Below are 57,671 nucleotides of genomic sequence, written 5' to 3' on the forward strand. Positions count from 1 at the left end.
AAGAGTGATATTCAAATCTTTATAAGTTCGAGAACTCTACTCGATGTATTAAGCGCTCTTTAACAGAAAAAATGAGAATTCATGAAAGTGCATATTTAACGCATCTGATGTGGGCCGCAAATATTGTTGGTGATTTATCGATTGCTATATGTCGGCGTTAATATAACGGGTTTGAACTTCCTTTGAGAGAGCATATTCAGGAGCGAAAGGAAGTGGAAATGATAACGATAACAAGTGGATAGTTAGTTGAATATGAAATATCGAGGCGTCGCCAGTTTGGCATTAGCGGTTAGTATAGCGGGTTGTAAAAGTCTCCCCACAATGTATCCGTCCGCACATAAAGTCATGGTCGTCAGAGACACATTGGTTTTTGATGGATGATAACAGGAGAAACTGTTCTTGAGGCCATGCGGGTCGTTCGAGAAAGCAATGGCCCAGTCAAAAAGCTCAAGATTACGAGTACTGGCGGAGATATGGCTGTTGGTATTGAGTTTGGCTACTTCGTTAAAGAAAACAATTTTGATGTAGAAGTCAGTGAGTTATGTTTTTCTTCCTGTGCGAACTATGTTTTGCCCGCTGCAAAAAGTGTGGTGGTTAACACTAACTCGTTGATTGGTTGGCACGGTGGGGCAATACAATCTAATGAGTTATGGGAATTAAGTCTCCCCGAGAAAGATAGGCCAGCATTTATGGATTATCTAAACCGCTTGCGAGTAAAAGAAACGGCCTTTTTTGGCTATGTCGATGTTGACCAACAAATCACGACTTATGGGCAGACTATTAGCAATAGCTGTCAAAAAAAGAAGAAAACAGATGGTTGGTACTACTCTATTGACGACCTACATAGAATGGGCATTCAAAATATTACAGTAAAAGGTACAGGGCTATTAAGTGAAATAGAATATAAAGACGATAGTGGGCGAATGGACACAACTCAGTTTAATGGTAAAAAGATTACATCCTGTTTACTCGAGGGCGTTTTTGATAATGCCTAGTTACGGACAAACCATAGTTACGAATAAATCTGAGGCGTGACGTCGAAGCTACTACGACAAGTTTTTAAAATTAAGCATGCCCTAAACCAAAAAAGCCGCTCGTGTGAGCGGCTTTGGACAAGAAAAATAAGGCTTAAGCGTCTTGTTTATTTAGCTCAAGTTGTTTTTCTGCTTCTGCGAGTTCTTCTTCTACTAGCGCATCAACGATCACAGCACATGCCGCGTCACCAGTAATATTTAGTGCAGTACGAATCATATCGAAGATACGGTCAAGAGCGAATAGCAGTGGTAACCCTTCGATTGGAATGCCCGCCGCAAGTAGAACCGCAACAACAAGGAATGATGGACCAGGAACACCTGCTTGACCAACTGCGCCCAGAGTCGAAGTGACGATGATTGCAATGTATGCGCCCATGCCTAGGTCGATGTTGAATAGCTGTGCGAAGAAAATCGCGACCAAACCGTAGTAAATCGCGTTACCAGACATGTTGATTGTTGCACCAAGAGGTAAAACAAACGAAGCGGTTGAGTTTTTAACACCAAGTTCTTTTTCACACGTATCCATGGTGACAGGTAATGTCGCCATTGATGAAGCGGTTGATAGTGCAACGGCTTGTGGTTTCTTCATTGAAGAGATGAATTTCTTCGCTGAAGTCTTCGTGAAGATGTGAACCATTGCAGGGTATACAACGAAGCCAAAGATCAGGATTGCCGCTGTGTAGACGACGAACAGTTTGAACACGACCATGAGGCGCCAAAGCCAAACGTACCAACTGCTTCTGCCATCAGACCAAATACACCGATAGGTGCAATGATCATCACTTTGTTGATCATCCAAACCATAGCGTCAACGATGCAGTTAACACCGTTTAGGATAGGATCACGGCGTTCCTTATCTTGCTTAGCAATCGCGATACCAAAGAACAGGCAGAATACAAGGATTTGTAGGATGTTTGCATCATTCAGTGATTGGAAAACGTTGGTTGGGATCATGCCTGTGATGGTTGCCCAAAAAGTAGGTAGTTCACCTTTTGATGCGTATTCAGCTGAGAACATGCCTTGTACGCCGGATACGTCGATGCCCATGCCAGGTTGGAACAGTTCACCCATCACTAGAGCAAGTGCAACGGCTAAAGCGGAGGTCAATGCGAAGTAGCCCAATGTCACTACGCCGACTTTACCAGCAGACTGGCTGTTACCAAGACCTGCAGCACCAGAAATCAAAGCAACGGCAACCAAAGGGATCACCAGCATTTTGATCAAATTAATAAAGATCGCGCCTAAAGGAGCGAACATAGTTGCATCGTGGCCCATTATGGCACCGACTGCCGTCCCCGCTATCATAGCAATGACGACTTGAACGCCAATGTTGTTTAGCAAATTCTTCTGTTTTAACACTTCCATAACCTCTGTGCTGGTGATTTATACAATCCTAAAATTACCCACCGGTAATTAAATACAATGTGGATAATTATTTCGCACCTGCTTTTTACACTTATCACTCAAAATTAGCAATATGCTTATGGGGCTTATTGATGAAAAAATCGATATTTTATTGACAATTGTTAAGTTTTTATACCAAAGCAAACGATTGCTTTGGGTTTTGAGTGCAATTAAACCGCGTAAATATTCTATCGAAGAATAGGTTGGACCAGAGCGATTCAAAATCATGTTAATAAATTGAGTTTTATTTGTGATGCGTTTTTTATTCAACTTGGAGCACAATAAATCGTCACGACAATTCGAATTGACACTCTCATTTTGGTCAAAACGACAGGCGAAACGCCTATTAGTTTATCTTCTCAAATTTTGGTTTCCTAATCAGTGGAATATCAACGCCAATGATCTCGTGATCGGTTGGCATTGAAGTTCTCGTATAACAAGTTATTTTCAATATTTACAGTGGGGCTGTGGGTCTTTCGTGATGATTTTTTTGCAGCCAATACTGTCGGAGTAGAGTTGAGTCCGATTAGAGACGCTGACTCAAAACCTAGAGCTAGAGGAAGTGGGATGAATCAAATCAATCCGGCTAAATTGCTAAGCAGCAAGTGGACAGCCGCGAATCCAAGCAATCGAGAAAAGCATTTTTTAGTGACTGAAATGGAGTATGACGACGAAGGCCGTGTGATTTCTTGTAAATTAGAAGCGGTTCTTTCAAAGAATGAGTATTTGATAGACTGGACGGAATTGAAACACCAAGACAAGTGGCTTCAAGGTTGGAAATAGAGAACAAAAAAACGCCCACTAGCGCTAGCTTAGTGGGCGTTTGTGATTCACATGATTATTTTTGTGTCGCGGATTTCATTGCGGATACGAATTCAGCAAGTTTGTCGAGCATGGTTTGTGGCTGTTCGACGTTGGTTTCGATAATTTTCACGACAGCCGAACCAGAGATAGCGCCTGCAGCACCCGCTTCTATAGCTTGCTTGACTTGTGAAGGCTCAGATATTCCAAAACCGAGAAGAGCTGGTGGCGCATCATATTGATTTAGTCGTTCCAACAATTGTCCAACAGGCATGTTCGCTTTCGTTTCCGCCCCAGTTACTCCTGAGCGTGAGAGTAGGTAAGTGTAGCCGCTACTTAGTTTCGCCACTTGTTCTAGGGTTTCATCGCTTGCTGTCGGTGGTGCGATAAAAATCGGGTCAATACCAAATTTTTCGGCTGCAGCAACAAACTCATCACTTTCATTGGTCGGTACATCGGCAATAAGTACTGAATCGATACCTGCTTTTGCACAGTGCGCATAGAAATCTATACCTCGTGAAAAGACCAAGTTGGCATACATCAATAAACCGATAGGTAAATCAGGATATTTTGCACGGATCTTACCGATTTGCTCGAAGCAGATATCTGGTGTCGCACCAGATTCTAACGCTCGATTGTTCGCACCTTGAATGGTTGGGCCATCGGCTAAAGGATCAGAGAAGGGGATACCCAGCTCGAGAGCATCTGCACCAGACTCTACAAGTGTTTCCATTATCTTGTAGGACTGTTCAGCATTGGGATCGCCAACCGTGACAAACGGTACAAACGCGCCTTGTTTTTTTTCGTTTAGGCGAGCAAACATCTTCTCATAACGGCTCATTAGATGACTCCTTTTTCTTCTAAGATGGCATGCACGGTGAAGATGTCTTTGTCACCACGACCAGATAAGTTAACCACTAACAGTTGTTCTTTTTCAGGATTCTCTCGTGCCATATGTAGCGCATGCGCAAGTGCATGCGACGACTCTAGAGCCGCGATAATGCCTTCGCTACGGGCGATTTCTTGGAATGCTTCTAGCGCTTCATCATCCGTTACGTTAGCGTATTCAGCACGGCCAATTGCATTCAGGTGCGCGTGTTGTGGACCAACTGAAGGGAAATCCAAACCTGCGGAGACTGAGTATGATTCTTCAATCTGACCATTCTCGTCCTGCATTAGCGGTGCTTTCATACCGAAGTAAATACCAGTTTTACCATGCTTTAGTGGTGCACCGTGTTGGTCTGTATCGATACCTTTACCAGCAGGTTCAACACCGATGAGTTTGACGCTCTCTTCTTCGATAAAGTCTGCAAACATACCAATCGCATTTGAGCCACCGCCGACACAAGCGATCACCGCATCTGGAAGGCGTCCTTCACGCGCAAGGATTTGGTTTTTAGTTTCTTCACCGATCATTCGTTGGAATTCACGCACAATCGTTGGGAATGGGTGCGGACCTGCAGCGGTACCCAATAGGTAGTGTGCATCTTCATAGGTTGCTGACCAATCACGCAATGCTTCATTACAGGCATCTTTTAGCGTTGAAGAGCCCGAATGGACAGGAATCACTTCTGCACCCATCAGCTTCATACGAAATACGTTCGGGCTTTGTCGTTCAACGTCTTTTGCGCCCATGTATACGCGACATTTAAGACCAAGTAGCGCACAAGCTAATGCGGTTGCAACACCATGTTGACCAGCACCAGTTTCAGCGATGATTTCGTTTTTTCCCATACGCTTAGCTAACAGTGCTTGACCAAGTACCTGGTTGGTTTTGTGCGCGCCACCATGAAGCAGATCCTCACGTTTCAGGTACAGTTTGGTTTTCGTACCTTTAGTTAGGTTGCGAGCCAGGGTCAGTGCCGTCGGGCGTCCTGCGTACTCTTGTAATAGCGACATAAATTCGCTACGGAACTCAGGATCTTGCTGCGCATCGATAAACGCTTGCTCTAACTGGTCCAAAGCAGGGACCAGGATTTGCGGAACGTACTGACCGCCGTATTCGCCAAAGTAGGCATTCAGTTTTGCCATTGTGATATTCCTTTTCCTAATCTTTAATAGCTGCGGATAGCAGTAAATGCTTCGAGCAACTTGTGTGAATCTTTTTTACCTGGCGCATTTTCCACACCAGAATTGAGGTCCAAACCTAAGCAACCGAGAGTCGCGGCTTGTTGCGCGTTGTCTGGTGATAGGCCACCAGCTAACATGATCTGGCTTGGGTCACCGATCAATGACCAATCGAATGTTTGGCCTGTTCCGCCGGATTGACTGCCCACTTGCGCATCTAGCAAATGTCGATCTACGTTATTATCAAGTAGAGCTGGCATCGTGTCTTTTACGCCATAGGCTTTCCAAATTTCCACACCTTGTGGAAGCTCCGCTCTTAGTTGGTCGACGTAAGCTTGATCTTCTGTACCGTGTAGTTGTACCGCTTTTAAACCCAAAGAGGTGGCAATGGATGCCACAAAATCAATATCGTGATTTTGGAAAACGCCAACATAGTGAAGAGGGGCACCACTCATTGTCAGGCGAGCACTTTCTAAGTTAACAGTACGTTTTGATTTTTCAACGAAAATCAGCCCTCCAAATACGGCACCGGCTTTATATGCGTTTGCTGCATCATCAGGGTGAGTTAAACCACAAACTTTGTTTTCACCAAGCGTCACTTTACGTACCGCAAGTTCCAAATTGTCTTCTGACATAAGAGAACTGCCAATCAGAAAACCATCCGCGTACGCTGCAAGATCGCGCACTTGTTGATGGGTATATATACCGGATTCCGAGATAACGGTTGCTTCTGGCGCCAGTTCTCTAATAGTAGGAGCTAGCTCTTTCGTGCGGTTAAGATCTGTGCTCAGGTCACGTAAGTTACGGTTGTTGATACCGATGACGCGAGCACCTAGGTTAACGGCGCGGTGTAACTCTTCTATATTGCTGACTTCGGTAAGAATGCCCATGTTTAGGCTGTGCGCCGCTTCCGCCAAAGCTCGGTATTCTTCGTCGTTGAGTACAGACAGCATTAATAAGATAGCGTCTGCCTGATAATAACGAGCAAGGTACACTTGGTATGTATCGACCATAAAGTCTTTGCACAAAACGGGTTGTTTTACTTTATTTCGCACGCGCGGAATAAATTCAAAGTTACCCTGAAAGTACTTCTCATCCGTCAAAACCGAAATAGCGTCAGCATGATTGTTGTAGACCGATGCAATGTATTCCAAATCGAAGTCATCACGTATCAGTCCCTTTGATGGTGAAGCCTTTTTACACTCCGTAATGAATACGGTTTTGTCACCACTTAATGCATCATAGAACTGCGATCTGATGGCTCTAGTTCTGACTGAAATGTACTTAAATGCTGTGATGCTTTGCGTTCAGCAACCCACTGGTATTTGTCACGAACAATTTTGGCTAACACTTCTGCCATTTCTGCTTCTTTTTTAGAAACATGCTCAGATAAGTTGTCAGCTTGCTGAGTATTGGAATCTGTCATCTGCGTTATTTCCTTAAGCGTGTGCGGCAAGTTGCTGTACGAGTTGGTAAGCCTTGCCTGAGTTCATCACCTCGATCGCTTGTTGTGTATTGGCTTTTAAATCTTCATGACCAAACAGGCGCATCAGCAGTGCCACATTGGCTGCGACTGCGCCAAGCTGAGCTTCGGTTCCCTTTCCGGTCAGAATGTTAGTAATGATGGCTTTGTTTTCTTCGGGAGTACCGCCTTTTATCGCTTCAAGCGGGTGTGGCTTCAAGCCAAAGTCTTCTGGCGTTAGCGTGTACTCAGTAATGCGACCATCTTTGATTTCCGCCACGGTTGTTGAACCATGAATCGCGACTTCATCAAGTCCGCTACCGTGCACCACAGCAGCGCGCTTCATACCCATTTGTAGCATGGTTTCAGCGATAGGATGAACCAGTTCTTCGCTGTACACGCCCATTAATTCAATGTTCGGGCGTGCAGGGTTGATCAACGGGCCGAGAATATTGAAGATAGTGCGTGTCTTCATGATTTGGCGCACAGGCATCGCGTGACGAACTCCACCGTGATATTGCGGAGCAAACAAGAATGCAACACCAATGTCATCAATGGCTTTGCGAGTGTCTTCAGCACTCATCGCTAAGTTGATGCCAAATGAGTCTAACAGATCAGAAGATCCTGATTTACTGGATACACTGCGATTACCGTGTTTTGCGACTTTTAATCCACAGGCGGCAGCGACAAATGCAGCGTCGTAGAAATGTTGATGGTATCGTGACCGTCACCCCCAGTACCAACGATGTCTGCAAAGTCGTAATCAGGGCGCGGGAATGGGTTTGCATTCGCCAGAAGCGCTTTTGCAGCACCCGCAATTTCATCAGGTGTTTCGCCTTTTATTTTCAAGGCGGTTAACGCAGATGCCATCAAAATAGGGTCAAGCTCACCGCGAATAATGACATCAAAGAGCTGCTGACTTTCTTCTTGCGTAAGGGATTGTTGTTCATAAAGTTTTTTGATAATTGTTTCCATTATTTCTCTTCCCATTTCCTTATGCGTTGTTTTTCTCAAGGGCCCATTCAATCGCATTCGCCAGTAAGGTCGCGCCATATGTGGTCATAATTGATTCCGGGTGGAATTGGAATCCGCACACTTTATCCTGTTCATGAACTACCGACATGGTTAAACCGTCAACCTCTGCTGTGACTGTAAGGCTTGATGGTACGGACAGTGCGACTAAAGAGTGATAACGCGCTATCGCAAGTGGTGATGGTAGGTTGAGATAAGTGGCGTGATTTTGGTGAGCCATCATTGAAACCTTACCATGAATGATTTCACCAGCACCGCCAACCGTTCCACCATAGGCTTCAATAATGGCCTGATGGCCAAGGCAAATACCGATGATTGGCACTTTACCTTTCATGCGCTGAATCAATTCTGGCATTGAGCCCGCCTCTGACGGCGCACCAGGGCCAGGAGAGAGCAAAACCACTGGGCTTTCGAGTTTGTTGACTTCTTGCTCGATGGTCTCTGCTGAGATGTTGTTGCGATAAATGGTCACCGAATGACCGAGGGAGCGAAATTGATCCACAAGGTTGTAGGTGAATGAATCAAAGTTGTCGATGAATACAATATTAGCCATGCTCTGCGACTCCTAATTCTTTGGTGATGAGTTGGCAGATGAATGTGCTGCCTGAATCGCCGAGATAACGGCTTGTGCCTTACCGCGAGTTTCATCCGCTTCGGCTTGCGGCTCTGAGTCGAACACGACACCAGCGCCTGCTTGCACTTGAGCAATGCCATTTTCTACGTAAGCAGAACGAATCACGATACAAGTATCAAGTGTTCCCTCTCCGGTAAGATACCCAACCGCGCCGCCATAGCTGCCACGTCGAACGCCTTCAACCTCACGGATTAACTGCATCGCACGGATTTTAGGTGCACCAGTTAAAGTGCCCATGTTCATACATGCTTGATAAGCATGCAGGGCATCTAAGTCTCCGCGTAATTGACCTACCACTCGAGACACCAAATGCATCACGTGGCTATAACGATCGACTTTGAGTAAATCAGCTACGTGACGAGTGCCTGCTTGTGCGATGCGTGCAACATCATTACGCGCCAAATCGACCAGCATCATGTGTTCCGCGTTTTCCTTCATGTCGGTTCGCAGTTCTAGTTCGATGCGGCTATCTAAATCAAAATCTATTTCGCCATTTGGGCGCTTACCACGACGTCGAGTACCTGCGATTGGGTAAATCTCAATTTGGTTTGTTTCCGTTGCGTACTTCAAGGCACTTTCTGGTGATGCTCCAAATAACGTGAACAGTTCGTCTTGCATATAGAACATGTAAGGGCTTGGGTTACTTTGCTTTAACTCTTTATAGGCAGCAAGAGGTGAAGGGCAAGGGAGCGTAAAGCGACGCGAAGGTACAACCTGAAAAATATCGCCTTTGACGACGTACTCTTTAAGATCGCGAACGATTTGGCAGTAGTCCTCATCAGAGATGCTGGTTTCAATGTCAACATTAGCCAATTGCACGGCTTGAGGAAGCGATTTTGGCGATGCACATTGCTGAGTGATTTCTTTAATGCGCGTTTCTAGCGTCTCTTTTTGTGAATCATCGACAAAGAGTGTGGCTTGCAGCTGGCATGATTCAGTTTGGTGATCAACGACAAGCAATGTCTCGGCGACATAAAAAACGTAGTCAGGACATTGATTGGTGGTATCAGCGTTGCCCAATGGCTCAAAGTTTGCCACCAAGTCATAAGCAAATAAGCCACCTAAGAAAATGGCATGCTGATCATGCTGCTTGACGTCAAAACTGTGCTGGATTAAACGCAGCGCATCAAATGACGAGGCTTCTCTCAAACGAGAGTCTTCATCAATGGTGTTACATGGCTGAGTGAATTCTAACGTTAAAGTCTCACCATCGAATTGATGCTCAATGGAGTCACGTACGTGGTTGTCGAGGTGAGATAATAAGTTTTTACCGTTTTCGGTTAGCGCATGCATGCTCACCGTGTGGTCAAAGCAAACAATACGAACGGCAGAATCAACAATTAACAATGATTTTAGATCCTGCTTCGAATCAATCTCAGCGGATTCGAGCAATAAGCTATCCGTCTTGTTTTCACATAAGGTGTGAAACAAGCGGGTCGGGTCTTGATTGTAAGGAACGGAAGCGGTTAATACTTCCAGTTGTCCAAGATTCTTGATTTCAATGGCCTTGTTCACAAGACCTCCTTAATAGCTATTTTAATCTTCCTGCTGAACATAGTCGCATAAAGTGAGCGTGGCCCCAATTAAGAGTTTACGATATCCGATTATTGTTTGAGCAGTTGAACATGAAAAGGGCGACCAAATAAAAAAGCCCGCTCTAGGGCGGGCTTTCTAACGTTGGATTCTCTAAACTAGAAGTACACGTTTGCCCACCAAGAACTTGTCCAAGTGCGCCACCAAGCAACATCTGACGAGTTTGTTTTATTAAGACAAACTTTCAATTCGGCTTTTTGGTTTTTAGAGAGTTCTTGTAACATAATGAACCTTAACTTACGTGCTTTGTATTTGTGTACTAGTTAACTAGTGCGGAGGTAAAAAGTCAACCCCAAAACGGCATTAAAACGATAAAATTATGAGAATTGATTTACATAGTCACACCACTGCCTCAGATGGTCGATTGGAACCGAGAGATTTAGTGGAGCGCGCACTGAGTTTTGATATCGAGTTTTTGGCAATTACCGATCATGACACGGTTGATGGATTAGCGTTGGCAAAGCAGTACGTTGAAGAAAACGATTTGCCAATAAAGATCCTTAATGGGATTGAAATATCGACAGTATGGCAGAACAAAGACATCCATATTGTGGGTCTAAATATCGATCCGGATAGTCCAGCATTGAATGCTTTAATCGAACAACAAAAACAGCACCGTATTGCGCGTGCAGAACTGATGGCTTCTCGGTTAGAAAAAGCGACCCGAGAAGGTGTGCTTGAAGAAGTACAGGCAATTGCAGGTGAAGCACCAATAACGCGGGCGCATTTTGCTAAATGGTTGGTCGATAATGGTTATGCGAAAACCATGCAGATGGTGTTCAAAAAGTATCTAACGCGGAACAACCCAGGCTATGTGCCACCTAATTGGTGTTCAATGAAGGACGCGGTAGACGCCATCCATGCTGCTGGTGGTCTAGCGGTATTAGCTCATCCAGGACGATATCAGTTGACAGCAAAGTGGATTAAGCGTCTTCTTACTGCGTTTGTTGAAGCAAAAGGCGATGCAATGGAGGTTGCTCAGCCCCAGCAAGCGCAACATGAAAGGCGCAACTTGGCTGATTATGCGATACAATACAATCTATTAGCATCCCAAGGCAGTGACTTTCATTATCCATCTCCTTGGATGGAGTTAGGTCGAAACCTCTGGTTACCGTCAGGCGTAGAACCTGTTTGGAAAGATTGGGGTATTGATCCGTCGTTGGTTAAAGCTCAACCAGATGGGGTTTAAACCCTTTAAGAATATAGAGCCGAGAGGCTCGATAATGAGGAATTACAATGAGCCAGTTTTTTTACGTTCACCCAGAAAACCCACAGGCTCGCTTGATCAATCAAGCAGTAGCAATCATTCGTAATGGCGGCGTTGTCGTCTACCCAACCGACTCAGGGTATGCACTTGGCTGCCAATTAGAAAATAAGCAAGCGTTAGAACGTATCTGCCAGATCCGTCGCTTAGATGATAAACACAACTTTACGTTATTGTGTCGCGATCTATCCGAGATCTCTTTGTATGCACGTATTGATAATAGTGCATTCCGATTACTGAAAAACAACACGCCGGGGCCATACACCTTTATTTTTAAAGGCACCAAAGAAGTTCCTCGTCGTTTAATGAACGCGAAACGCAAAACGATAGGTATTCGTGTTCCAGACAACCGGATAGCACTTGACCTATTGGAAGCATTAGGCGAGCCGTTGATGTCGACATCGTTGATCCTGCCAAACAGTGATGTGACTGAATCTGATCCTGAAGACATCCGTGATAAATTAGAGCATGCGGTTGATGTGATTCTTAATGGTGGTTTCTTAGGTGAACAGCCAACCACCGTGATTGATTTTAGCGACGGTGAACCGGTTGTGGTTCGCCTTGGCTCGGGTGATCCCGCACCGTTTGAGTGAAAGCGAGTTTGAGTAAAGAAAAGTTTGAACGGGTATGCTTTTGAGTAAAAGAGCGAGTTCAAAACAGTAACCGACAGGAGGCCTAATGCCTCCTGTTTTTTTACGTTACGTTGAGATTAAGAAAATTCGAACAAGTCGATACCGTGATGCTCAGCGTAATGGATGTAGCCCGCACTTACGCCGCTAAGTGTTACTTCTACGTTGTATTCGTCACTAGAGAAAACAGCTGAACCAGAATCGTTATAAGAAAGGGTTAAGTCGTCCGCTGAGTCGAGGAAGGTATCACGAAGACCGTCTCCGTCGGTGTCTCTGCCAATATTAAACACCAATTTGTCATGGAAAATATTGAAGTCAACAATATCCGCTTTTATGTCAATGTCGTTGATATCAACGGGTTGATCAGGAACACGGATTGGCATGCTATTGGTCAAGACAAAGGTATCATCACCCCAACCGCCTTTAAGGGTTGATTCTCCGTCACCAACGATAAGTTTGTCGTTACCCCAGCCGCCGTTTAAATAGTTGTTGCCTGAGTAGTCCACTAGGACATCATCACCAATCCCACCCAATAGAGTGTCATTGTCTAGCCCACCCGATAAATAGTCGTTACCAAAACCACCGGAAATAAAGTCATCACCACGTCCTCCAACCAGTCTGTCTTCCCCCCAGCAGCCAAATACGATGTCATCGCCATTTAAACCTACGAAGTTATCAGCACCACCAAAGCCAAAGAAAACATCGGGTGAATCTGTACCATTTGTACCCGTGATATCATCATCCCTGTTGGTACCGAATATCCAGTTGAGATCGAAATTAAATTTGAACATGAATTTATTCCTTTTATATTTTTGACAGGCAAGCGAAATTTGAGTCTGGACATCTATACTCAAGTAGCCTTAAGACTCAAGTCGCCTCAAGGTGCTTGTTCAGCGAGAATTTATTCGCTTTCAAGCAAGGAACGGATTTGAATATAGGACTCAGTTAACTATGTAATTTTATCAGCCTCTTGGTCAGTTGGATGGAAGCTGAAGACGGATATTAGTAGGGTTCTAATCAAAGGGGATAACTCATACTAAGTATTAGATTTGGCTTAAGTCCTTATTAGTATTATGGTCTTGTTGGTGTATAGAATGGCGCCGATTTCGCTTACATTAGTTGAGAATATTACGTATAATGTCCGACCGAAAAATCCCATTATATGGGTAATTAGAAAAATTAAGGCCAATCTTGGTCTAGACGTCTGTGAAGACGACACATAGGTAAATAAATGAGCGAAAAGTTACAAAAAGTATTAGCACGTGCAGGTCACGGCTCTCGTCGAGAGATTGAATCGTTGATTAAATCTGGTCGCGTTAGTGTAAACGGCATGGTAGCTAAACTTGGTGAAAGACTGGAAGACGAAAACAGTGTAGTTCGTATTGATGGTCATGTTGTGTCTGCAAAGATACAAGAGGAAGTAATTTGTCGTGTGCTTGCTTACTACAAGCCAGAAGGTGAATTATGTACTCGTCACGATCCAGAAGGTCGTCGTACCGTTTTTGATCGTTTGCCAAAAATTCGTGGCTCTCGTTGGATTTCAGTTGGTCGACTTGATGCGAACACCTCAGGTCTGCTGCTTTTCACAACTGATGGTGAACTGGCAAACCGCCTCATGCATCCAAGCCGTCAAGTTGAACGTGAATACCTAGTGCGTGTGTTCGGTGAAGTCAATGAACAAAAAGTTCGTAACCTAGTAAAAGGTGTTGAACTGGAAGACGGTTTAGCTCGCTTTGAAGACGTGGTTTACGCAGGTGGTGAGGGGATGAACCACACTTTCTACGTGGTGATCAATGAAGGCCGTAACCGCGAAGTTCGTCGTCTATGGGAATCACAAGAGTGTACGGTTAGCCGCCTTAAGCGTGTTCGTTACGGTGATATTTTCCTAGATAAAAAACTGCCTCGTGGCGGTTGGATGGAACTCGACCTGAAAGAAGTGAATTACTTGCGAGAGCTGGTTGAGCTTCGTCCAGAAAAAGAAACCATGCTCGACTTAAACAAAGACAACACATCACGCAAGCGTGAACGTGCTCGCAGCCAAAAAATCCGTCGAGCGGTAAAACGTCACGAAGAGCGTGTAAATACGCCTAAAGGTCGCAGTAACAACCCAGCTCGCCGCAAGCCAAAGAAAAATGCGGGTGAACAGGGCGCGCGCAACAAGCATCGTTAATCTAATCGATCGCAACAAATCAGAAAGGCTCGCAATTTGCGAGCCTTTTTCTTATCTAGCCATTTCATTTAGAGCCAGCGTATTCGTATTATGTCAGCAAATTTAATGACAGACTGGAATCGGCTTAAACGTTGATATAAAAAAAACACCAGCGCTTGGCTGGTGTTGGTAGATAGCGGGTTTGGAAATGATATTAGTCACGCTTCCAAAGCATGTGACAGAACTTATGATCTGGGTCTCGGCTGATTAACATACGAGCGAATACGTCATTGAGTACATCATCATCTTCGTTAACTAGGCCGATTCGAACTTCAGCATACACTTCTTTGTCAATCTCGAAGCCTACGTGTTCAACCCAGTCTTCACCTGTTTCGACTAACTCTGCGGCTCCACGATCCTCAAATTGTGCAGTAAACAAAATGATATCGGCTGGCTCTAAGTTGTCAGGAGCCATTTCAAGAAATATATCGTACGCTGCATCAATAACGTCGTCGTAAGAAATCAAATCAGACATGCTTAAGCTCGGCTCATGTATTTACGTTCAGCTGTGTTTATCACAACGCGATCACCTGTTGCAATGTATTCTGGTACTTGAACAACAAGACCAGAAGCAAAACGAGCAGGTTTAGTACGAGCAGACGCTGATGCGCCTTTGATTGAAGGGTCTGTTTCTTCAATGACTAGCTCGACAGAAGATGGCAGTTCAAGACCTACTGGAGAACCGTCTACGAGAATAACGTGCATACCTTGAGTATCTTCATTAATGAACAGCAAGTCATCTTCGATTTCATTCTGTTTGAATGTGTATTGAGTATAGTCTTCATTATCCATGAAGATGTGCTCATCACCGTCCGCGTATGAGTAAACAACCGCGCGTTTATTCATTTCTACGGTGTCTACAACATCGTCAGATTTGTAACGCTCGTCTACGCGTGCGCCCGTTGTTAGATCGGTACAACGCATTTTGTAGATTTTAGCACCACCGCGACCACCAGGTGTGGTGACTTCGATGTCTTTTACTAAAAGAGTTTTACCATTAGACTCGATTGCGAAGCCTTTTTTGATCTCACTTGCCTTTGGCATTGTCTATTCCTATTACTGATTAAGCAAAACGCCGTGATTATAGCGTTAAGTTGGTATCCTGGCATTAAAATTCCTTGCGGAAATTTGTTCTCACTCTCATGCACCACACTATGATAAGGCTTGATCCAAAATGGCTGCTGAGAGATCATACTGACTATCCGATACGATATTTGAGTTTACATTTTAACCCATGTCACTCCCTGTTATTGATCCCAAACAACCTTTTCAACCTGAGTTCAGAGCGCTTATTAAAGAAGTCCTAATGTGTCTCCAAGGTGGATTAGGGCACAACCTACACAGTGTCTATATTTACGGTAGTGTGGCGCGAAAAACCGCCGTTGCCGGTAAGTCAAACTTGGATTTGGTCGTGGTAACAAATGCAGATTTCGACAGTAACCGAGCGACATTACTTAACACCATTAAGTGGCGCGTTAAGCAAAGTCACCCTCAAGTCACTGGTGTGTCGATTCGTACCACGCTCGTCAGTGAAGTCGCCAACTTAGACAGTATTTTTACGTGGGGTTTTATGCTCAAGCATTGTTGTGTTTGCGTGTATGGTGATGATCTCGCGGACTGTTTTGGTGACTATGTGACAAGTTGGGAAATTGCGAAGCACTGGAATATGGATGTTGAAGATTGGGTTTCAGTTTATCGTCGAAAGATTGCACATGCGAAATCACTGCAGGAGCAGGTGAGCGCACAAATCGTGATAGCTAAGAAGTTACTCAGGGCGGCGTATTCGTTAGTGATGTACCGTGATAAGCGCTGGTTCGATGATCCAGTCGAATGTGGCGAGGTCTTCTTACAGTATTATCCGGAAAAAACGTTAGATATTGAAAGGCTCAACATATTGCTATCAGGTCGAGCCATTCCTAAGCGTTCCGTGATAGGGCTGATAGATTCGTTTGGTCATTGGTTAGTGAAGCAATATCAAAAAACCGAATTTCGCATTGGTTAAAACAAGCCCATTTGAGGCGCGGATAAAGCATCAAAATCGGTTCCGATAAACGGTAGAATCGCATCAGCAACAGGCTTGAGTTGCTTGTCTATATAGTGTTGATAATCAATGGGGCTACTGAGGTACTCAAAGGGTTCTGGACCGTTTAGCGTAATCACATACTCAATACGACCACGATTTTGGTATTGCAGGGGCCTGCCCAGCTTGGCATTCATTTCGTCCGCCAGACGAGCTGCGCGGACTTGTGGCGGGATATTTTTTTGATACTCATGTAACTTTCTGCGTAAGCGCTTTTGATAAATGAGTTGATCGTCAAATTCGCCGTTATTGGTCTTCTCGACGATTTCACGCACGTATTCACTTGGATCTTCCCCATGGAAAATCATGTGATAAAGCGTGTTTTGAAATTTCTGCGCAAGTGAAGTCCAGTCAGTACGAGCGCTTTCTAACCCTTTGAAAATCAGTCGTTCTTGTTTGCCTTCGCCGATTAAGCCTGCATAGCGTTTTTTTGAGCCGGTTTCTGAACCACGAATCGTGGGCATTAAGAACTTGCGATAATGCGTTTCGTATTCAATTTCTAACATCGACGTTAGGTTGTACTCGGAGCGCAGGTGCTCACACCACCAAGCGTTAATGTGTTCAGCCAATCGTTGACCTACTTTATCAGCATCTGTTTGGCTGTATTCACCATTTAAAGACACAAAGGTGGAGTCAGTATCGCCATAGATTACTTGGAAACCTTGTTCTTCTATCAACAACTTCGTTTGTTTCATGATTTCATGGCCGCGCATGGTGATGCTGGATGCCAATCGAGTGTCGAAGAAACGGCAACCTGATGAACCAAGGACGCCATAAAAAGAGTTCATGATAATTTTGATTGCTTGAGAAAACGCTTGTTCATTGTTTTTCTTTGCTAAGTCTCGCGCAGCCCATAGATTTTCGATCATTGCGGGTAAGAAGTGTTTGCTCCGATGAAATTGACCACCACGAAAGCCAGGCACTGCTTGGTTTTTTTGTTTGCCGATTTCCAGTTTTAGCCCTTCTACTAAACCGATGGGATCGATCAAAAACGAACGAATGATTGAGGGGTATAGGCTTTTGAAATCAAGTACCAATACCGAGTCATACAAGTTGGGTATTGAGTCCATGACGTAACCGCCTGGACTGGCTATCCAATTTTCAGGGTGCAAATTTGGCGCAACGTATCCGGCTCGATGAATTTGTGGCAAATATAAGTTTGTGAATGCGGCCACCGATCCGCCAACACGGTCCAGTTCAACACCAGTCAGTCTAGAGCGTTCAATGGCAAAATCGAGCAGGTGAGTGTGTTCAAAGATTTTATTGACTAACACACAGTCTTGCAGGTTGTATTTCGCCAATGACGGTTTATCGCGGCGAAACATACGATTGATCTCATCCATACGATCATGCACGTTATGGATTTCTTTGCCTTCTCCCAGTAATTCCTGAGAAACGGACTCCAGTGACCAAGAGCGGAAGTGATAAGTCGCGGTTTTTAAGGTATCAATACCATCCATCACTACGCGTCCAGGGATAGATATAAAACCTTGTTGAGTTTGAGAAGAATTACGGAAAAAGCTGACCTGGTCTGCTCTTCCAAGACGTAATTTCAAGTTGTGCCATTCTGCGCGTTTGTGTAGCAATCGGAAATCGAAGTCAATGACGTTCCAGCCAATAATGACATCAGGGTCAAATTGTTTGAACCAAGCGATTAAGGCTTGGAGGAGTGCTTTCTCATTTTCTACCCATTGTATTGCAGTTTCGGCAGGTTCTGGGGTGCCGATCATAATGACACGCGAGTCCATCGGGCTGTCTAGGCCAATAGAATATAAAATGCCTTTTTCGGAGCATTCTAGATCGAGTGATACCACTTGCAACTGCGGTTCAAAGTCTCCGGCTCGACACTTCGCCCGTTGAACACGCAGAAAGCCTTGTTCAGTGGTTCTTTCGCCAGTGAACTCAAGGCTCCCTCGTATAAATCGCTCCATCAGGTAGCGATCGGCGAGACGAATATCACCTTCAAAAGTGACGATGTCTTTTTGCGCTAATAACTGTTGTATGACTGTCGCGTCTTTTGACTGTTGCGTATAGCAAGCCGCGAGAGGGGTATGGTTAAAGCTCGTTAGATCAAGTGTACGAACTTCTAACGCTAAGGATTTTGCATGAGCAATTTGATTCACTTGGTCAACATGTTCCTGAGCAATAAAGAACACGGGTCTCTCACCACGAATCAATAGTTGTGTGGGGCCGATTGCAGTGGAGAGCCACAGCTCTATCTGCGTTTGACCGTTGATATCGCGTGCTTGACGGGTAAGTAAGAAGCCTTGCTGGATGTTCAACTCTGAGAAGCCCTGTTAACTATTTGGGCTTGTATTCTAGCATTATCGGCTTTAAAGAAAACGAAAGCGAGTTGATTGGCTCGTGACGCCACGCTTCGCGGGGGCGACACCTGAACGGCCTGTATATAATTACTTGATTTATAGAAACTAATGATGTTATTAATTTAACATTATTTACTTTTCTCATAATTAGTGAAGTGTGTTATGAATAAGTTCTTGCCAAAGTCTGCGTTTAAGCACATATTCATAGAAAGCAATTTTTTGCCAAATACGCTAGTATAGTGGCAGTCATACTGATATCCACATTAAGTAAATGTGGGTGCAGAACCAATAAAGTGTGGAGATACAAGTTTGATAAATGTTTTCCTTGTAGATGATCACGAGCTGGTTCGCACAGGGATACGACGTATTATTGAAGACGTCCGTGGAATGAACGTAGCAGGAGAAGCTGACAGCGGTGAAGAGGCGGTAAAATGGTGTCGAAGTAATCATGCAGACGTCGTTTTAATGGACATGAACATGCCAGGAATTGGTGGCTTAGAAGCCACTAAAAAAATTCTTCGCGTAAACCCCGATGTTAAAATCATCGTACTTACCGTACATACGGAAAATCCATTCCCAACCAAAGTCATGCAGGCTGGTGCATCTGGTTACTTGACCAAAGGTGCAGGCCCGGATGAAATGGTGAATGCGATTCGTATAGTAAAAAGTGGGCAGCGTTACATCTCGCCAGAGATCGCGCAACAGATGGCGCTGAGTCAATTCTCTCCAGCGTCTGAAAACCCGTTTAAAGATTTATCCGAACGAGAGCTGCAGATCATGTTGATGATCACTAAGGGGCAGAAAGTGACGGATATTTCTGAACAACTTAATTTAAGTCCAAAGACGGTGAATAGTTATCGCTATCGATTGTTTAGTAAATTGGACATAAATGGTGATGTCGAGTTAACACACTTAGCGATTCGCCACGGAATGCTGGATACTGAGACCCTTTAAAGTGAATCCTCCCTTTGATTCGGTTTCCTTTCTCAAGACTGTAACACATCAGCCCGGCGTGTACCGTATGTACAACGCCGATGCTGTTGTGATTTATGTCGGTAAAGCCAAAGACCTTCAAAAACGCCTTTCTAGTTATTTTCGCAAACGTGTTGATAGCGAAAAAACGCGCGCGCTTGTAAGCAATATCGCCAAAATTGATGTAACGGTGACTCATACTGAGACCGAGGCTCTGATTTTGGAGCACAATTATATCAAGCAGTATTTACCCAAATACAACGTGCTCCTGCGTGATGATAAATCTTACCCTTATATTTTTATCAGCAATCATAAGCATCCGCGTTTATCGATACATCGTGGCGCAAAAAAAAGAAAAGGGGAGTACTTTGGCCCGTACCCTGATTCTGGCGCGGTACGTGAAACGCTTCACTTGTTGCAAAAAATCTTTCCTGTTCGCCAGTGTGAAGATACCGTCTATTCAAACCGAACAAGACCATGTTTGATGTATCAAATCGGTCGTTGTGCGGGGCCATGTGTGAGTACTATCATTTCCGACGACGAGTACGCTGAGCTAGTCGGTTTTGTGCGTTTGTTTTTGCAAGGTAAAGACCAGCAAGTACTCAAACAGTTGATTGAAAAAATGGAGCGAGCAAGTCAGCAACTGCGTTTTGAAGACGCCGCTAAATTTCGTGATCAAATTCAAGCGATTAGACGAGTGCAAGAGCAGCAATTTGTTTCCGAAGACAGCATGGATGACATGGATGTGCTGGGCTTTGCGCAAGAAAATGGTATTGCCTGTATTCATATTTTGATGATACGGCAAGGTAAGGTACTGGGTAGCCGAAGTCACTTTCCAAAGATTCCACAAAACACTAATCAGCAAGAAGTCTTTGATAGCTTTTTGACGCAATATTATTTGAGTCACAATGAAGCGCGAACCATTCCTTTTCGAATTATTCTGAACCAAGAGTTGTCAGACGATCTAGTGCCAATTCAGAAAGCGCTTAGTGAAGTCGCGGGCCGTAAAATTCATTTTCATACGTCACCGACGGGAACCAGAGGGCGATACCTTAAGCTGTCTAATACCAATGCACTGACCGCGATCACGACAAAAATAAACCACAAGATGACCATCAACCAACGCTTCCACGCTCTGAGAGAAACCTTAGGCATGGAATCGATTACTCGGATGGAATGTTTCGATATCTCCCATACGATGGGGGAGAGCACGATAGCGTCTTGTGTGGTATTCAATCATGAAGGGCCAGTAAAACAAGAGTATCGCCGCTACAACATCACTGGTATTACGGGGGGGGATGACTATGCCGCGATGGGGCAAGTGCTTGAGCGTCGATACTCTAAGCAGCTTGATGTGGAAAAGATACCAGACATTATTTTTATCGATGGCGGTAAAGGTCAGTTAAACCGGGCTCATGAAATCATCTCTCAATATTGGGGAGATTGGCCAAAACGACCGGCTATGATGGGGATTGCAAAAGGGGTGACAAGAAAACCGGGATTAGAAACCTTGATCACACTCGCAGGAGAAGAGTTTCATTTACCTAGCGATGCACCCGCTCTTCACCTTATTCAGCATATCCGAGACGAGAGTCATAATCATGCGATCGCTGGGCATCGTGCCAAACGTGGCAAAACCAGGCGGACAAGTGCTTTAGAGGGTATTGAAGGTGTGGGACCGAAACGGCGTCAAGCGTTACTGAAATACATGGGTGGATTACAGGAATTAAAACGTGCAAGTGTCGAAGAAATCGCCAAAGTACCGGGTATTAGTCACTCTTTAGCAGAAATTATTTTCCAAGCATTGAAACAATAAGGAAAATCCCGCAACATTAGCACGCGATGTGTAAGAGAATAATAAAATGCGTTTGAATATCCCGAACATTCTGTCTCTCCTTAGACTGTTTTTGATTCCTGTTTTTGTAGTTGTCTTCTATTTACCGTACTCATGGGCGCCTTTTGCGGCAGCGATGGTATTTTGGGTAGCAGGCTTCACCGACTGGTTAGATGGTATGTTGGCCCGTAAACTTGGCCAAACTTCTCGATTTGGTGCGTTTATTGACCCTGTCGCAGATAAAGTGTTAGTCGCAACGGCACTGATACTCATCACCGAGCATTACCATTCTATTTGGGTCACTATTCCTGCAGCGACCATGATTGCTCGCGAAATCATTATTTCCGCACTTCGAGAATGGATGGCTGAAATCGGCAAGCGCGCTAGTGTGGCGGTTTCATGGGTCGGCAAAGTAAAGACGCTGTCACAAATGTTTGCTTTATGGGTTTTGATTTGGCGTTATGATGACTGGATGGTGTGGCTTGGCTTTGCTGCGCTCTATATCGCAACATTCCTTACTTACTGGTCAATGATGCAGTATCTTGCTGCGGCCAAAGATGATTTGCTCGATGAGGAGCATCATTGAGTAACAAACTATATTGAGTAACAAACTATAGAGAAGCAGGCGGGTTAAGCCTGCTTTTTTGTACCTACGGTTTTATACTCACCTGTCCTATTGCACTTATCACTTTTTGATAACAAGTGTGGGAATTTAATGTGATGTAGATCTTGTTTTTCTTTGTGTTGCTTATCCACACAAACGAATGACCAGATTTCGTAAAGTAAGATAGGTTGACTCTAGGTGGTGTATGGTCCTGGAATAGTCAAAAATTCATGGTAATCAAGGGTATTTGTTGGTTAATTTGTACTAAAACTCGACAATCCACCGTCTTTCGCACAATTTCTAGTCAAACGATTCAAAAAAATAAAATTAGTATTGACTCGATCGCTCGAATCCGTAGAATGCATCCCGTACCCAAGAGAGCAATGCTCCACAGGGTGGTCAAGAAAGCTTAATCTTTCTTGCAATGAGGCGCTTGGCAGAGTGGCTATGCAGCGGATTGCAAATCCGTGGACCTCGGTTCGACTCCGGGAGGCGCCTCCATTATTCTCTTTGAGAATAAGTGCGACACTAGCTCAGTTGGTAGAGCGCAACCTTGCCAAGGTTGAGGTCACGAGTTCGAACCTCGTGTGTCGCTCCAAAAATTTATTGATATGGCATTATGCGGTATCAGATGGTGTTTTACTTTTCTGTAAAGGCTCCACAAAAGAATTTTGTGTGCCTGGTGGTGGAATTGGTAGACACAAGGGATTTAAAATCCCTCGGCGTTCGCGCTGTGCCGGTTCAAGTCCGCCCGGGGCACCATCTTATACTTGCGACACTAGCTCAGTTGGTAGAGCGCAACCTTGCCAAGGTTGAGGTCACGAGTTCGAACCTCGTGTGTCGCTCCAAACATTAAAACCCAGCATTAACGTGCTGGGTTTTTCTGTATTTGTACCCAATGAATTGTAATGGCGCAGAGTAGGACCTTCAAACGTTCGAATCCCAATGGGTAGAGCGCAATCTTGCTAATGTTGAGGTCACGCCTTTTTGTTTAATAGATAGGGAACCTCGTGTGTCGCTCCAAACATTAAAACCCAGCATTAACGTGCTGGGTTTTTGTGTATTTGTACCCAATGAATTGTAATGGCGCAGAGTAGGACCTTCAAACGTTCGAAGCCCAATGGGTAGAGCGCAACCTTGCTAAGGTTGAGGTCACGCCTTTTTGTTTGATAGATAGGGAACCTCGTGTGTCGCCCCAAACATTAAAACCCAGCATTAACGTGCTGACTTTTTGTCTGCGCCGTTTTTTCCATGTGCATTTATCTGTACGTATACAGCGCCCGCCGACTATCCTATTTCTACCATCATTAATCCGCCATCGCTCAATTGGTTGTTTTCGTTGAATGGTCTCTCTAACGCATTCTGAAATGCATATATTCCGGCGTTAAAATGCTAACTAGAATAAATTCTCTGTCGATAGCGTTTTGTTGCGTGAAAAATCGTGTCTGATCAGGGGTTATTTTTGCGAAAACTCCAATCAATCATTGAGTGATTAAAAATTATTGCCAGAGGTTTTTATTTTGTGATAAATTCCCGCGCAATCTCGGAGCGCAATCTCGGAGCGTGATTTATGACGTTTTATCTCTGGGGGATACGCGTAGTGAACATTCAAGCTGATTGTGACACTGCGTAGGGTAGGTATCGGCAAAGCCATTTGTTGATAGACGGGATACTAATGCTGTAAGAGCAGCATATTAATGGGAAACCCAACATTGAAACCTTTTAATAAACACACACTAATCAGCTTCATACTGCCGAAGTGCCCTGTTTTACAACGCAGGTCTATTACGGAACCTTGATTACGTCCCGATACATGTGGAAGTCACTTATAAAGTGACTGGATTATCTGTATTTGTCATTCTCATTGTGACAGATGCGGAGGTTTACTTATTTCTCCTGTCGTTTAATTCTAATGATACTTAGTACAGGTTGAATAGCTTATATAATTCAAGGGATTACCCAGTATGACTACCGCCTTTGAAGTCGATAACACTATCGCAAATATATTTTCATCTCAGGTTCCTATCGTTGAAGGAACGTACGACCTAACGCCGGATCAAGTGCTACTTGATCAAGCCGAGCACGAATCTGAGGTGCGCTCTTATCCGCGTCGCTTGCCAATTGCTATCAAACAAGCATTCGGGTGTCTTGTTGAAGACACACGTGGTCAATTGTTTCTGGATTGTCTTGCGGGGGCAGGCACTCTAGCACTGGGTTACAATCATCCAGAGATCAATCAAGCACTCAAAGACCAACTGGACTCTGGTTTGCCTTATCAAACGCTTGATATTGCAACCTCAGTAAAAACCCACTTTATTCAAACTGTGAAGTCTTTTCTTCCACAAGAGTTGGCAGACAATTGCGTCCTTCAGTTCTGTGGTCCATCAGGTGCCGATGCGGTGGAAGCGGCAATCAAGTTAGCCAAGCAAACCACAGGTCGCAACACCATGTTTGCGTTCCGAGGTGCGTATCACGGTATGACAAACGGCACGATGGGCATGATGGGCAACTTGGGCACCAAAGCTCGTCGTACTGGTCTCATGTCGGATGTTCACTTTATGCCTTTCCCTTACAACATCCGTTGTCCATTTGGGCTTGGCGGTGATGAGGGAGCGAAAGCAAGCATTCGTTATATGGAACGCCTGCTGAACGACGATGAGTCTGGCATTATGAAACCGGCAGCCATCATTGTTGAGCCAGTTCAAGGTGAAGGCGGTGTAGTTCCAGCTCCAGCGTTTTGGTTGCGTGAATTACGTCGTATTTGTGATGAGCACGGTATTCTTCTGATCTTCGACGAAATCCAATGTGGTGTTGGTAAAACTGGCTACAACTTTGCCTTCGAAGAGGCGGGCATTGTTCCTGATGTATTGTGTTTGTCAAAAGCGATTGGTGGTGGTATGCCAATGTCGCTACTTGTCATCAACAAACAACACGATACTTGGAAACCAGGAGAACACACAGGTACATTCCGTGGTAACCAGCTTGCGATGGTTTCTGGTGCTAAAGCATTAGAAATTATTCAACGCGACAACCTTGTTGAGCATGCCAATATTGCTGGTCAGTACTTGCGTTTTGGTCTTGAAGGCATTCAAAAACGAGTCAACTGTATTGCGGAAGTTCGCGGCAAGGGTTTGATGCTTGGTGTTGAAATTAAAAAACCAAGTGGCGAACTAAACAAATTCGGAGAACCACTGGCTGATGGTGAGCTCACTCTAGCGATTCAGCGAGCAGCACTAGAGCGCGGTTTGATGGTAGAAAAAGGCGGCCGAGAAGGTTCAGTGATCCGATTCTTACCACCTTTGATTATTTCATTTGAACAAATTGACTTTGCACTGCGTGTGTTTGAAGAAGCCATTCTTGCGGCTGGTGGAAGTCATGTCGACGTTCACCCACAAGAAGAGTGGAAGAAGCACTTTGTTCAGACTGGTGAATTCGGTAGCACTGAGTTCGCATCCGTCATGAATCACACTACAGCCGCAATGAAATCCGTTTTTGAGCAAGTCAGCGCGCCTTATTCAGGTATGGATCCTCAAATGCTTGAAGCGGCGATCAACGCGGTTGACTTGGATAGCAAGAATGCATCGTTGAAGTCAGTGATTGATGATGCGGCTGAGCTGGTGGCTAAAAACGCCATTTTCACTCAGCATCCAGACTGTATTGCGCATTTGCATACGCCTCCGTTGATGCCTGCGATTGCAGCAGAAGCAATGATTGCCGCGTTAAACCAGTCAATGGACTCTTGGGATCAAGCGTCGTCCGCAACTTATGTTGAGCAGAAAGTCATTAACTGGCTTTGCGACAAATATGATCTTGGCACACAAGGTGATGGTATCTTCACAAGTGGGGGTACGCAAAGTAACCAAATGGGGCTGCTATTAGCGCGTGACTGGATTGCCGACAAACTGAGTGGCCATTCTATTCAAAAGTTAGGCTTGCCTGAGTACGCTGATAAGCTGCGTATTGTTTGCTCGGAAAAATCACATTTTACCGTGCAGAAGTCAGCTTCTTGGATGGGGTTGGGTGAAAAATCGGTACTGACAGTAGCTGCGAACCCGAATGGTACGATGAATGTTGCCAAGTTGGCTGACGCTATCGCTCAAGCAAAAGCAGAAGGATTAATTCCGTTTGCTATTGTTGGTACAGCAGGTACAACCGATCACGGTGCTATTGATGATCTAAGCGCTATTGCCGATATGGCAGCAGTTCATGATATCTGGATGCACGTAGATGGAGCCTATGGTGGTGCGTTGATTCTGAGCAGCCAAAAAGATCGTTTGAAAGGCATTGAGCGTGCAAATTCGATCAGTGTTGACTTCCACAAGTTGTTTTATCAAACAATCAGCTGTGGCGCACTGTTGGTGAATGACAAATCAAACTTTAAGTTCTTGTTGCATCACGCGGACTATTTGAACCGTGAACATGATGAATTACCTAACTTAGTTGATAAGTCGATTGCCACAACGAAACGATTTGATGCATTGAAAGTCTTTATGACAATGCAGAGTGTCGGACCAAAGGCGCTAGGGGATATGTACGACCACCTACTGGCACAAACGCTTGATGTGGCAGATTTGATTCGTAACAACGACCGTTTTGAGTTGTTGGCAGAGCCTTCATTGTCTACGGTTTTGTTCCGTGTGACGCATGCTTCGGCAGACCTTGATGAGCTAAATAAAGCGTTACGTTTAGAGGCGCTGACTCGCGGTACCGCAGTATTGGGTGAAACCATTGTTGATGGTAAAACCGCACTTAAATTTACGATTCTAAATCCGTGTTTAACGACGGCGGACTTTGAATCTTTGCTTTCAAAAATCCATACGCTAGCCGCTGAGCTAGTTTAACAAAGGTAACGGAAAACTATGGCAGTTCTACAGATTGGTGCAGGTGGCGTTGGTTGGGTAGTTGCACACAAAGCAGCGCAAAACAACGACGTCCTGGGTGATATTACCATCGCATCACGTACCCTAGGTAAATGCGAAAAGATCATCGAATCCATTCAGAAGAAAAATAATCTGAAAGATTCAACTAAGAAACTAGAAGCACGCGCAGTGAACGCTGACGACGTAGATTCTCTTGTTGCTCTGATTAACGAAGTGAAACCGGATCTTGTGATTAACGCGGGTCCTCCTTGGGTAAACATGTCCATCATGGAAGCGTGTTACCAAGCTAAAGTTTCTTATCTCGATACTTCGGTAGCCGTTGACCTGTGTTCTGAGGGGCAACAAGTTCCTCAGGCGTACGACTGGCAGTGGGGTTACCGCGAGAAGTTCGAAGAAGCGGGTATCACAGGTATTCTAGGCGCAGGCTTCGATCCGGGCGTAGTATCAGTATTTGCCGCTTACGCTGTGAAGCATCTATTCGATGAAATTGATACGATCGATGTGATGGACGTCAACGCTGGTGACCATGGAAAGAAATTTGCGACAAACTTTGACCCAGAAACTAACATGTTAGAGATCCAAGGCGACTCTTTCTACTGGGAAAACGGTGAGTGGAAACAAGTGCCTTGCCATTCTCGTATGCTTGAATTTGATTTCCCGAATTGTGGCTCACACAAAGTGTACTCCATGGCACACGATGAAGTTCGTTCAATGCAAGAGTTCATCCCTGCTAAGCGTATCGAATTCTGGATGGGCTTTGGTGACCGTTACCTAAACTACTTCAATGTGATGCGTGATATCGGTCTTCTGAGTCCAGAACCTCTGACTCTACATGACGGTACCGTAGTGCAGCCTCTACACGTGTTAAAAGCATTGTTACCAGACCCAACGTCGTTAGCTCCAGGATACACTGGCCTAACCTGTATTGGTACTTGGGTACAAGGCAAGAAAGACGGTAAAGAGCGTAGCGTATTTATCTACAACAACGCAGACCATGAAGTGGCATACCAAGATGTAGAACACCAAGCGATCTCTTATACCACGGGTGTGCCAGCGATTACTGCAGCATTGCAGTTCTTCGGTGGTAAGTGGGCAGATAAAGGTGTGTTCAACATGGAGCAATTGGATCCAGATCCGTTCCTAGAAACGATGCCATCTATCGGTTTAGATTGGCATGTTCAAGAGTTAGAACCAGGCCAACCTCTGATTCATAAGTTGAAATAAGAGCGTTCATTACGTTTCTCTTATTTATCGACATTAATACTAAGCCGATGCGTTTGCGTCGGCTTTGTTCGATTTGATACTGCCTTCGCTTAGGTGAGGGAACTCAAGGTACTAAAATGCAACATAACGAACTCAAAACTCCTTATTTCATGATCAATGAAGACAAGCTGATTGCTAACTTAGAAAAGGCGAAACAGCTCAAAGAGATCTCTGGCGTGAAACTGGTACTAGCACTGAAGTGTTTTTCTACTTGGGGTGTTTTTGACATCATCAAGCCTTATTTAGACGGTACGACGAGCTCAGGTCCATTCGAAGTAAAACTTGGCCATGAAACGTTTGGTGGGGAAACGCACGCATACAGTGTGGGTTACAGCGAAGAAGACGTACGTGATGTAGTAGATATCTGCGATAAGATGATTTTTAACTCACAGTCTCAGCTTGCTGCTTACCGCCATCTTGTGGAAGGCAAGGCGTCGATTGGCTTGCGTTTGAATCCAGGTGTGAGTTATGCGGGCCAGGATTTAGCCAACCCTGCACGTCAGTTCTCTCGTCTTGGCGTACAAGCCGACCATATCAAACCGGAAATCTTCGACGGTATCGATGGCGTGATGTTCCATATGAATTGTGAAAACAAAGATGTGGATGCATTTATCGGCTTACTGGACGCCATCTCTGAACAATTCGGTGAATACCTGAATAAACTCGATTGGGTGAGCATGGGCGGCGGTGTTTTCTTCACTTGGCCGGGCTACGATATTGAGAAATTAGGCTTGGCACTAAAAGCCTTTTCTGAAAAACATGGCGTCCAGATGTACCTTGAGCCAGGTGAAGCGATCATCACCAAAACAACGGATTTGGTCGTGACAGTGGTTGATATTGTAGAAAATATCAAGAAGACTGCGATTGTTGATTCTGCAACAGAGGCGCATCGCCTAGACACACTCATTTATGATGAACCAGCATCCATTCTTGAAGCGAAGGATGATGGCGAACATGAGTATGTCATTGGTTCTTGTTCATGCCTTGCTGGTGATCAGTTCTGTGTCGCTAATTTTGAGAAGCCACTTGAAATTGGCCAGCGTTTGCACATTTTGGATAGTGCCGGTTATACCATGGTTAAACTGAATTGGTTTAATGGTCTACGCATGCCTTCTGTGTACTGTGAGCGCTCTGACGGTGATATCCAAAAACTCAACGAGTTTGACTACTCTGACTTTAAACGTTCGCTGTCACAGTGGTCGGTTAAATAGAAAGTTTGCTAAGTGAGTAGGGGCGTTGTGATTATTTACTTACTGCAATGACAAATACTGGAATGAAAAAGAGCAGCGTGTAGCTGCTCTTTTGCTATTGATGGTTGGAGGGACGAAGTTATTCTAAAATGACGCGAGTATCTTCACTGAGCGCTTCAAGTTCATTGGCGACATCGTCAATTTCCACTTCACTAGGAAGCTTTATCGCCATTTTTGCGCTAAATAGGCTAGAGCTCACACCACCACCTCCGGCGATGAAGACGCGTTGGCAGTCCATATCCAAAATAGAAATCCCCTGCGTATCGAGAACATGGGTGATTTCATTGACGATACCTGCTCTATCATTGGCATCAAGGCGTAATTGATAGATCGTTTCAGAGCTATGAGTATGCGGCTCAGAGTCAACGAACTTAACCACCAGTGTTTGACATGAGGAGAACGCGGCTTTTACGATATCTACATTTTCTTTAGGCAGTTCGACTTTTATCACGCCAGCAACTTGGTCTTCAATAAAGTTCACTTTACTGATTAACCACTTCCCTCCGTTTTCATGGGTGACGCCAGCAAGTTGCTTAATGGTTGCTGGTGACGCTTGACCAGCAAAATTTACGATAAATACGGTGTTCATAAGTCCCCTCCTAGGAAAGGTTTGCCCGCGGTACGTGTAACGAGTAAACGCATCGCTTAAGTTATTGGAATAAATCCTTTTATTTAGTGTAGGTGCTATTCAACAGAGTTGTTTGACAAAGGTCAATTTTTTAAGCTAATTCGATATATCAATAACAAAAGCGGTAAGTAGGGCAAAAAAAAGCAGCCTCAGGGCTGCTTTATGATACCAATATGGATACGTCTACATGACGCAAATACGCCTTAGAACGTCACTTTCATTTCGACACCGTAGAACTGTCTGTCATAGTTAGCACCCGCGTCTAAGGCAAACTTAGCGATGTCTTGATTGCCAAACCAAGGTGAAGAACTAAATTGTAGATCGGCGCTGCCACCCCATGCATGTGTTACCCAGTGATGGACATGACCCACAGGGTTAAGAAAGAACAGAGACACATCCCCTACAGTTTCGGAGCCTAAAACCGTGCCACCATTATCGATAATATCCTGCTCCGTACTTAGCATCATTTCACCAACCACAGCGCCAAAAAATGGAGTGATAAACAGGTCTTGCCACGAGGGTATTTCGGCAAATGCTTCAACACCATATTCCCAGAAAAATGCTGACATGGTTGCAGAATATAAGTAGGACTCAAATTCGTTGTACCCTGCATGACGCGCCGCGGTATAGTAAACACCGCCAAAATAGGGATGCATGACATAATTAAGAACGTGTTCATCACGGTCCCAAACCGGCCCTTTAGATACGTTGTCTCTCCACTTTTTACCTAACTCGCTCATATCACGATCTTCTTCATCCCACTTGGTGACGCTTTCTGGTAAGAATGTCATTAGACCCACAGTGGCAACGCTCAATCCAAGGATAGTGTAGGTTTGTCCCATCAGATAATCCCAATCCTTGTCTTGTGGCACAATGGTATGCTTACCTTGGGTCTGCGCATCAAGGTCGAGCGTATCAGGATTATTTAGCTCATCTGCCAGGTGGCGATTTTGCGCTGCGAGGGTATACAGCGTTGTTGTTTCGCAGTAACCTGAAAGGCAATCAGGCGTGTAAGAAAACTCGATGTGACGGCTTTGGTCATATTGGCTGGCGTTTGCTGAAGTGGATACAAGTACGCAAAGGCCTGCGAGAATGTTCTTATACATGGATGATTTCGCCACAAAGGTCTCCGATTGAATCATGGGATAAATTAACATTTAATTATCCCTTAAAAGCGTGGTCATTTAAACTACAGACTTTCAGTCCATTCAAATTAGAAGACTGAGCAATGAGTTTAATAAACAAAATTCAGAATGAGTATCGAAAATAAGAATAAATTTATACTCACGTAAGCTCTAGATGCAATATTCAGTGTTTCATAAACGCGTCAGTTCGAAGTAAATAACGATAGGGATAGTTATCTTATTTAGTCGTTGTTTCATACCGGAGTGGACAGGTTGAAGCCCTCCCTGACGACGCATAACTTTCGCTGAATAACTATCGAGAAGTGAAGTGAGTATATTTGCTTTCAGGAGTCAGTTGTGAAAATAGCAATGCTTAGTACCGGTGAAGAAGTCCTTCATGGTGATATTGTTGATACAAACGCGGCTTGGATGTCGAGTTTGTTTTATCAACACGGATTTGGTCTAACGAAACGCTCTACGGTGGGCGACAAACTCTCTGCTTTAACAGAAGAGTTTTTAATGCTGAGTTTTAACAATGATATCGTTATTGTTAATGGTGGATTAGGCCCAACGACAGATGATATGAGTGCGGCTGCGGCGGCAAAAGCAGCTGAATGCAAATTAATATTGTTTAAAGAGTGGTTAACTCATTTGGAAGGGATTTATTCTCGCCGTGGCATTCCAATGCCAGATAGCAATCTCAAACAAGCGATGCTTCCTGAAACCGCCGAAATACTAGATAACCCTATTGGTACAGCCTGTGGCTTTAAGATGCTGATTAACGATGCGGTTTTCTATTTTACTCCTGGTGTGCCAAGTGAGTTTAAGCTTATGGCCGAGACGCAGATTTTACCCGATCTCAAGCGTACGTTTCCTGAAGTGCAAGGGGCATCGTGCAGTCGCATTTACACATTTGGTCTCTCCGAGTCGGTCATCTCCGACAAACTCGATCCCATCAAGTTGCCGCAAGGTTATGAGCTCGGCTACCGTTCTTATATGCCTTTCATTGAAGTCAAGCTTTTTGGCCCTAGTGACCAGTTTGAGCAGCGTGCGAAGCTGATGCAATTGATTCACAAACATTTGGAGTCCAACACCGTCAGTGTCGATTTACCTATGGTCGAGCATGTAGGACAATTGCTGACTGATAAAGATTTGACTGTGTCTGTGTCAGAAAAAAGCAGTGCTGGCTATCTGACCTATTGGTTAAACAGGGACGAGAAAACAGCGAATCAACTTGGACATGGTTGGATATTGCCAAATGGAGGCCAAAAACTGAGTAATGAAGGTGATCTCTTAGCCGCTGTATTTGCTTTGGCGGGCGCGACTCGAGAAAAGTGTGGTACCGATTTGTCATTAGCCACTGGCGTTATTGAGGATGGTCTTTTTTCTGTCGCATTGTCTACACCAGAAGGAGAGTGGGGGGCTGGCTATAAATTATCGAGAAATTATCAACGCGATGACCTTGTCAAACTGATCAGTGTCGCGGCACTAGATTTACTTCGTCGTTACTTAGAACGTAAGCCTATGTTTGCTCACTACTCGTCATTGGAAAGTGTGAAACAAATGCATATTCCTAGCAGTGCGCTCTAATTGATATTAGAACACGACAAAAAAAGCCAAGACAATTCAATTGCCTTGGCTTTTTAGTTTGCGCTTCATCAGTGGCGTTATGCGCGCTTTTCTTTCATAACGTAGTTCACGCCACTGAGTGACAAGTTTGATTTTGCCTTACAAATACAAGGAAGGATTTCATCCCCTTGTGTGTAGGCCATCGCAAAACCAACATACTCGACTTCTCCGGATTCCAACTTGCAGCGACATGCCCCACAGTGACCGTCTCGGCAGTTGTATTCTGGTAGTAAGCCAGCTTGCTCCATTGTTTCCAAAATCGTATTAGAAGGGTTGGATTCGATGCTAATAAGTTTGTTGATTTTGAGTGTCGGCATTACAGCTCAAATCCTTCAAAGTCATCTGAGCGGACTTCATTATCAATTTGACCAACAAGGTAAGACGAGATTTCAGCCTCTTGCGGTGCGACCTGAACGTTGTCAGAAGATAACCAAGCATTGATCCATGGAATCGGGTTTGACGTTGCTTCTGGATAAGCAGCGGGAAGTCCGACCGCGCTCATTCTGATGTTGGTGATGTATTCAACGTATTGACTTAAAATGTCTTTGTTCAAGCCAATCATTGAACCATCTTTAAACAAGTATTCTGCCCATTCTTTTTCTTGCTCAGCCGCATTCTTAAACAAATCGAAACACTCTTGTTTCGCTTCTTCTGCGATTTGCATAAACGAGAAGTCATCCTGACCGTTACGTAGCAGGTTGATCATGTGCTGGGTGCCGTTTAAATGCAGCGCTTCATCACGTGCAATCAGTTTGATGATTTTCGCGTTACCTTCCATTAACTCACGTTCAGCGAAAGCAAATGAGCAAGCGAAACTCACGTAGAAACGAATAGCTTCTAACGCGTTGACCGACATTAGACAGACGTACAGTTTCTTTTTCAGATCGTGCAAGCTGATGTTGACTGTCTCACCATTAATGACATGCTCACCTTCACCGTAGCGATGGTAGTCGTTAGTCATTTGGATTAGGTCATCATAGTAATGCGCGATGTCACCCGCACGCTTCAGGATGTGTTCGTTTTCAACGATATCATCAAATACCACGCCTGGGTCATTGACGATATTGCGAATGATATGCGTGTATGAACGAGAGTGGATTGTTTCAGAGAACGACCAAGTTTCAATCCACGTTTCTAACTCTGGTAAAGAAACCAGAGGAAGCAAAGCCACGTTTGGGCTACGGCCTTGGATAGAATCCAGAAGCGTTTGGTACTTCAAATTAGAAATGAAGATGTGCTTCTCATGATCTGGCAGTTTGTTGTAGTCGATGCGATCGCTCGATACGTCTACCTCTTCTGGACGCCAGAAAAAAGAGAGCTGTTTTTCGATCAGTTTTTCGAAGATTTCGAATTTTTGTTGGTCGTAACGAGCAACGTTTACTGATTGACCTAGGAACATTGGTTCCTTTAGCTGGTCATTTTTGTTTTGGTTAAAAGTACTGTAAGCCATAATGCCTCAATTCCTTTTAAACCTCCCACTTGGGGAGGTTTTCGATATTCTATTTCTACGAGTAGTCAGGGTGGTGAAGATTAAATCTTACAACCGCCGCCTGCGCAATCTTCTTCTTCCGGCTGAACTGCATCTTTCTGTTCATCCTTCGCACCATCACGGGTGTTGTGGTAGTAAAGTGTCTTCACACCAAACTTGTACGCAGTCAGGAGGTCTTGAAGCAGTTTCTTCATTGGAACCTTGCCAGTCTCGTAGCGTGATGGGTCGTAGTTTGTATTGGCTGAGATCGCTTGGTCTACGAACTTCTGCATGATACCAACGAGGTGCAGATAACCATCATTAGAACCGATGTTCCAAAGTAGCTCGTAGTTGTTTTTCAGCTCAGCAAATTCTGGAACAACTTGCTTCAAAATACCATCTTTTGATGCTTTTACCGATACGTAACCACGCGGTGGCTCGATGCCGTTAGTCGCGTTAGAAATCTGCGAAGAAGTCTCTGAAGGCATCAGGGCTGTCAGGGTCGAGTTACGTAAGCCATGCTCCATAATCTCTTTACGAAGCCCATCCCAGTCGTAGTGTAATTCTTCGTCACAAATGAGATCGATATCTTTTTTGTACGTATCAATTGGCAGTAGGCCTTTCGCGTAGTTCGTCTCGTCGAACGATGGACATTTACCTTGCTCTTTTGCCAGTGCCACTGAAGCTTTCAATAGGTAGTACTGCATCGCTTCAAAGGTACGGTGAGTCAGGCCATTTGCGCTGCCGTCTGAGTACTTCACACCATTTTTCGCTAGGTAATACGCAAAGTTGATCACACCAACACCTAGCGTACGACGGTTCATAGTCGACTTGTATGCAGCTGGTAGTGGGTAATCTTGGTAATCAAGCAATGCATCGAGAGCACGTACTACCAGATCAGACAGTTCTTCGAAGTCATCCAAAGACTTAATTGACCCCAAGTTGAAAGCAGAAAGCGTACACAGTGCAATTTCACCTTCATTGTCTTCGACGTTAGATAGCGGCTTCGTTGGTAGCGCAATCTCTAGACATAGATTCGATTGACGAACCGGTGCAACTTCAGAATCGAATGGACTGTGGGTATTACAGTGATCCACGTTCTGAATGTAAATACGGCCAGTCGAAGCTCGCTCTTGCATTAATAGCGAGAACATCTCAATGGCTTTGACCGTTTCCTTCTTAATTGAAGGATCGTTTTCGTATTTAACGTAAAGGCGTTCGAATTCAACTTGGTTTTCGAAAAACGCATCGTAAAGCCCAGGGACGTCAGATGGTGAAAACAGTGTGATGTTGCCACCTTCAACCAAACGCTGGTACATCAGTTTGTTCAACTGAACGCCGTAATCCATGTGACGAACACGGTTCTCTTCAACGCCGCGGTTGTTCTTCAGAACCAATAGTGAACGTGCTTCACCGTGCCACATTGGGTAGAACACGGTGGCAGCACCGCCGCGCACACCACCTTGGGAGCAACATTTGACGGCCGTTTGGAAATACTTGTAGAACGGGATACAGCCTGTATGGAACGCTTCACCACCACGGATTTCCGAACCAAGAGCACGGATGCGACCAGCGTTAATACCAATACCAGCACGTTGAGAAACGTAACGAACAATTGAGCTCGCAGTTGCGTTGATGGAATCAAGGCTGTCGCCACATTCGATCAGTACGCATGAACTGAACTGACGGGTAGGCGTACGCACACCAGACATGATAGGTGTCGGTAAAGAAATTTTGAATGTAGACGTCGCATCGTAGAAACGCTTGATGTAATCAAGACGCGTCTCTTTTGGGTATTTTGCGAATAGACATGCCGCCACAAGAATGTATAAGAACTGAGCACTTTCGTAGATTTGGCCCGTCACACGGTTTTGTACAAAGTACTTACCTTCTAGCTGTTTTACCGCAGCGTAAGAGAAGTTAAGGTCACGTTTGTGATCAATATACGAGTTGAGTTCTTCAAGTTCGGCTTGTGTATAGTCTTCTAGAATATGCTTATCATACTTACCCATGTCAACGAGGCGTGCTACGTGGTTGTACAGCGTAGGTGGCTCATATTGACCGTAAGCTTTTTTACGTAGATGGAATACCGCTAGTCGTGCGGCTAGGTATTGGTAATCCGGTGTTTCTTCTGAGATAAGATCGGCTGCAGACTTAATGATGGTTTCATGAATATCTGACGTTGTAATGCCGTCATAAAACTGGATGTGAGCGCGGAGTTCTACCTGAGAGACAGAAACGTTGTGTAGACCTTCTGCAGCCCATGTGATAACGCGGTGAATCTTATCCAGATCAATGCTTTCTTTGCGGCCATCACGCTTTGTGACAGTTAGTTGTTGGTTCATTATGCTTTATTTCCCTAAGAAAACTGATTAAAGCCGTATTTTTGTTTGTTTATGTGCAAGGCATGTAATACTTGCGTTGGCTCTGTGATCAAAGTCTATCTATATATTGTAGTCTAAACACAACATATAGGGGCTCACTTGTTTGCGAGTTACAAGATAGTGCTGTTTTACAGATTGATCAAGTCACAGGTTTTGGATGACTTGTGGATAACTCTGGAAATTAAAATTTTCAGTAAGTGGATACTAACCGATGAGAAAAGGGCACACTTGCTTGGATAAAAGCTGTGTTTTTAGATTGGTTTATAAATAACCGCAGTAAAAAATATTTTCCTTGATCTTTGAGTGTTTTTTCTAGCGAAATACGGCGTGTCGAAAATGGAATCTACAACACGAAATTTGTAAAAAAAAGCAACAAAAAAACGGTAGCTTTGTGCTACCGCTTACTCACTATTCCTTTGAACTTCGGTGGAAACTAAACTACGACTATTGACTTAAAGAGACTCAAAATTTAGTCGTATGAATGATGTAGTTGACGTCAACATTACGACCCAGCTTGTAACTGTCGGTCAGAGGGTTGTAGTGCAAACCTGTAATGCCAAGCTCGGTCAGGTCTGTCTGGTCAATCATTTTCATCATTTCTGCCGGTTTGATGAACTTATCATGTTCGTGGGTCCCTTCAGGGACGATCTTAAGTAACTTCTCTGCACCAACGATTGCAAATAGATATGATTTAATGTTTCGGTTCAGTGTTGAAAAGAAAACATGACCACCCGGTTTGACTAATGCAGCACAAGAACGGATCACCGAAAGTGGATCGGGAACATGCTCTAGCATTTCCATACAGGTAACCACATCGTAGCTTGCTGGATTTTCTGCCGCATGGTCTTCAATCGTCGTCTGGATATACGTCAGCTTCGTTCCTGTTTCCAGTGCATGAAGCCGTGCAACTTCCAGCGGTTCTTTGCCCATATCCAACCCTGTGACAATCGCGCCTTCTTTTGCCATGCTCTCGGCAAGAATACCACCACCACAACCAACATCGAGTGCGTGCTTACCAAACAAGCCATCTGCTTTTTCAAGTACATAGTTCAGACGAAGAGGGTTAATCTGATGGAGTGGTTTGAATTCACCTTCTAAATCCCACCAACGAGAGGCCATCTCTTCAAATTTTTTGATTTCACTAGGGTCGACGTTTTGTGCTTTGGTCATAATGGTTTTACTGCATTCAATCTGATTCCTTTGATGGCGATTAGTATACGCTAACGTTTTATGAGGATTAAACTGATTAATCTCCGTTTTGCTCTGTTGGAGAGGCATTTTTATCAACATTGGCTGAAATGTAACCACTTATCAGAAAGATATCACACGAGTGTGCAAATTCTCGACATTTGAATCTCAACAAAGCTCACAACCTGATAAAAGGAGAGGGAAAGTAATGCCGAAGTGACAAATTGTGTGTTATATTTTTGCACCTTACACGTATCGTAATTACGATCAGATAATAGAGGGATAATGGCTCTATGAGCGATTTAGCTAAAGAGATCACGCCCGTAAACATAGAAGATGAGCTTAGGGGTTCATACCTAGACTACGCGATGTCAGTCATCGTTGGTCGTGCTCTTCCAGATGTGCGTGATGGCCTAAAACCAGTACACCGCCGCGTTTTATTCGCGATGAACGTACTAGGCAACGATTGGAACAAACCATATAAAAAATCAGCCCGTGTTGTCGGCGACGTAATCGGTAAATATCACCCACATGGTGATAGTGCTGTGTACGACACTATCGTACGTATGGCTCAGCCGTTCTCATTACGTTACATGCTGGTCGATGGCCAAGGTAACTTTGGCTCAATCGATGGCGACTCTGCTGCAGCAATGCGTTACACCGAAGTACGTATGGCAAAAATTGCCCATGAACTTCTGGCTGACTTAGATAAAGAAACCGTAGATTACGTACCAAACTATGACGGTACCGAGCAGATCCCTGCGGTTCTTCCAACTAAAATTCCAAACCTATTGGTCAACGGTGCTTCCGGTATCGCGGTAGGTATGGCAACCAACATCCCGCCACATAACCTTGGCGAAGTGATTGATGGTTGCCTGGCATACATCGATAATGAAGACGTCACTATTGATGAATTGATGGATTACATCCCTGGTCCAGACTTCCCTACGGCAGCACTTATCAGTGGTCGTAAAGGCATTGTAGACGCGTACAAAACGGGTCGCGGTAAAATCTACATGCGTTCTAAAGCGGATATCGAAGTGGAGAAGAATGGTAAGGAAACCATTGTCGTCACTGAAATCCCTTACCAAGTCAACAAAGCTCGCTTGATCGAAAAGATTGCGGAGCTGGTTAAAGATAAGAAAGTTGAAGGCATCAGTGCGCTGCGCGATGAGTCCGATAAAGACGGTATGCGTATCGTTATCGAATGTAAGCGTGATGCGGTGGGCGAAGTGGTTCTGAATAACCTTTACGCTCAAACTCAGCTGCAAACGACTTTCGGCATTAACATGGTTGCGCTGAACAATGGTCAGCCACAGCTATTCAACTTAAAAGATATGTTGAAGTGTTTCGTGGATCACCGTCGTGAAGTCGTGACTCGCCGTACGATTTTCGAATTGCGCAAAGCTCGTGAGCGTGCTCATATCCTTGAAGGTTTGGCACTTGCATTAGCCAATATCGATGAAATCATTGAGCTTATCCGTAAGGCACCAACACCTGCGGAAGCGAAAGCGGGCCTTATTGCTCGTGGTTGGGATCTAGGCAACGTAGCATCAATGCTTGAGCGTGCTGGTACTGATGCTGCTCGTCCAGAGTGGCTCGAACCTGAATATGGCATTCGTGATGGACAGTACTTCCTGACTGAGCAACAAGCACAAGCCATTCTGGAACTACGTCTACACAGACTGACAGGCTTGGAGCACGAGAAGATTCTAGATGAATACAAATCGCTTCTCGAAGAAATTGCTGAGCTGATGCACATTCTCTCAAGCACAGAACGTTTGATGGAAGTCATTCGTGAAGAGCTTGAAGCCGTTCGTGAAGGCTATGGTGATGAGCGTCGTACTGAGATTACCGCAGCTAGCCATGACATTGACATGGAAGAGCTTATCGCGCGTGAAGATGTGGTGGTTACTCTGTCTCACGGTGGTTACGTTAAATATCAAGTACTGAGTGATTACGAGTCTCAACGCCGCGGTGGTAAAGGTAAGAGTGCCACTAAGATGAAAGATGAAGACCACATCGATCGTCTTCTAGTGGCAAACACACACGATAACATCTTATGTTTCTCGACTCGTGGTAAAACTTACCGACTCAAAGTTTACCAACTGCCGCTTGCAAGCCGTACGGCGCGTGGCAAACCGATCGTCAATATATTACCTCTTGAAGATGGCGAACGTATTACCGCGATCTTGCGTGTTGATGAATTCTCTGAAGACAAATTCATCTTTATGGCAACGGGTGATGGTACGGTTAAGAAAACACCGTTGAACCAGTTTGCTAACGTGCGTTCAAATGGTCTTATTGCGGTAAACCTACGTGACGAAGATTCGTTGATTGGTGTGGATATCACCAACGGCGAAAACGAAATCATGCTGTTCTCTAAAGCGGGTAAAGTGGTTCGCTTTAAAGAAGCAGAAGAGATTCCAGTGCTTGATGAAAATGGTAACCCGATTCTAGATGAAAACGGTCAACCAGAATTTAAGTTTAAAGGCGTTCGTCCTATGGGCCGTACTGCCTCCGGTGTTCGTGGTATGAAACTGGCTGAAAATGACCAAGTTGTATCACTCATCGTTCCATCAAACGAAGGTGATATCCTTACGGTTACGGAAAACGGTTACGGTAAACGTACAGCACTCAATGAATATCCGACTAAAGGTCGTGGTACACAGGGTGTTGTATCCATCAAAGTCTCTGAGCGTAATGGCCCAGTTGTCGGCGCTATCCAAGTGGAAGAAGGCGAGAGATGATGATGATCACTGATGCAGGTACCCTTGTACGTACCCGTGTTGGTGAAGTAAGCCAAGTTGGTCGTAACACGCAAGGTGTCACGCTCATCCGCACAGCCGAAGATGAATCAGTTGTAGGTTTGCAACGTATCGATGAAGTTGAAGACGCAGACTTACCAGAAGGTGAAGCGATCGAAGCAGCGGAATCGGAAGCAGAACAGCAATCGCCTGAGGCTCCAGCAGCGGATGATTCAGCTGAGGATGCCCCAGAGTAAACCGTACTGTTATTCTTAATCTAAAGGCCGAACGTTATACGTTCGGCTTTTTTGTATCTCGTGATAACTCAAATAGCATTGGTAATACCAATCACAGTAAATAAGTGTTCAGAAATAGCGCAGGAAAAATGCTTGAGAACAAGACGCAATTTTTCGATAAGTAGTTATTCTACAATCAAAAATTGTAACGAAGTTATCGAGTATTTTAACAAGCTAGAATGACCAGTTACTTACTACGATTGGTATAATTATGCGGGAATCGGTAAAGCAAAAACAGTGCTTGTGAGCAAAGAAATAATGCTAAGAAAAGAACAGTTATAAGAGAATAATAATGATAAGCAAATAGCGATTATATTTAGGGTTGGTTATATATTGAACAGGTAAGGATTTTCGAAAATACATAGAGGCATGCTCAATACAACTATTTTGTTGCACGGTTCGATTCTGATGAATAAAGACATTTCAATATCTATCGGACTACAGCAAAACACGGCTCGAAAGGTCAACAGACCCTAGGGGTTGTAAGGTCGCTGGCCTATTCGTTTCTTAAGGCTGGCCGACTATATGCTATTGAACGCATTGTGTATGATGAATCGCAATTTAACTTAGTAACTTTAGAGTCTTAATCTTACAGCCTGTAAGTTTATCCCCTTTTTCTTTATTATGTATTTGTTCGGCATGGGAAAATATTAATACTTAAATTATTTTATGTGACTATCCTTCCACAATATGAAGTAGTCTGTGCAAAGAGAATGTAGAGTGGTATTATTTTTTGGAATTTATGAAGGTTCCAACACTTTACACAGTAAAATATTTTAGCTGGAAAGTAATAGCTCAAGAACTAAGTAGGTATATGCAGTGGACTCAGTTATATCGCAGTTAAAGAAGGACTTTTATGCGCATCTTCGTGCATTGCAGACACCGAAGTTGCCTCAAGTTACGTCAACTCTCAACGTTTTAAGTGATGAGGAAATCCAAGAGCTGGAATCCGCGTGGATAGAGCTTACCGTTTGGAAACGCAATCAGACACATTGATTACCCTTATCGTTAGCAAACCTTTTAATAACCTCAGACATCATTGTCTGAGGTTTTTTTATTGTAGTTTTACATAAATGTTATATTATAACATTTAGTGAGCGTAAAGATGAGCCCGTTAACCTAGATGGGTAAGCCGCTTGGAATAGGTTTGTTCTTTCATTCTGTGGTATTCTCAATATTGAAAAGTGTTGATTCAAACCCCATAGTTGAGAGCAACAAGTTAATCCCATTAATGCGATGATGAAGACGCACAAAGCCAAGCCCAGCAAATTAAAAATCAGATAATGCGTGGCATGGTTGTACCAATCACAGAAGATGAATGGTTAGAAATCGCCTAGTAAAGTCTCAAGAATAGGGCAAGCTTTTCGATAAGCATTTGTTTTATTGAAGACGCTGTTAATGAGACTTCTGACGACACAAGTGACCATTTGTTAACTTGTATGGATAATGTAAAGCGCATCAAGCAGTAAATCGAGTGAGTAGAGATATGGCGGAAGTACGTGCCAGAGTAGATTTTAAAGTCGGGGCTAAAAGTAATATTGATGCCGAAATCCTTTCTTTCCGTGGTCTTAAAACGGATAAAGAACATGTGGCGATTGTTTTTAAACAAGCGGACCAGACCCAAGACACCCCTTTGGTGCGAATGCATTCTGAGTGTCTGACCGGTGATGTTTTCCATTCCTCTCGGTGCGACTGTGGTGAACAGTTGGAAGAAACAATTCAGCTTATGGGCAAATCCGGGGGGATCATCCTATATTTGCGTCAAGAAGGGCGTGGCATTGGTTTGTATAACAAAATTGATGCATATCTTCTGCAAAGTCAGGGAATGAATACTTACGAAGCGAATAACCATTTGGGTTTCGGTGATGATCTACGAGATTTCACTGAAGCCGCTCAAATGCTAGAAGCATTGGGGATAAACAATATTCGTCTTGTCACCAATAATCCTAAGAAAATTCGCGAACTAGCGGAATACGGAATTCAAATTTCTGAGGTTGTGAATACTGCTGCGCACATCAAAGATGGCAATGAAAATTACCTTAAAGCAAAAGTTTCGCACGGTAAGCACAATTTAAAAGTCTGACTGATGTAGACAGACAGTCCGTTATTCATGTTAAAAGCCTCACACAGATGAGGCTTTTTTTGTAACTAAAGTTGAAAAAAAATTGTAAGTTTGTATTATCTAGCGACCAGAGTGCAAATGATAATAATTAGCACTACTAATTACAAAAATGTATGCTCAACAAGGACGCTTTTAATGAATGCAAAAACAGTTCTGGTTCAATCTATCGCCGCATCACTTTTTATAGCGAGTAGTAGTGTCGCTGCTGCTCGCGTCACGCAACAGCAAGTTGTAGAACACTATGCAGACGTTGCTCACGCTGTGTTTGCTGATTCGTTGACAACCGCTAACGTACTTAACGCCAAGATTGGTGATTTTCTTAAAGCCCCTTCTGCTGTCAAGTTAGAAGAAGTTAAACAAGCTTGGCTTGACTCTCGCGTGCCTTATCAACAGTCTGAAGTATTCCGTTTCGGTAACGCCATCGTCGATGACTGGGAAGGTCAACTGAATGCATGGCCTCTAGATGAAGGATTAATCGACTACGTTGCATCAGATTACCAATATGAGCTTGGTAACGAAGGTGCAACAGCAAATATCGTGGCAAATAAGCAACTTACTATTGGTTCTACAGAACTTGATGTATCAACCATCACTCCAACGTTAATCGCGGACTTAAACGAAGTGGGTGGCTCGGAAGCGAACGTTGCGTCTGGGTACCACGCCATAGAGTTCCTGCTTTGGGGACAAGATTTGAATGGTACCAATGCAGGCGCTGGTCAACGTGCATACACCGATTTTGTCATTGGTTCTGAATGTACGAATGATCATTGTGACCGTCGTGGCGAGTATCTGAAAGCGGCTGCTGAGCTACTGGTTCAAGATTTAGAGTGGATGGAAAAGCAGTGGTCGTCAGAAGTAAAAGATAACTACCGTCAGGAGTTAATCAGTGACTCGGCTGAAAATGGTTTACGTAAGATGCTATTTGGGATGGGTTCTTTGTCTCTAGGAGAATTAGCGGGTGAGCGTATGAAAGTTGCTCTGGAAGCTAATTCGACAGAGGATGAACATGATTGTTTCTCTGATAATACGCACAATTCCCACTACTACAATGAGCAGGGCATCTACAACGTTTATACAGGTGACTACAAGCGCCAAGATGGCTCGATACTATCTGGTCCAAGCATTGCGGATTTAGTCGCACAAACGGACGAAAAAGCGGCGCAAGAGATTCAAAAACAGTTTGATACCACCCGCACACAGGTCGGTAAGTTGGTATCATCTGCCGAAAAGAACAATCAACACTTTGATCAGCTGATCGCTTCTGGAAATGCAAAGGGCAATGCTCTAGTCAATGAAACGATTATGTCTCTTGTTGCACAAACCAGTGCCATTGAACGAGCTGCTGGTATCATTGGTATCGATAGCCTCAGTCCAGATACTGCTGATCACGAGTTTTAAGCAAAACTAGAAAAATAATGCTAATCAAAACAATGTATACCAACTGCAAGAAAATAAAACTCGCCCTCTGAATTTTGTATCTTGAGTATATAAGGGCTCTCCCGCAGAGCCCTTAGTTGTTTTGAGCTCGTTGTTATCCATTCTTTAAGAGCAATGATATGAAGCCTTCTATTTATTACCTTCATTTAGCTGCAGTGCTAACGGCAGCGTTTTCGTTTTCAGCGTCCGCCTATGATCTGCGCTCTGGTGGCAAAACTAGCGTCAAAAAAGAGGGGGCTAATGCCTACTCTCTTCCTGCTGCTAATTTACCTATGAGTAAGCGATTAGACTTCAGTGTCGGGAACAGTTTCTTTAGAAATCCTTGGGTGCAAGCCCCAGCGTCGACGGACGCAAGAGATGGTCTCGGGCCATTATTTAATACCAATGGGTGCCAAAACTGTCATATTAAAGATGGTCGAGGGCATCCACCGGAAGCGGGAGACATTCATGCTGTCTCGATGCTAGTGCGCTTGAGTATCCCTGCTGTCACGCCAGAGCAAAAGAAAGCTTATATCTTGAATGGTGGAATACCAGAGCCGACTTATGGTGGTCAACTACAAGACTTCGCACTACAAGATCAAACACCAGAAGGCAAAATTTCCATCTCGTATACGCCAGTGCCAGTGCAATTTCACGATGGCACGGAAGTGGTCTTACGCAAACCTACATTGAAGATCATAGATCTGGGTTATGGCGACATGCACCCTGATACAGAAATGTCAGCTCGCGTGGCACCGCCTATGATCGGGTTAGGTCTTCTCGAAAGTATTCCTGAAGACACGTTACTTTCATGGGCTGATGAAGACGATCTCGATAAAGATGGTATTTCTGGGAAAGTGAACAAAGTCTGGAATATAGAAAAAGGGGACTTTTCCATTGGTCGATTTGGCTGGAAAGCTGGTCAGCCAACTTTAATGCAGCAGAACGCTGCGGCTTTCAATGGTGATGTAGGTCTGACAAGTCATTTATTCCCAAGTGAGAATTGCACTTCTAAACAACCGTTATGTAATGCGTTGCCTAACGGAGGTCAGCATGAGGTCAGTCAGAACATTCTAGATTTTGTCGAATTCTATAGTCAGCATTTAGCGGTGCCAATTCGACGAAATATGGACGACCCACAGGTTCAATTGGGGCAAAAGATTTTCGCTGAGTCGGGCTGCGAAAGTTGCCACAAAACCAATGTGAAAACGGCTAAAAGGTCAGGATTACCAGCGCTGTCGGAGCAAGATATCCACCCTTATACCGATTTACTCCTGCACGACATGGGGGATGGCCTAGCAGACAATCGACCAGAATATCGAGCAAGCGGCCGTGAGTGGCGAACTCCACCTCTTTGGGGCATCGGGTATACCGAAGAAGTTAATGGTCACACGTTCTATTTACATGATGGGCGAGCACGCAATGTATTGGAAGCGGTGCTTTGGCATGGTGGTGAAGCGGAAGCAGCTAAGCAGAAAGTCTTGGCTTTGAGTAAAAATGAGCGTGAAGCTCTAGTTGCATTTTTAAACTCTTTATAAGGATTGGATTGTGAAAAAGAGTGACCTAATTTACTCAATAGTGATTGCAGTCGGGCTGACTGGTTGCCAGTCCACATTGAGTTCAGAAATGAATCAAGCTGAAAAAACAAATCATATCTCGCAAAACGTGTATGAAGTTGAGTATCAGCACGCCAGTGTTTTTTTGCAGCAGACTGTTGAGCTAAGAAAAGCTTTTAGTGCTTACTGTGGCAGCGGCAGTAAAGACCAATCTGAAGTCAAGCTGCAATGGCATGAAACCATGCGTGCCTGGATGGGGCTTCAGGGACAAGAACGAGGGCCATCAAAAGCCTTAGAGCAGAGTTGGAACGTTCAGTTTTGGCCTGATAAAAAGAACACTACTGGACGAAAAATGTCAGTGCTAAGTAACAGTGATCAGATCTGGGATGCTAAACAAATCTCGACGCAGAGTGTTACTGTCCAGGGATTAGGGGCACTTGAATGGTTACTTTATGATACGTCGTCGACGCTTGACAGTAACATTAACACCTGCAATACAAGCGTTGCTATTGCACAAAACTTACAGAACACCGCTCAAGCCATCGCGGAAGCTTGGCAACGAAATCCGTGGAAGTCGATGACAAAGATAGAGTGGGAGTCAGAGTATATCTCATTGTTATCAAATCAGCTTGATTACAGCATGAAAAAGCTGAGTCGACCGCTGGCGAAAATTGGTCACCCGAGACCTTACTTCGCTGAATCGTGGCGCTCAGGTACATCCCTAGCGAATTTGAAAGCAAATCTACTCAGTATGCAAACATTATATTTTGCCGAGGGTAAAGGATTAGATGCGTTACTTCGAGAGCAGAGGAAAGAAGCGTTGGCTGATCGGGTCTCTCGTCAGTTTCAAATGGTCGTTGATACCTGGCCTAAGGAAACTAGCTTGTTTAACGAGCTGCAAAGTGTCGATGGCTATCGAACGGTGTTAGCACAGTATAATAAATTAGAACAACTGAAGTACCTCATTCATGAAGAGGTCGCAATAGAGCTTGGCGTAGTAATAGGATTTAATGCAACAGATGGTGACTGATCAAACTCGAAGGAATTTACTCAAAGCAGCCTTGTGTAGCGTATCGGTTCCGATTTTACCTTTTGGGTGTGCTACGACGTCTACCCGTCAACCTTCGCTCATAGGGTGCTCGATCATTGGTCGTGATAAATTTGCAGCGGTGGTTGCTGATGAGAACGGCATTCCCATTTCAAAACTACCGATTCCGGATCGTGGCCATGGTGTCGCAACCAATCAACATGGTCATGCTGTGGTGTTTGGACGTCGCCCAGGAACCTTTTTTATGGCGTTCGACTATCGAACTGAGCAACTCATTCGGTTACAACTCGCGCAAGAAAAACGTCACTTTTATGGTCATGGTGTGTACTCTCATGATGGTAATTATTTGTTTGCCACTGAAGGGGAAAGGCAGAGCAGTCGTGGGATAATTGGTGTTTACGATGTAAAGCAACAATATAAAAAAATAGATGAACTGACGGGATTTGGTATTGGTCCTCACGAAGTCATAATGATGCCCGATGGTGTATTAGCAATTGGCGTAGGCGGTGTTCATACTAACGGACGAGTGCCGCTGAACTTAGAAAATATGCAGCCAAGTTTAAGCTACCTGTCGGCAGAGGGGAAACTGCTTGATCAAGTCTCTCTGTCTGATCATAAGTTGAGCATTCGTCATTTGGCGCATGATGGTTTGGAAACGGTGTTGTGTGGACAGCAATACCGCGGTGAGCCGGATGAATATCCACCACTTATCGCGATGCACACCCGTGGTTCCGATATGATAGCCTTGAGTGCAGAGCCTGAAGAGTGGGCGCGTTTTAATCATTACATTGCCAGTATTGCAGCGACAAAAGATTGGATATTAGCCACGTCACCGCCGGGAAGTTGCTATGGTATTTGGTCAAAAAAAACGGGTAAATTGGTAGAGTTGAATGCCTTACCAGACGCATCTGGCGTTGTCATGTATGGGGACGAATTTCGTATTAGTTCCGGGGCTGGGAAAGTGGTGAAGCAAAAGCCTACAGAGTTCAACAATAGCTTAAACAGCGGAGTGCAATGGGATAATCATTGGACAAAAATTGTATGACTAAGAAAACGACCCTGGATAACTGATGAGTGTGTCAGTTGTACTTAAATGAAATTTTTTATTTTAAGCCAACATGTGAGCAGATCTTTGCCATACTTCTATAGAGGAAAATAGCGAAAGGATTGTTTTTAGTGTTTGCTAGAGTTCTACTATTAACGGCACTTTTAGTGCCGTTTTGCAGCTTTTCTACTGTGGTTTCTCTTGCGGCTGATGGTAAAACACAGCAAGAAGGGGCTGTGGCGCAGCTGTCTATCGAAAAAATGATTCATTATCCAGTGGTGGTCGATCAACTTTATCAAAGTACTCACTACCGTTTGAACTGGCAAAGTGAAAGCGATGTTGAGCAGTTGATTTTTCAACTAAATCTTGTCGCAATGGCAGAGGTATCAGAAGAGTTTGATAACCAACTTCATCGAATAAACCAGGTTAGATGGCAAGGTGATACTCTTGATTTCGATTTGGTGATGACTGATTCCCTTCTTTTGTATTTAAGTTATTTAGAACAACTGCCAACACAAGGCGTCAATTGGTTGTTTGCAAATGCGCATGATGTGACTTTTCCCGCCCCGAGTATTAATACGCTTTCGACCTTAAGTAATGAGATAACAGTGGGTAAGCTAGATCAGTTCTTAGCTGGTTTACGCTCACCTTTGCAAATCGATGCTGCATTTAATACTGCATACACTTCTTTGTTAGAGCATTCCCAATATCAGTATCCACAGTACGAACAGGAAGGTTTGTTGCGTGTTGGAGATGCATTAGTCAATAAATCAGTTCTGTTAGAACGGATGGCAGTTGTTGGTGTGGATATCAGCGACTTGGACCGCAATCTTTTGATTTATGATGAGAATACCGAACTAGCAGTGAAAGCCTTTCAACGTATACATGGACTGAAGCAAGACGGAGTGATCGGGCCGAACACCATTCGATGGATTAATTTTTCGCCTAAACAGCGCCTGTATCTTTTAGCGCTAAATTCTGAGCGATCAAGAATTTGGGCTAAAGAGCGAGACAATGTCGTATTTGTTAACGTGCCTAGGTATGAAGTGACGTACTGGCATGATGGGCAACCACTTTTTGAATCGAAAGTGGTTGTTGGTAAGTCTTCTAGAAAAACCCCTATTATGACTGGCTCTATGGTATCGGTTGTCCTTAATCCAACTTGGAACGTCCCATGGAAAATCATGGTGAAAGATATTATTCCCAAAGTAAAACGTAATCCCATGTATTTGATACACAATAATATACAAATCATTCGATCATGGAATTCGCGTGAGGTTATTGATCCTACAACCATTAATTGGGCTGCTGTGAACCCGAGGTCCTTTCCTTATCGTATGCAACAAGCCGCGGGGAGCAATAATGCGTTGGGACTATACAAGTTCAATATGCCTAATGCACAGGCGATATATCTTCACGATACGCCAAGTAAAAATCTATTTGAGTCCGATAGGAGAGCGTTTAGCTCTGGATGTGTGCGAGTAGAGAATGCTGATCAGTTCGCAGAACTTTTGTTTAAAGCCCAAGGCTTGGAAGAACGATTAGCTAAGAAGCGAGAGAGTGCCCGATTATCAACCACATCAGTACCGTTAGGTGAGCGTATTCCGGTGCACATTATCTATCAAACTGCGTGGTTAGAAGATGGCACACTTTACTATGGCGATGATATTTATCATTACGACCACAACGGCTAATAAGAACCGGATGCAATCTCAACGAGTTTAAAAATTGCCAAAAATTTACATTTGAAAAATTTATTTGTCTGTCAATCACTAACCCGCGACATCTCGATTTGTTTGTACTAGTGATGACACCCATCTTAGTAAACAACCGATCATTCTAGCTGGTTTTAGTGAGCACTAGCTGTGACATTTTTTTGGCTTTAGAATAACGACTTATCGAGAGTGCAGCCTTATTAAAAGTCATGTTCCTGCGCTATTTCTAGCCACATATTTACTGTGATTAATATTACGGTCGTGAAATTGATCAAAACAAGGATTTGGGATAACGTTCGCCGTTTGTATGGTTATTGAGCGATGTTTTTATATGGTAAGTCGTAATTTCTCTCGTCGAGATTTCCTCAAAATAACGGCGGGTGGTGTCGTATTAGCGTCTACTATGCCGACTGTGGCTTGGGCATCTCGACCACAAGAGCCAAGAATATTAGCCATGAATAACCTTAACACTGGCGAGTTACTTGAAAGCTGTTACTTCAATGGTAAAGAGTATGTTGATGGTGAATTACAAAAGCTGAATCAGTTTTGTCGCGATCATCGTAGAAATGAAGTCCATAAAATGGATAAAGGTTTGTTTGACCAGTTAAGTCAAATCCAAAAGCTCATTGGTCGTGAGTCTGAAGTGATTGTTATCTCCGGTTATCGTTCACCTGCAACGAACGCATCGCTGCGCAAGGGTTCTTCTCGTGTGGCAAAGAAAAGCCTGCATATGCAAGGGAAAGCCATTGATTTTCGTTTAGACGGGGTCAAGCTTTCAACAGTACGTGATGCGGCGCTGAGTCTTAAAGCGGGAGGGGTTGGTTATTACCCAGGTAGCAACTTCGTTCATATTGATACGGGGCCGGTGCGCTCGTGGTAAGCATGAACTCTTGAAGTCCCTAGGGGTTAGTGTCATAGTTGCTTAAGTTTTAATTTTTTTGGTTGTAAATGTTTTATGGCTCTGAAATATCAAGTTGTCCCAGTGACACCGTTTTCTCAAAACTGTTCTATTGTCTGGTGTGATGAAACAATGAAAGGCGTTGTTATTGACCCAGGTGGTGATGAAAAGCAGCTTGCAGTGTTAATCAAAGAGCTAGGGGTGGACGTGGTTAATTTGGTGCTGACCCACGGACACTTAGACCATGTTGGCGGGACAGAGCCTCTTGCAGCAATGCTTGGTGGAATCGAGATTATAGGGCCACATAAAGCGGATAATTTTTGGTTGCAAGGGTTAGAAGGACAAAGCCAAATGTTTGGTTTTCCTTTGACAGAGGCGTTTGAACCTAATCAGTGGTTAAATGAAGGTGACACTGTCACGTTTGGCAATCAAGTGCTAAATGTGATTCATACTCCGGGCCATACTCCAGGTCACGTCATACTGTACAGTGAAGAATCAAGATTGGCATTTGTGGGAGACGTGTTGTTTAACGGCAGTATTGGTCGAACCGACTTTCCTCAAGGTGACTTTAATACCTTGATCAGTTCGATCAAAGAGAAACTATGGCCGCTAGGTAACGATGTCACCTTTGTGCCGGGCCACGGTCCTCAATCAACGTTTGGACATGAAAGGAAAACTAACCCATTTGTCGCAGATGAGATGCCGCTGTATTAATTTGATATTCATATTAACGCAGTGCTTTTATATTGATTCTGTGACTTTATATGAATGAAGTGCTTTAGCACTAGTTTTATCATTCGTCTGGCTCGGCGGCTGCAAGATAGCGCCGAGTCAAACCAACAAAATCATCCGCTTCTCTGTCTAAGTCATTGGCAGAAATAAACACGTCATAGCCATAGAATGCTCTTTGATATTGCATTCGGTTGGCCAGCATCGCGAGTAAGCCGCCATAACGTTTTCCCTCGCTGTTAATGTATGGTTTCTGATCAAGCACGATATCCTCAAAGCTGTCTTCTCGGTTACTCTGTTTTGCTCCCAAATACAATAGGGCTCGTTGACTTAGTAGTATTTCGGTCGCGATACGAGGGCATATTCCATCGAGGTATGGAGAGTAATGTTTGAGGCGTATGCCAATCCAAGGTAAGGGCTGATGCCAGCCTTCTTGTTGATAAGTACATATACCAATCGATTCAATGTTACGCCATCGAACAACCCATCCCCCTTTGAAAAGGTGTTGTTGAAAATGTGTGGCGGTGAGAGTAAACGTAACCTGACTCTTTTTGATTACAAATGCGGCAATACCTACGATGGTTGCCATTAATATGACGGACATCATCGCTTGTTTCCATCCGGGGGAGATAACCACGAGAAATAGGGTAATGGCAGCGGCAAGGAATAACGTGAACCTAGTAAGACGGGAGCCTGGTCTAAAGTGAGAATTGGTCAAATGTTGCGTTTGCATACTTCTTCCCCTAATGATCGTGAGCGAAAATCTTGATTCTCTCTAAGCGTTGATCCCTCTGTTTTTATACCCAGTATTCAATAAATCCGTTCACAAAACACTTGATTAAATAGTAGACGTTCTGCGCTAGGAGCGCATTTTTCATCGCGTTTCGCCGCAAAAACCTACAAATTGCCTGTGAATTTTGGTATAAAACGCGCTTCAAATTTTCATCCCTGCTGAGATGCAGTGAACTGGAGAAATATTCAATGAGACTTGCTCATAAGCGTAAAGTGCAAATGAAATTGCAAAAACGCATTAAAGCGACAGTGGCAAACATTGCTGAAGTACACAAATCAGCGAAGCCTGTTGTTGAAAAAGCGGCAGCAGCTTCTGTTGTAGAGAAAACTGTTGCGGAGAAAGTGGTAGCTGAGAAGAAAGTTGCTGCAGCAAAAACTGTTGACGTAGCGTTGACCCCGAAGCAGCAACAAGTGCTAGACATCGTTTTAGCTAATGCAGAAGGTATTAATCCTAAAGGTATTGGTTTAGCTGCGGGTCAAGAAGATGCCAAAGCTGCGTCTTGGGCGACGGGTGCACTGAAGAAGCTTCTTGAAGAAAACCTAGTTCAAAAAGAGCAATTAGCAGGTAATAAAGTTATTTATAAAGCCGTTTAATCACTGCTTAGATGCTTTTTTGTAAAAAATACCTCGAATTATTTCGGGGTATTTTTTTGCTTATTGCTTTTCATCACTTAATAAAGTGTAACGGAATCGGCACGGTCTTTGTCACATTTCGTTAAATATTGTGTAAATTTATCATAAGAATAATACGTACGTAGTTTCCCGATCAAAGTCATATTCGCTATTTTTAATTCATTAATATTATTCGTTTAATTTATTCTTGGGTGAAAATCTTACGTATTAATACTTAATACTATTGTCTAAAACGTGTATCGCGGTCAAGTGATGTTGCGTGTTCCTCCCCATATCTAATTCAACAATCTTGTTACATCTTTAGTTCCAAGTTACTTCGAGTTTTCACAATGGCCTGATCCGATATTGTTCTTTTCACACTAGGGTGGCGGTGGTGTTTTGTGAGCTCTGGTTGTAATTCGAATCCCCTTAGCATGGATAACCGCTAACAATCTTGGAAATTTATAACCTTGTAAACTTAAAACCTTGTAAACAAAGGACGTGAACGATGAGTTTAATCCAGAAATCTTTGAAACGAGTGCTTAAATCAACAGCAATCATTGTAGCAATGGCTTTTGTTGCTACCTCTGCTAACGCTGCAGAAAAAGTCTACCGTTTGAAGCTCGCAGAAACATGGGGGCCAAACTTCCCCATTTTTGGTGATGCAACAAAGAACATGGCGAAAATGGCAGAGGAAATGTCAAACGGTCGTCTACAAATCCGCATTGATTCAGCCAACAAACATAAAGCGCCGTTTGGTGTTTTTGATATGGTCAAATCGGGTCAATATGACCTCGGACACTCAGCATCCTATTACTGGAAAGGAAAGGTACCAAATACGCTTTACTTTACCTCAATGCCTTTCGGCATGCTGCCGACTGAGCAGTACGCTTGGTTTTACTACGGCGGTGGTATGGAGTTGATGGAAAAGGTTTATTCGCCACACAATATGTTGTCTTTCCCGGGCGGTAATACAGATACACAGATGGGAGGCTGGTTCCAGAAGGAAATTAAGTCGTTGGATGATCTTCAAGGCTTAAAAATGCGTATTCCAGGGTTTGCTGGAGAAATCCTCGCTGAATTAGGGGCGAAGCCAACCAATATTGCACCGGGTGAGCTTTATACTTCACTAGAACGACGTACGATCGACGCGCTGGAGTGGGTAGGGCCTTCACTGGACCTACGTATGGGTTTTCATAAAATTGCACCGTACTACTACACTGGTTGGCATGAGCCGGCAACCGAGCTTCAGTTCTTAGTTAATAAACGTACTTGGAGCCGCTTGCCCGATGATCTTAAAGCAATTCTACAGGTTGCCATGAAAACCGCTGCTTACGATATGTATACACAATCTAAGCACGAGAGTGGTAAGAACTGGGCATCGATTAAGTCTGAGTATCCAGATGTGGAAGTGAAAGATTTTCCTGTAGAAGTCATGGCTGCGATGCGTTCGGCCAACGATAAGTTACTCAAAGAGCATGCAGAGCAAGATGCTTTGGCAAAAGAAATCCAAGAGTCTCAAGCTAACTACATGAAACAAGTTCGCCCTTGGACGGACATCTCACATCGAGCCTATCTGAACAGCCAAGCTCAGTAATACCCTCGTTCACGAACCAAGCTTGCATAGCTTGGTTCGTGCAACAAGTTCAAGAATAAATTTGATAATCCAAGCTCTGCAATATGGTGGAGTTTAATCAGACGTTCCATGGAGTCAGGAATGAGAAGTCTTGTTTATATCGAACGAATATTTAATCGTTTCAGTGATTTCCTAGGATGGTTGTCTAGCATCCTATTTATATTGTTGCTGATGAACGTAGTTTATGACGTCGTTATGCGTTACGTATTCAATGATGTCTCGATAGCGTTTCAAGAAATGGAATGGCACTTGTTTTCCGCCGTCTTTTTACTTGGTGTGCCTTACGCCATTAAGTCTGGCGGCCATGTTCGCGTCGATATTTTTTATGAACGTCTTTCTTACAAAGCCCAGTCCATCATCGACATAATAGGCACTCTCTTTTTTCTTTTTCCTTTTTGCCTTTTGGTCGCTTGGTTTGGCATCGATTTCGCCAAAGAAAGTTACGCGCTAGGAGAAACATCCGGAGACCCTGGTGGATTACCCTATCGATGGATCATTAAAGCGATGATCCCGTTGTCGTTCTTTTTTATGGCGGTGAGTGGTATTGGCTTGCTGCTGCATTCTATTAATAAGATTGTTAACCCTCATCTTATCTATGCCGGTAATAACGGTAAGTCATAAAAGGAAGTCATGATGATCGGTATAGTAATGTTTTTTGTTGCGCTATTTGCGTTGCTGCTTGGCTTCCCTGTTGCGTTTACGTTTGGTGGTATTGCCTGATTTTTGGTGTTTGGGCAGAAGGTATTGAAATGTTTGCATTTATGCCTTATCGAATTCAGTCCATTATGGAAAATACGGTTTTAATGGCCGTACCGTTATTTGTTTTCATGGGACTGGTGTTACAAAAAACCAAACTTGCAGAGCAGTTGCTTGAATCGATGGGGCGGTTGTTTGGCGGTGTCCGTGGTGGAATCGCTATCTCTACCGTGTTAGTGGGGGCACTGCTTGCGGCCTCAACGGGTGTTGTTGGGGCCTCGGTTGTTGCAATGGGATTGATCTCTCTCCCTGTTATGCTCAAGTACAATTACGATAAAGGCTTAGCATGTGGCACTATTTGTGCGTCAGGGACGTTGGGTCAAATCATACCGCCGTCGATCGTTTTGATTCTATTGGGCGATGTGCTGGGTGTGCCAGTTGGCGATTTGTTTCAAGCAGCCATCTGGCCTGGTTTGGTGCTGGTGGGTGCTTATGTGGTGTATATCTTAATTTATGCCAAGCTAAACCCTGAAGCCGCGCAGTCTATAGAGCGTGACGAAACGATCAGCCGCAAAGAAGAAGTGCTCAGTGCCCTAAAGGCCGTTGTGCCTCCTCTTGCTTTGATCATTGTCGTTTTGGGGTCTATTTTTGCTGGGGTTGCGACTCCGACCGAATCTGCTGCTTTGGGTGGGGCAGGTGCTATAGTATTGGCGCTTTTATATAAGCAGTTTAGTTGGTCGATGGTGTACGAGGCCTCAAAAGAAACAGTCAAAGTCACAGCGATGGTTTTTGCTATTTTGCTTGGTGCAACAGCGTTTTCTATGGCGTTTACTTACACGGGGGGAGATTACTTAGTCGAAGAGTGGATGCTGCAGTTGCCCGGTGAAAAGTGGGGCTTCCTCATTATCACTATGTTGGTCATTCTGATTTTGGGTTTCTTTATCGACTTCGTCGAGATCTGTTTCATCATTGTGCCCATCATCGCGCCAGTTGCAGAATTGCTTGGCATTAATATGACCTGGTTTGCGATTCTGGTTGCGATGAACTTGCAGACATCGTTTTTAACACCACCGTTTGGTTTTAGTTTGTTTTACTTGAAAGGTGTCGCTCCCTCTGGTGTAACAACACGGGATATCTATAAAGCGTGATGCCATTTATCGCAATCCAAATCGTGGTATTAGCTTCACTGTTATTCTTCCCTGGTTTCTATGGGATGGCGTAATTCAACACGTGATATCGTTTGGTTTTGTTGAAAGTACTGTGAGGTTAAAGAAGAATTTGTGAACTGAGAGTTTTTACCTTTAGAGACAAGTTGCTAATCTGCATTAGCCCTGATGAGCAGTGTTTCATGGAGTGAAAAAATGCCTCTCAAAGCGAAATTAATTCTACTGACACTGATACCTTTGGTATTGGTGTCAGTCAGTATCAGCTGGATTTCTATCTATCAAGCCAAAACACTTGGTCAAAAAGAAGTAGACATTTTTCAGCAAAATCTTATTCATTCAAAAGAAGCGGCGTTGAAAGACACCGTGGATGTCGCTTTCGATTCGATCTCCTACATCTATAATGATCCTACTCTCGAAGAGTCTGTTGCGAAGGCTCGAGTCAAAGATATTTTAAATCGTTTATCTTACGGAACAGACGGGTATTTTTTTGCCTATGATAAGCAGGGCACAAACCTCGTCCATCCTGTTCAACCTGAACTCGTCGGTCAAAACCTTATCGGTCTACAAGATGAAAATGGGGATTGGTTGATTGAAGCCTTGTTATATCAAGCTCAAACTGGGGGAGGGTTTCATCAATATCTATGGAAAAAACCGTCGACAGGTGAGGTGGTTCCTAAACTCAGCTATGCGGCTTGGTTGGAGAAATGGGAATGGATGGTTGGTACTGGGCTGTATATAGAGGATGTAAGCCAAGAAGTGGCAAACATGCGCGCTGCGGTGAATCAAAACATTGAAACCACTTTCTTTTCCGTGGTGGTGATTTTAGTGGTCACTGTGGCGGTGATTATCGTTTTTACGTTAGCAATTAATCTTCATGAACACCGCCTCGCAGACCGAAACCTTAAAGAACTGGCTTATAAAACGGTCATGTTTCAAGAAGATGAGAAAAAACATCTCGCGCGGGAGTTGCATGACGGTATCAATCAACTACTGGTATCAAGCAAATGCCATCTAGAGTTGATGAATCACCGTTTAGAAGATCAGAACCTTCGATCCCACTTGGATAAATCACAACGGTCATTAATGACTGCGATTAATGAGGTTAGGCACATTTCTCATCAATTACGTCCAAGTGCATTGGATGATATAGGTCTAGAGGCGGCGCTAGCAACGTTACTCCAAGATTTTCACTCTCATTCGGGGATTGATATTGATAGTCACCTTGATGCGCAAGGCGAAAAACTTACTTCAGAAGTGTCCACCACGTTATATCGAGTTGCACAGGAATCTTTAAATAATATTGAAAAGCATGCAAGCGCTCATAAAGTAACGATTATTTTGCAAAAAATGGGCAATATGCTGCAATTATTGATACGAGATGATGGTGTGGGCTTTGCTGCAAATCAATCAACCCATCGTCAAGGTATCGGGTTACGTAAT

At 44.0% G+C, this 57,671-nt stretch carries 43 protein-coding genes, 4 tRNA genes, 4 pseudogenes and 1 other annotated feature (1 of these 52 only partly in view); of the genes and pseudogenes, 32 read left to right on the forward strand and 19 right to left on the reverse strand.

All coding sequences use genetic code 11. The features are described 5' to 3' along the window. The first annotated feature begins 377 nt into the window (after positions 1-377). Positions 378-995, forward strand: coding sequence for a hypothetical protein (locus tag SU60_RS10350; RefSeq protein WP_245228395.1), 618 nt, complete (start codon positions 378-380; stop codon positions 993-995). 133 nt (positions 996-1,128) lie between these two features. Here SU60_RS10350 and SU60_RS10355 read toward each other — a convergent pair. After that, positions 1,129-2,399, reverse strand: a pseudogene (locus SU60_RS10355) (dicarboxylate/amino acid:cation symporter). Between the two features lie 606 nt (positions 2,400-3,005). On the opposite strand from SU60_RS10355, the gene SU60_RS10360 reads away from it, so the two are divergent. After that, entirely contained in the window at positions 3,006-3,221 is a 216-nt protein-coding gene (locus SU60_RS10360) for a TIGR02450 family Trp-rich protein (RefSeq protein WP_041155440.1), read from the forward strand. Between the two features lie 55 nt (positions 3,222-3,276). On the opposite strand, the gene trpA is transcribed toward SU60_RS10360, so the two are convergent. From trpA to trpL2, 7 genes and pseudogenes are all read right to left on the reverse strand, one after another. Next, positions 3,277-4,080, reverse strand: coding sequence for a tryptophan synthase subunit alpha (gene trpA / locus SU60_RS10365; RefSeq protein ID WP_041155441.1), 804 nt, complete (start codon positions 4,078-4,080; stop codon positions 3,277-3,279). Then, positions 4,080-5,270 (reverse strand): tryptophan synthase subunit beta, encoded by a 1,191-nt coding sequence (trpB, locus tag SU60_RS10370; RefSeq protein ID WP_041155442.1) that lies wholly within the window; start codon positions 5,268-5,270, stop codon positions 4,080-4,082. The genes trpA and trpB overlap by 1 nt, the downstream gene beginning before the upstream one ends. 23 nt (positions 5,271-5,293) lie before the next feature. Continuing rightward, a pseudogene (gene trpCF, locus SU60_RS10375) lies at positions 5,294-6,732 on the reverse strand (bifunctional indole-3-glycerol-phosphate synthase TrpC/phosphoribosylanthranilate isomerase TrpF). Between the two features lie 13 nt (positions 6,733-6,745). Then, positions 6,746-7,743, reverse strand: a pseudogene (trpD, locus tag SU60_RS10380) (anthranilate phosphoribosyltransferase). Positions 7,744-7,762: 19 nt separating this feature from the next. Then, on the reverse strand, positions 7,763-8,353 hold the full coding sequence (locus SU60_RS10385) for an aminodeoxychorismate/anthranilate synthase component II (protein WP_041155443.1): 591 nt from the start codon (positions 8,351-8,353) through the stop codon (positions 7,763-7,765). Between the two features lie 12 nt (positions 8,354-8,365). Then, complete coding sequence (locus SU60_RS10390) at positions 8,366-9,949, reverse strand: anthranilate synthase component 1 (RefSeq protein WP_041155444.1); 1,584 nt, start codon at positions 9,947-9,949, stop codon at positions 8,366-8,368. A gap of 127 nt (positions 9,950-10,076) precedes the next feature. Continuing rightward, positions 10,077-10,179: a sequence feature (Trp leader region), on the reverse strand. Next, a complete protein-coding gene (gene trpL2, locus SU60_RS10395) occupies positions 10,126-10,251 on the reverse strand; it encodes a tryptophan operon leader peptide (RefSeq protein ID WP_041155445.1) in 126 nt (41 codons plus the stop codon). It overlaps the preceding feature by 54 nt. Positions 10,252-10,346: 95 nt before the next feature. Here trpL2 and rnm point away from each other — a divergent pair, with 95 nt between their 5' ends. Beyond that, a complete protein-coding gene (rnm, locus tag SU60_RS10400) occupies positions 10,347-11,216 on the forward strand; it encodes an RNase RNM (RefSeq protein WP_041155446.1) in 870 nt (289 codons plus the stop codon). Positions 11,217-11,263: 47 nt separating this feature from the next. After that, complete coding sequence (locus tag SU60_RS10405) at positions 11,264-11,884, forward strand: L-threonylcarbamoyladenylate synthase (RefSeq protein ID WP_041155447.1); 621 nt, start codon at positions 11,264-11,266, stop codon at positions 11,882-11,884. A gap of 116 nt (positions 11,885-12,000) precedes the next feature. Here the strand turns inward: SU60_RS10405 and SU60_RS10410 are convergent, their stop codons facing one another. Next, positions 12,001-12,711 (reverse strand): calcium-binding protein, encoded by a 711-nt coding sequence (locus tag SU60_RS10410; RefSeq protein WP_041155448.1) that lies wholly within the window; start codon positions 12,709-12,711, stop codon positions 12,001-12,003. A gap of 440 nt (positions 12,712-13,151) precedes the next feature. Here SU60_RS10410 and rluB point away from each other — a divergent pair, with 440 nt between their 5' ends. After that, a complete protein-coding gene (gene rluB / locus SU60_RS10415) occupies positions 13,152-14,090 on the forward strand; it encodes a 23S rRNA pseudouridine(2605) synthase RluB (RefSeq protein WP_041155449.1) in 939 nt (312 codons plus the stop codon). Positions 14,091-14,283: 193 nt separating this feature from the next. On the opposite strand, the gene SU60_RS10420 is transcribed toward rluB, so the two are convergent. Both SU60_RS10420 and efpL read right to left on the reverse strand, forming a co-directional pair. Then, positions 14,284-14,604 (reverse strand): HI1450 family dsDNA-mimic protein, encoded by a 321-nt coding sequence (locus tag SU60_RS10420; RefSeq protein WP_041155450.1) that lies wholly within the window; start codon positions 14,602-14,604, stop codon positions 14,284-14,286. A gap of 2 nt (positions 14,605-14,606) precedes the next feature. After that, positions 14,607-15,173, reverse strand: coding sequence for an elongation factor P-like protein EfpL (efpL, locus tag SU60_RS10425; protein WP_041155451.1), 567 nt, complete (start codon positions 15,171-15,173; stop codon positions 14,607-14,609). Between the two features lie 190 nt (positions 15,174-15,363). Here efpL and SU60_RS10430 point away from each other — a divergent pair, with 190 nt between their 5' ends. Then, positions 15,364-16,131, forward strand: a complete 768-nt coding sequence (locus tag SU60_RS10430) for a nucleotidyltransferase family protein (protein WP_041155452.1) — start codon at positions 15,364-15,366, stop codon at positions 16,129-16,131. On the opposite strand, the gene SU60_RS10435 is transcribed toward SU60_RS10430, so the two are convergent. Next, the gene (locus SU60_RS10435; RefSeq protein WP_041155453.1) at positions 16,128-18,491 is read right to left on the reverse strand and encodes a DNA polymerase II; all 2,364 of its coding nucleotides are present in this window, start codon (positions 18,489-18,491) and stop codon (positions 16,128-16,130) included. The genes SU60_RS10430 and SU60_RS10435 overlap by 4 nt on opposite strands. Before the next feature lie 351 nt (positions 18,492-18,842). On the opposite strand from SU60_RS10435, the gene uvrY reads away from it, so the two are divergent. The 10 genes from uvrY to nspC all read left to right on the forward strand — a co-directional run bounded on the left by uvrY (position 18,843) and on the right by nspC (position 29,297). Then, positions 18,843-19,487 carry a UvrY/SirA/GacA family response regulator transcription factor gene (gene uvrY / locus SU60_RS10440; protein WP_041155454.1) on the forward strand — a complete coding sequence of 215 codons (645 nt, stop codon included), beginning with the start codon at positions 18,843-18,845 and terminating at the stop codon, positions 19,485-19,487. A 1-nt stretch (position 19,488) separates the two neighbouring features. Next, positions 19,489-21,321 (forward strand): excinuclease ABC subunit UvrC, encoded by a 1,833-nt coding sequence (uvrC, locus tag SU60_RS10445; protein ID WP_084735754.1) that lies wholly within the window; start codon positions 19,489-19,491, stop codon positions 21,319-21,321. A gap of 46 nt (positions 21,322-21,367) precedes the next feature. Then, positions 21,368-21,925 carry a CDP-diacylglycerol--glycerol-3-phosphate 3-phosphatidyltransferase gene (gene pgsA, locus SU60_RS10450; protein WP_041155456.1) on the forward strand — a complete coding sequence of 186 codons (558 nt, stop codon included), beginning with the start codon at positions 21,368-21,370 and terminating at the stop codon, positions 21,923-21,925. A 446-nt stretch (positions 21,926-22,371) separates the two neighbouring features. Continuing rightward, positions 22,372-22,444 (forward strand) — tRNA-Cys (locus SU60_RS10455). A 21-nt stretch (positions 22,445-22,465) separates the two neighbouring features. Further along, a tRNA-Gly gene (locus SU60_RS10460) sits at positions 22,466-22,541 on the forward strand. Positions 22,542-22,618: 77 nt separating this feature from the next. Then, positions 22,619-22,705: transfer RNA gene (locus tag SU60_RS10465), tRNA-Leu, on the forward strand. A gap of 10 nt (positions 22,706-22,715) precedes the next feature. After that, positions 22,716-22,791, forward strand: a tRNA-Gly gene (locus tag SU60_RS10470). A gap of 1,116 nt (positions 22,792-23,907) precedes the next feature. Continuing rightward, positions 23,908-26,784: a pyridoxal phosphate-dependent class III aminotransferase gene (locus SU60_RS10475; protein ID WP_041155457.1), complete on the forward strand. Its 2,877-nt coding sequence runs from the start codon at positions 23,908-23,910 to the stop codon at positions 26,782-26,784. An 18-nt stretch (positions 26,785-26,802) separates the two neighbouring features. Beyond that, entirely contained in the window at positions 26,803-28,047 is a 1,245-nt protein-coding gene (locus SU60_RS10480) for a carboxynorspermidine synthase (RefSeq protein ID WP_041155458.1), read from the forward strand. A gap of 116 nt (positions 28,048-28,163) precedes the next feature. After that, on the forward strand, positions 28,164-29,297 hold the full coding sequence (gene nspC / locus SU60_RS10485) for a carboxynorspermidine decarboxylase (RefSeq protein WP_041155459.1): 1,134 nt from the start codon (positions 28,164-28,166) through the stop codon (positions 29,295-29,297). Between the two features lie 118 nt (positions 29,298-29,415). On the opposite strand, the gene SU60_RS10490 is transcribed toward nspC, so the two are convergent. Both SU60_RS10490 and SU60_RS10495 read right to left on the reverse strand, forming a co-directional pair. Further along, positions 29,416-29,925, reverse strand: a complete 510-nt coding sequence (locus tag SU60_RS10490) for a glycine cleavage system transcriptional repressor (protein WP_041155460.1) — start codon at positions 29,923-29,925, stop codon at positions 29,416-29,418. A 242-nt stretch (positions 29,926-30,167) separates the two neighbouring features. Further along, positions 30,168-31,070 (reverse strand): DUF3943 domain-containing protein, encoded by a 903-nt coding sequence (locus SU60_RS10495; RefSeq protein WP_041155550.1) that lies wholly within the window; start codon positions 31,068-31,070, stop codon positions 30,168-30,170. 375 nt (positions 31,071-31,445) lie between these two features. Between SU60_RS10495 and SU60_RS10500 the strand changes: the two genes are divergently transcribed. Further along, on the forward strand, positions 31,446-32,678 hold the full coding sequence (locus SU60_RS10500) for a molybdopterin-binding protein (RefSeq protein ID WP_041155461.1): 1,233 nt from the start codon (positions 31,446-31,448) through the stop codon (positions 32,676-32,678). 77 nt (positions 32,679-32,755) lie between these two features. Here SU60_RS10500 and yfaE read toward each other — a convergent pair whose 3' ends face one another. The 4 genes from yfaE to ubiG form a co-directional block, all read right to left on the reverse strand. After that, positions 32,756-33,034 carry a class I ribonucleotide reductase maintenance protein YfaE gene (gene yfaE / locus SU60_RS10505; protein ID WP_041155462.1) on the reverse strand — a complete coding sequence of 93 codons (279 nt, stop codon included), beginning with the start codon at positions 33,032-33,034 and terminating at the stop codon, positions 32,756-32,758. After that, on the reverse strand, positions 33,034-34,167 hold the full coding sequence (gene nrdB, locus SU60_RS10510; RefSeq protein WP_041155463.1) for a class Ia ribonucleoside-diphosphate reductase subunit beta: 1,134 nt from the start codon (positions 34,165-34,167) through the stop codon (positions 33,034-33,036). The genes yfaE and nrdB overlap by 1 nt, the downstream gene beginning before the upstream one ends. Before the next feature lie 80 nt (positions 34,168-34,247). After that, the gene (gene nrdA / locus SU60_RS10515; RefSeq protein ID WP_041155464.1) at positions 34,248-36,530 is read right to left on the reverse strand and encodes a class 1a ribonucleoside-diphosphate reductase subunit alpha; all 2,283 of its coding nucleotides are present in this window, start codon (positions 36,528-36,530) and stop codon (positions 34,248-34,250) included. A 501-nt stretch (positions 36,531-37,031) separates the two neighbouring features. Next, entirely contained in the window at positions 37,032-37,739 is a 708-nt protein-coding gene (gene ubiG, locus SU60_RS10520) for a bifunctional 2-polyprenyl-6-hydroxyphenol methylase/3-demethylubiquinol 3-O-methyltransferase UbiG (protein WP_041155465.1), read from the reverse strand. A 311-nt stretch (positions 37,740-38,050) separates the two neighbouring features. On the opposite strand from ubiG, the gene gyrA reads away from it, so the two are divergent. The 10 genes from gyrA (at position 38,051) to SU60_RS10570 (ending at position 51,314) form a co-directional block, all read left to right on the forward strand. Beyond that, positions 38,051-40,507, forward strand: a complete 2,457-nt coding sequence (gene gyrA, locus SU60_RS10525) for a DNA gyrase subunit A (protein WP_425337375.1) — start codon at positions 38,051-38,053, stop codon at positions 40,505-40,507. Next, positions 40,504-40,761 (forward strand): DNA gyrase C-terminal beta-propeller domain-containing protein, encoded by a 258-nt coding sequence (locus SU60_RS22910; protein WP_425337376.1) that lies wholly within the window; start codon positions 40,504-40,506, stop codon positions 40,759-40,761. Before gyrA ends, SU60_RS22910 begins: the two co-directional genes overlap by 4 nt. 1,525 nt (positions 40,762-42,286) lie before the next feature. Beyond that, on the forward strand, positions 42,287-42,883 hold the full coding sequence (locus SU60_RS10535) for a GTP cyclohydrolase II (protein WP_041155467.1): 597 nt from the start codon (positions 42,287-42,289) through the stop codon (positions 42,881-42,883). 174 nt (positions 42,884-43,057) lie between these two features. Beyond that, positions 43,058-44,320: an imelysin family protein gene (locus tag SU60_RS10540; RefSeq protein ID WP_041155468.1), complete on the forward strand. Its 1,263-nt coding sequence runs from the start codon at positions 43,058-43,060 to the stop codon at positions 44,318-44,320. A gap of 158 nt (positions 44,321-44,478) precedes the next feature. Next, positions 44,479-45,876, forward strand: a complete 1,398-nt coding sequence (locus tag SU60_RS10545) for a di-heme oxidoreductase family protein (RefSeq protein WP_041155469.1) — start codon at positions 44,479-44,481, stop codon at positions 45,874-45,876. Positions 45,877-45,886: 10 nt separating this feature from the next. Beyond that, positions 45,887-46,924, forward strand: a complete 1,038-nt coding sequence (locus SU60_RS10550; RefSeq protein ID WP_041155470.1) for an imelysin family protein — start codon at positions 45,887-45,889, stop codon at positions 46,922-46,924. After that, a complete protein-coding gene (locus tag SU60_RS10555) occupies positions 46,905-47,987 on the forward strand; it encodes a DUF1513 domain-containing protein (protein WP_041155471.1) in 1,083 nt (360 codons plus the stop codon). The genes SU60_RS10550 and SU60_RS10555 overlap by 20 nt, the downstream gene beginning before the upstream one ends. Positions 47,988-48,118: 131 nt before the next feature. Then, positions 48,119-49,681: a L,D-transpeptidase family protein gene (locus SU60_RS10560; protein WP_041155472.1), complete on the forward strand. Its 1,563-nt coding sequence runs from the start codon at positions 48,119-48,121 to the stop codon at positions 49,679-49,681. Positions 49,682-50,033: 352 nt separating this feature from the next. Continuing rightward, positions 50,034-50,582, forward strand: coding sequence for a peptidoglycan L,D-endopeptidase MepK (gene mepK, locus SU60_RS10565; RefSeq protein WP_041155551.1), 549 nt, complete (start codon positions 50,034-50,036; stop codon positions 50,580-50,582). Positions 50,583-50,657: 75 nt separating this feature from the next. Further along, positions 50,658-51,314 carry an MBL fold metallo-hydrolase gene (locus tag SU60_RS10570; RefSeq protein WP_041155473.1) on the forward strand — a complete coding sequence of 219 codons (657 nt, stop codon included), beginning with the start codon at positions 50,658-50,660 and terminating at the stop codon, positions 51,312-51,314. A 79-nt stretch (positions 51,315-51,393) separates the two neighbouring features. Here SU60_RS10570 and SU60_RS10575 read toward each other — a convergent pair whose 3' ends face one another. Then, positions 51,394-52,062: a DUF2982 domain-containing protein gene (locus tag SU60_RS10575; RefSeq protein ID WP_041155474.1), complete on the reverse strand. Its 669-nt coding sequence runs from the start codon at positions 52,060-52,062 to the stop codon at positions 51,394-51,396. 248 nt (positions 52,063-52,310) lie between these two features. On the opposite strand from SU60_RS10575, the gene SU60_RS10580 reads away from it, so the two are divergent. The 5 genes and pseudogenes from SU60_RS10580 to SU60_RS10600 form a co-directional block, all read left to right on the forward strand. Then, entirely contained in the window at positions 52,311-52,715 is a 405-nt protein-coding gene (locus tag SU60_RS10580) for a hypothetical protein (RefSeq protein ID WP_041155475.1), read from the forward strand. 526 nt (positions 52,716-53,241) lie between these two features. After that, positions 53,242-54,330, forward strand: a complete 1,089-nt coding sequence (locus SU60_RS10585) for a TRAP transporter substrate-binding protein (RefSeq protein WP_041155476.1) — start codon at positions 53,242-53,244, stop codon at positions 54,328-54,330. A gap of 120 nt (positions 54,331-54,450) precedes the next feature. Next, the gene (locus tag SU60_RS10590) at positions 54,451-54,990 is read left to right on the forward strand and encodes a TRAP transporter small permease subunit (protein WP_041155477.1); all 540 of its coding nucleotides are present in this window, start codon (positions 54,451-54,453) and stop codon (positions 54,988-54,990) included. 12 nt (positions 54,991-55,002) lie between these two features. Beyond that, a pseudogene (locus SU60_RS10595) lies at positions 55,003-56,287 on the forward strand (TRAP transporter large permease). A 139-nt stretch (positions 56,288-56,426) separates the two neighbouring features. After that, positions 56,427-57,671: the 5' portion of a cache domain-containing protein gene (locus tag SU60_RS10600; RefSeq protein WP_041155478.1), read on the forward strand. It continues 120 nt past the right edge of the window; only the first 1,245 of its 1,365 coding nucleotides appear in the window; it begins with the start codon at positions 56,427-56,429; its stop codon lies off the right edge, out of view.

The sequence above is a fragment of the Vibrio mytili genome (assembly GCF_000830505.1).
Classification (GTDB): domain Bacteria; phylum Pseudomonadota; class Gammaproteobacteria; order Enterobacterales; family Vibrionaceae; genus Vibrio; species Vibrio mytili.

What these genes read in the sequence shown, in the direction of transcription:
- SU60_RS10350 (WP_245228395.1), top strand. Translation starts at nt 378, where the DNA reads ATGATAACAGGAGAAACTGTTCTTGAGGCCATGCGGGTCGTTCGAGAA.
- SU60_RS10360 (WP_041155440.1), top strand. Translation starts at nt 3,006, where the DNA reads ATGAATCAAATCAATCCGGCTAAATTGCTAAGCAGCAAGTGGACAGCC.
- trpA (WP_041155441.1), bottom strand. Translation starts at nt 4,080, where the DNA reads ATGAGCCGTTATGAGAAGATGTTTGCTCGCCTAAACGAAAAAAAACAA.
- trpB (WP_041155442.1), bottom strand. Translation starts at nt 5,270, where the DNA reads ATGGCAAAACTGAATGCCTACTTTGGCGAATACGGCGGTCAGTACGTT.
- SU60_RS10385 (WP_041155443.1), bottom strand. Translation starts at nt 8,353, where the DNA reads ATGGCTAATATTGTATTCATCGACAACTTTGATTCATTCACCTACAAC.
- trpL2 (WP_041155445.1), bottom strand. Translation starts at nt 10,251, where the DNA reads ATGTTACAAGAACTCTCTAAAAACCAAAAAGCCGAATTGAAAGTTTGT.
- rnm (WP_041155446.1), top strand. Translation starts at nt 10,347, where the DNA reads ATGAGAATTGATTTACATAGTCACACCACTGCCTCAGATGGTCGATTG.
- SU60_RS10405 (WP_041155447.1), top strand. Translation starts at nt 11,264, where the DNA reads ATGAGCCAGTTTTTTTACGTTCACCCAGAAAACCCACAGGCTCGCTTG.
- SU60_RS10410 (WP_041155448.1), bottom strand. Translation starts at nt 12,711, where the DNA reads ATGTTCAAATTTAATTTCGATCTCAACTGGATATTCGGTACCAACAGG.
- rluB (WP_041155449.1), top strand. Translation starts at nt 13,152, where the DNA reads ATGAGCGAAAAGTTACAAAAAGTATTAGCACGTGCAGGTCACGGCTCT.
- SU60_RS10420 (WP_041155450.1), bottom strand. Translation starts at nt 14,604, where the DNA reads ATGTCTGATTTGATTTCTTACGACGACGTTATTGATGCAGCGTACGAT.
- efpL (WP_041155451.1), bottom strand. Translation starts at nt 15,173, where the DNA reads ATGCCAAAGGCAAGTGAGATCAAAAAAGGCTTCGCAATCGAGTCTAAT.
- SU60_RS10430 (WP_041155452.1), top strand. Translation starts at nt 15,364, where the DNA reads ATGTCACTCCCTGTTATTGATCCCAAACAACCTTTTCAACCTGAGTTC.
- pgsA (WP_041155456.1), top strand. Translation starts at nt 21,368, where the DNA reads ATGCGTTTGAATATCCCGAACATTCTGTCTCTCCTTAGACTGTTTTTG.
- SU60_RS10475 (WP_041155457.1), top strand. Translation starts at nt 23,908, where the DNA reads ATGACTACCGCCTTTGAAGTCGATAACACTATCGCAAATATATTTTCA.
- SU60_RS10480 (WP_041155458.1), top strand. Translation starts at nt 26,803, where the DNA reads ATGGCAGTTCTACAGATTGGTGCAGGTGGCGTTGGTTGGGTAGTTGCA.
- nspC (WP_041155459.1), top strand. Translation starts at nt 28,164, where the DNA reads ATGCAACATAACGAACTCAAAACTCCTTATTTCATGATCAATGAAGAC.
- SU60_RS10490 (WP_041155460.1), bottom strand. Translation starts at nt 29,925, where the DNA reads ATGAACACCGTATTTATCGTAAATTTTGCTGGTCAAGCGTCACCAGCA.
- SU60_RS10495 (WP_041155550.1), bottom strand. Translation starts at nt 31,070, where the DNA reads ATGTATAAGAACATTCTCGCAGGCCTTTGCGTACTTGTATCCACTTCA.
- yfaE (WP_041155462.1), bottom strand. Translation starts at nt 33,034, where the DNA reads ATGCCGACACTCAAAATCAACAAACTTATTAGCATCGAATCCAACCCT.
- nrdB (WP_041155463.1), bottom strand. Translation starts at nt 34,167, where the DNA reads ATGGCTTACAGTACTTTTAACCAAAACAAAAATGACCAGCTAAAGGAA.
- nrdA (WP_041155464.1), bottom strand. Translation starts at nt 36,530, where the DNA reads ATGAACCAACAACTAACTGTCACAAAGCGTGATGGCCGCAAAGAAAGC.
- ubiG (WP_041155465.1), bottom strand. Translation starts at nt 37,739, where the DNA reads ATGACCAAAGCACAAAACGTCGACCCTAGTGAAATCAAAAAATTTGAA.
- gyrA (WP_425337375.1), top strand. Translation starts at nt 38,051, where the DNA reads ATGAGCGATTTAGCTAAAGAGATCACGCCCGTAAACATAGAAGATGAG.
- SU60_RS22910 (WP_425337376.1), top strand. Translation starts at nt 40,504, where the DNA reads ATGATGATGATCACTGATGCAGGTACCCTTGTACGTACCCGTGTTGGT.
- SU60_RS10535 (WP_041155467.1), top strand. Translation starts at nt 42,287, where the DNA reads ATGGCGGAAGTACGTGCCAGAGTAGATTTTAAAGTCGGGGCTAAAAGT.
- SU60_RS10540 (WP_041155468.1), top strand. Translation starts at nt 43,058, where the DNA reads ATGAATGCAAAAACAGTTCTGGTTCAATCTATCGCCGCATCACTTTTT.
- SU60_RS10545 (WP_041155469.1), top strand. Translation starts at nt 44,479, where the DNA reads ATGAAGCCTTCTATTTATTACCTTCATTTAGCTGCAGTGCTAACGGCA.
- SU60_RS10555 (WP_041155471.1), top strand. Translation starts at nt 46,905, where the DNA reads ATGCAACAGATGGTGACTGATCAAACTCGAAGGAATTTACTCAAAGCA.
- mepK (WP_041155551.1), top strand. Translation starts at nt 50,034, where the DNA reads ATGGTAAGTCGTAATTTCTCTCGTCGAGATTTCCTCAAAATAACGGCG.
- SU60_RS10570 (WP_041155473.1), top strand. Translation starts at nt 50,658, where the DNA reads ATGGCTCTGAAATATCAAGTTGTCCCAGTGACACCGTTTTCTCAAAAC.
- SU60_RS10575 (WP_041155474.1), bottom strand. Translation starts at nt 52,062, where the DNA reads ATGCAAACGCAACATTTGACCAATTCTCACTTTAGACCAGGCTCCCGT.
- SU60_RS10580 (WP_041155475.1), top strand. Translation starts at nt 52,311, where the DNA reads ATGAGACTTGCTCATAAGCGTAAAGTGCAAATGAAATTGCAAAAACGC.
- SU60_RS10585 (WP_041155476.1), top strand. Translation starts at nt 53,242, where the DNA reads ATGAGTTTAATCCAGAAATCTTTGAAACGAGTGCTTAAATCAACAGCA.
- SU60_RS10590 (WP_041155477.1), top strand. Translation starts at nt 54,451, where the DNA reads ATGAGAAGTCTTGTTTATATCGAACGAATATTTAATCGTTTCAGTGAT.